The 57,671-nt window shown below is 70.4% G+C and carries 47 protein-coding genes and 2 CRISPR repeat arrays (1 of these 49 cut by a window edge); of the genes, 37 read left to right on the forward strand and 10 right to left on the reverse strand.

Going from position 1 to position 57,671, the window contains the following annotated elements; all coding sequences use genetic code 11:
- Positions 1–436 precede the first annotated feature (436 nt).
- Positions 437–1,234 (reverse strand): ABC transporter permease, encoded by a 798-nt coding sequence (locus F8S09_RS07405; RefSeq protein WP_322618625.1) that lies wholly within the window; start codon positions 1,232–1,234, stop codon positions 437–439.
- On the reverse strand, positions 1,231–2,019 hold the full coding sequence (gene modA, locus F8S09_RS07410) for a molybdate ABC transporter substrate-binding protein (RefSeq protein ID WP_152870670.1): 789 nt from the start codon (positions 2,017–2,019) through the stop codon (positions 1,231–1,233). Before modA ends, F8S09_RS07405 begins: the two co-directional genes overlap by 4 nt.
- Positions 2,020–2,565: 546 nt before the next feature.
- On the opposite strand from modA, the gene F8S09_RS07415 reads away from it, so the two are divergent.
- The 4 genes from F8S09_RS07415 (at position 2,566) to F8S09_RS07430 (ending at position 5,689) form a co-directional block, all read left to right on the forward strand.
- Positions 2,566–2,838, forward strand: coding sequence for a metal-sensitive transcriptional regulator (locus F8S09_RS07415; protein ID WP_152870672.1), 273 nt, complete (start codon positions 2,566–2,568; stop codon positions 2,836–2,838).
- Between the two features lie 76 nt (positions 2,839–2,914).
- A complete protein-coding gene (locus tag F8S09_RS07420; protein ID WP_152870674.1) occupies positions 2,915–4,342 on the forward strand; it encodes an aldehyde dehydrogenase family protein in 1,428 nt (475 codons plus the stop codon).
- A 182-nt stretch (positions 4,343–4,524) separates the two neighbouring features.
- A complete protein-coding gene (locus F8S09_RS07425) occupies positions 4,525–4,941 on the forward strand; it encodes an HU family DNA-binding protein (protein ID WP_407643655.1) in 417 nt (138 codons plus the stop codon).
- A gap of 103 nt (positions 4,942–5,044) precedes the next feature.
- Positions 5,045–5,689 carry a cyclodeaminase/cyclohydrolase family protein gene (locus tag F8S09_RS07430; RefSeq protein WP_152870679.1) on the forward strand — a complete coding sequence of 215 codons (645 nt, stop codon included), beginning with the start codon at positions 5,045–5,047 and terminating at the stop codon, positions 5,687–5,689.
- Here the strand turns inward: F8S09_RS07430 and F8S09_RS07435 are convergent.
- Genes F8S09_RS07435 through F8S09_RS07450 form a run of 3 tightly spaced genes read right to left on the reverse strand, consistent with a single transcriptional unit; the run spans position 5,686 to position 11,811 of the window.
- Positions 5,686–6,255: a hypothetical protein gene (locus F8S09_RS07435; RefSeq protein ID WP_152870681.1), complete on the reverse strand. Its 570-nt coding sequence runs from the start codon at positions 6,253–6,255 to the stop codon at positions 5,686–5,688. The genes F8S09_RS07430 and F8S09_RS07435 overlap by 4 nt on opposite strands.
- Before the next feature lie 43 nt (positions 6,256–6,298).
- Positions 6,299–10,891, reverse strand: a complete 4,593-nt coding sequence (locus F8S09_RS17625; protein WP_194165262.1) for an alpha-2-macroglobulin family protein — start codon at positions 10,889–10,891, stop codon at positions 6,299–6,301.
- 38 nt (positions 10,892–10,929) lie between these two features.
- A complete protein-coding gene (locus F8S09_RS07450) occupies positions 10,930–11,811 on the reverse strand; it encodes a C39 family peptidase (protein WP_152870684.1) in 882 nt (293 codons plus the stop codon).
- 187 nt (positions 11,812–11,998) lie between these two features.
- On the opposite strand from F8S09_RS07450, the gene F8S09_RS07455 reads away from it, so the two are divergent.
- From F8S09_RS07455 to F8S09_RS07520, 14 genes are all read left to right on the forward strand, one after another.
- Positions 11,999–12,775 (forward strand): SDR family oxidoreductase, encoded by a 777-nt coding sequence (locus F8S09_RS07455; RefSeq protein WP_152870686.1) that lies wholly within the window; start codon positions 11,999–12,001, stop codon positions 12,773–12,775.
- Positions 12,776–12,856: 81 nt separating this feature from the next.
- Positions 12,857–13,306 (forward strand): MaoC family dehydratase, encoded by a 450-nt coding sequence (locus F8S09_RS07460; protein ID WP_152870689.1) that lies wholly within the window; start codon positions 12,857–12,859, stop codon positions 13,304–13,306.
- Positions 13,303–13,749, forward strand: a complete 447-nt coding sequence (locus F8S09_RS07465; protein WP_322618626.1) for a PaaI family thioesterase — start codon at positions 13,303–13,305, stop codon at positions 13,747–13,749. The genes F8S09_RS07460 and F8S09_RS07465 overlap by 4 nt, the downstream gene beginning before the upstream one ends.
- 10 nt (positions 13,750–13,759) lie before the next feature.
- Positions 13,760–14,266, forward strand: a complete 507-nt coding sequence (locus F8S09_RS07470; RefSeq protein ID WP_152870691.1) for a macro domain-containing protein — start codon at positions 13,760–13,762, stop codon at positions 14,264–14,266.
- Positions 14,263–15,351: an SMP-30/gluconolactonase/LRE family protein gene (locus tag F8S09_RS07475; protein ID WP_152870693.1), complete on the forward strand. Its 1,089-nt coding sequence runs from the start codon at positions 14,263–14,265 to the stop codon at positions 15,349–15,351. Before F8S09_RS07470 ends, F8S09_RS07475 begins: the two co-directional genes overlap by 4 nt.
- Positions 15,348–15,683 carry a hypothetical protein gene (locus F8S09_RS07480; RefSeq protein WP_322618627.1) on the forward strand — a complete coding sequence of 112 codons (336 nt, stop codon included), beginning with the start codon at positions 15,348–15,350 and terminating at the stop codon, positions 15,681–15,683. Before F8S09_RS07475 ends, F8S09_RS07480 begins: the two co-directional genes overlap by 4 nt.
- Before the next feature lie 5 nt (positions 15,684–15,688).
- Complete coding sequence (locus F8S09_RS07485) at positions 15,689–16,921, forward strand: acyl-CoA dehydrogenase family protein (RefSeq protein ID WP_194165274.1); 1,233 nt, start codon at positions 15,689–15,691, stop codon at positions 16,919–16,921.
- Positions 16,922–16,946: 25 nt separating this feature from the next.
- On the forward strand, positions 16,947–17,162 hold the full coding sequence (locus tag F8S09_RS07490) for an AbrB/MazE/SpoVT family DNA-binding domain-containing protein (protein ID WP_152870697.1): 216 nt from the start codon (positions 16,947–16,949) through the stop codon (positions 17,160–17,162).
- On the forward strand, positions 17,159–17,548 hold the full coding sequence (locus F8S09_RS07495; RefSeq protein ID WP_152870699.1) for a type II toxin-antitoxin system death-on-curing family toxin: 390 nt from the start codon (positions 17,159–17,161) through the stop codon (positions 17,546–17,548). The genes F8S09_RS07490 and F8S09_RS07495 overlap by 4 nt, the downstream gene beginning before the upstream one ends.
- Before the next feature lie 19 nt (positions 17,549–17,567).
- On the forward strand, positions 17,568–18,377 hold the full coding sequence (locus F8S09_RS07500) for an SDR family NAD(P)-dependent oxidoreductase (RefSeq protein ID WP_152870701.1): 810 nt from the start codon (positions 17,568–17,570) through the stop codon (positions 18,375–18,377).
- Positions 18,374–19,468, forward strand: a complete 1,095-nt coding sequence (locus tag F8S09_RS07505; RefSeq protein ID WP_322618628.1) for a phosphotransferase family protein — start codon at positions 18,374–18,376, stop codon at positions 19,466–19,468. The genes F8S09_RS07500 and F8S09_RS07505 overlap by 4 nt, the downstream gene beginning before the upstream one ends.
- Positions 19,469–19,534: 66 nt before the next feature.
- Positions 19,535–20,035 (forward strand): DUF421 domain-containing protein, encoded by a 501-nt coding sequence (locus tag F8S09_RS07510; protein WP_152870704.1) that lies wholly within the window; start codon positions 19,535–19,537, stop codon positions 20,033–20,035.
- Positions 20,036–20,047: 12 nt separating this feature from the next.
- Positions 20,048–20,752: a histidine phosphatase family protein gene (locus F8S09_RS07515; RefSeq protein ID WP_152870706.1), complete on the forward strand. Its 705-nt coding sequence runs from the start codon at positions 20,048–20,050 to the stop codon at positions 20,750–20,752.
- 9 nt (positions 20,753–20,761) lie between these two features.
- Positions 20,762–21,688, forward strand: a complete 927-nt coding sequence (locus F8S09_RS07520) for an alpha/beta hydrolase (RefSeq protein ID WP_152870708.1) — start codon at positions 20,762–20,764, stop codon at positions 21,686–21,688.
- A 322-nt stretch (positions 21,689–22,010) separates the two neighbouring features.
- Here the strand turns inward: F8S09_RS07520 and F8S09_RS07525 are convergent, their stop codons facing one another.
- Positions 22,011–23,135: a GGDEF domain-containing protein gene (locus F8S09_RS07525; protein WP_194165263.1), complete on the reverse strand. Its 1,125-nt coding sequence runs from the start codon at positions 23,133–23,135 to the stop codon at positions 22,011–22,013.
- A gap of 366 nt (positions 23,136–23,501) precedes the next feature.
- On the opposite strand from F8S09_RS07525, the gene F8S09_RS07530 reads away from it, so the two are divergent.
- Together F8S09_RS07530 and glf are read left to right on the forward strand one after the other, a co-directional pair.
- The gene (locus F8S09_RS07530) at positions 23,502–24,674 is read left to right on the forward strand and encodes a glycosyltransferase family 1 protein (RefSeq protein WP_194165264.1); all 1,173 of its coding nucleotides are present in this window, start codon (positions 23,502–23,504) and stop codon (positions 24,672–24,674) included.
- Between the two features lie 22 nt (positions 24,675–24,696).
- Positions 24,697–25,836 carry a UDP-galactopyranose mutase gene (glf, locus tag F8S09_RS07535; RefSeq protein ID WP_152870715.1) on the forward strand — a complete coding sequence of 380 codons (1,140 nt, stop codon included), beginning with the start codon at positions 24,697–24,699 and terminating at the stop codon, positions 25,834–25,836.
- Positions 25,837–25,911: 75 nt separating this feature from the next.
- Here the strand turns inward: glf and kynA are convergent, their stop codons facing one another.
- Together kynA and F8S09_RS07545 are read right to left on the reverse strand one after the other, a co-directional pair.
- Entirely contained in the window at positions 25,912–26,772 is an 861-nt protein-coding gene (kynA, locus tag F8S09_RS07540; RefSeq protein WP_152870717.1) for a tryptophan 2,3-dioxygenase, read from the reverse strand.
- Between the two features lie 52 nt (positions 26,773–26,824).
- On the reverse strand, positions 26,825–28,822 hold the full coding sequence (locus tag F8S09_RS07545) for a GMC family oxidoreductase (protein ID WP_152870719.1): 1,998 nt from the start codon (positions 28,820–28,822) through the stop codon (positions 26,825–26,827).
- 126 nt (positions 28,823–28,948) lie between these two features.
- Between F8S09_RS07545 and F8S09_RS07550 the strand changes: the two genes are divergently transcribed.
- The 5 genes from F8S09_RS07550 to F8S09_RS07565 all read left to right on the forward strand — a co-directional run bounded on the left by F8S09_RS07550 (position 28,949) and on the right by F8S09_RS07565 (position 37,673).
- Positions 28,949–29,794 (forward strand): VOC family protein, encoded by an 846-nt coding sequence (locus F8S09_RS07550; protein WP_152870721.1) that lies wholly within the window; start codon positions 28,949–28,951, stop codon positions 29,792–29,794.
- 78 nt (positions 29,795–29,872) lie between these two features.
- Positions 29,873–32,944: a GAF domain-containing protein gene (locus F8S09_RS07555; RefSeq protein ID WP_322618629.1), complete on the forward strand. Its 3,072-nt coding sequence runs from the start codon at positions 29,873–29,875 to the stop codon at positions 32,942–32,944.
- Between the two features lie 78 nt (positions 32,945–33,022).
- Positions 33,023–34,150: a CRISPR direct-repeat array (repeat unit 29 nt; unit sequence CGGACCATCCCCACACCCGTGGGGAATTC).
- A gap of 409 nt (positions 34,151–34,559) precedes the next feature.
- Positions 34,560–34,724 carry a hypothetical protein gene (locus tag F8S09_RS17630; RefSeq protein ID WP_194165265.1) on the forward strand — a complete coding sequence of 55 codons (165 nt, stop codon included), beginning with the start codon at positions 34,560–34,562 and terminating at the stop codon, positions 34,722–34,724.
- Between the two features lie 89 nt (positions 34,725–34,813).
- On the forward strand, positions 34,814–36,535 hold the full coding sequence (locus tag F8S09_RS07560) for a tetratricopeptide repeat protein (RefSeq protein WP_227978553.1): 1,722 nt from the start codon (positions 34,814–34,816) through the stop codon (positions 36,533–36,535).
- Positions 36,536–36,593: 58 nt separating this feature from the next.
- Entirely contained in the window at positions 36,594–37,673 is a 1,080-nt protein-coding gene (locus tag F8S09_RS07565; protein WP_322618630.1) for a helix-turn-helix transcriptional regulator, read from the forward strand.
- Between the two features lie 8 nt (positions 37,674–37,681).
- On the opposite strand, the gene cas3 is transcribed toward F8S09_RS07565, so the two are convergent.
- The gene (gene cas3, locus F8S09_RS07570) at positions 37,682–40,567 is read right to left on the reverse strand and encodes a CRISPR-associated helicase Cas3' (RefSeq protein WP_152870723.1); all 2,886 of its coding nucleotides are present in this window, start codon (positions 40,565–40,567) and stop codon (positions 37,682–37,684) included.
- Positions 40,568–41,185: 618 nt separating this feature from the next.
- On the opposite strand from cas3, the gene casA reads away from it, so the two are divergent.
- The 8 genes from casA to cas2e are packed head-to-tail and all read left to right on the forward strand — an operon-like array spanning position 41,186 to position 47,320.
- A complete protein-coding gene (casA, locus tag F8S09_RS07575; RefSeq protein WP_152870725.1) occupies positions 41,186–42,892 on the forward strand; it encodes a type I-E CRISPR-associated protein Cse1/CasA in 1,707 nt (568 codons plus the stop codon).
- Positions 42,889–43,542, forward strand: a complete 654-nt coding sequence (gene casB, locus F8S09_RS07580) for a type I-E CRISPR-associated protein Cse2/CasB (protein WP_152870727.1) — start codon at positions 42,889–42,891, stop codon at positions 43,540–43,542. The genes casA and casB overlap by 4 nt, the downstream gene beginning before the upstream one ends.
- A complete protein-coding gene (gene cas7e, locus F8S09_RS07585; RefSeq protein ID WP_152870729.1) occupies positions 43,539–44,690 on the forward strand; it encodes a type I-E CRISPR-associated protein Cas7/Cse4/CasC in 1,152 nt (383 codons plus the stop codon). Before casB ends, cas7e begins: the two co-directional genes overlap by 4 nt.
- Positions 44,691–44,692: 2 nt before the next feature.
- Positions 44,693–45,391 carry a type I-E CRISPR-associated protein Cas5/CasD gene (cas5e, locus tag F8S09_RS07590; RefSeq protein WP_322618631.1) on the forward strand — a complete coding sequence of 233 codons (699 nt, stop codon included), beginning with the start codon at positions 44,693–44,695 and terminating at the stop codon, positions 45,389–45,391.
- On the forward strand, positions 45,388–46,023 hold the full coding sequence (cas6e, locus tag F8S09_RS07595; RefSeq protein WP_152870731.1) for a type I-E CRISPR-associated protein Cas6/Cse3/CasE: 636 nt from the start codon (positions 45,388–45,390) through the stop codon (positions 46,021–46,023). Before cas5e ends, cas6e begins: the two co-directional genes overlap by 4 nt.
- Positions 46,024–46,045: 22 nt before the next feature.
- Positions 46,046–46,618, forward strand: a complete 573-nt coding sequence (locus tag F8S09_RS17920) for a CRISPR-associated endonuclease Cas1 (protein WP_227978554.1) — start codon at positions 46,046–46,048, stop codon at positions 46,616–46,618.
- Positions 46,615–47,007 carry a CRISPR-associated endonuclease Cas1 gene (locus F8S09_RS17925; protein ID WP_227978555.1) on the forward strand — a complete coding sequence of 131 codons (393 nt, stop codon included), beginning with the start codon at positions 46,615–46,617 and terminating at the stop codon, positions 47,005–47,007. Before F8S09_RS17920 ends, F8S09_RS17925 begins: the two co-directional genes overlap by 4 nt.
- Positions 46,997–47,320 carry a type I-E CRISPR-associated endoribonuclease Cas2e gene (gene cas2e / locus F8S09_RS07605; RefSeq protein WP_152870733.1) on the forward strand — a complete coding sequence of 108 codons (324 nt, stop codon included), beginning with the start codon at positions 46,997–46,999 and terminating at the stop codon, positions 47,318–47,320. The genes F8S09_RS17925 and cas2e overlap by 11 nt, the downstream gene beginning before the upstream one ends.
- 68 nt (positions 47,321–47,388) lie before the next feature.
- Positions 47,389–51,259: a CRISPR direct-repeat array (repeat unit 29 nt; unit sequence GTTTTCCCCACGGGTGTGGGGATGGTCCG).
- A gap of 130 nt (positions 51,260–51,389) precedes the next feature.
- Here the strand turns inward: cas2e and F8S09_RS07610 are convergent.
- Entirely contained in the window at positions 51,390–52,337 is a 948-nt protein-coding gene (locus F8S09_RS07610; RefSeq protein WP_322618632.1) for a DUF808 domain-containing protein, read from the reverse strand.
- Positions 52,338–52,482: 145 nt separating this feature from the next.
- Here F8S09_RS07610 and F8S09_RS07615 point away from each other — a divergent pair, with 145 nt between their 5' ends.
- The 4 genes in view from F8S09_RS07615 to F8S09_RS07630 are tightly spaced (at most 51 nt apart) and all read left to right on the forward strand, a layout consistent with a single transcriptional unit that may run on beyond the window.
- A complete protein-coding gene (locus tag F8S09_RS07615) occupies positions 52,483–55,317 on the forward strand; it encodes a GAF domain-containing sensor histidine kinase (RefSeq protein WP_152870737.1) in 2,835 nt (944 codons plus the stop codon).
- A 30-nt stretch (positions 55,318–55,347) separates the two neighbouring features.
- Complete coding sequence (locus F8S09_RS07620; RefSeq protein ID WP_152870739.1) at positions 55,348–56,238, forward strand: hypothetical protein; 891 nt, start codon at positions 55,348–55,350, stop codon at positions 56,236–56,238.
- Positions 56,239–56,289: 51 nt separating this feature from the next.
- Positions 56,290–57,165 carry an alpha/beta fold hydrolase gene (locus F8S09_RS07625; RefSeq protein WP_322618633.1) on the forward strand — a complete coding sequence of 292 codons (876 nt, stop codon included), beginning with the start codon at positions 56,290–56,292 and terminating at the stop codon, positions 57,163–57,165.
- Positions 57,162–57,671, forward strand: partial view of a flavin-containing monooxygenase gene (locus F8S09_RS07630; RefSeq protein ID WP_152870741.1) — the 5' end (the start) only. The gene runs 999 nt beyond the window's last position; only the first 510 of its 1,509 coding nucleotides appear in the window; the start codon lies at positions 57,162–57,164; its stop codon lies off the right edge, out of view. Before F8S09_RS07625 ends, F8S09_RS07630 begins: the two co-directional genes overlap by 4 nt.

The raw sequence follows: 57,671 nt of genomic DNA on the forward strand, positions 1-57,671 counted from the left end.
ACGGATTTAAGGCTGTTTCGATCTCATTTTCGTGGAAATGCCCACGCAGACGGCAAAAACGGACCAAACGGACCAAAGGTATCGCTAGTTCTCCAAAATCAAACGGACCAAAGGTATCGCTAGTTTTTTGCCAAACGGACCAAAGGTATCGCTAGTTGGAAAATGCGTCCCACACAGAGAAAACCTAATGCACTCTCCCAAACGGACCAAAGGTATCGCTAGTTGGACTCGGGTACAAAACATTCGCTTTGTAACCTGTATCACCCGATTTTAAGGCTCAAACGGACCAAAGGTATCGCTAGTTTCGACCCCAAAAAAGGGTCGGAATTTCTCGCCTTTGGCCCCCGTTTTGGGGTGGCTGGCGGGGGCGCTTGATCGTCCTCGCATTGGGTTCAAAAACGGGCGTATGGCGTCGCCGTTCCCTCTTCATTCACCGTCACTGCGGCGAGGTGAGCCGCCGCCCCGCGATCAGCCGCAGCGTGAACAGGACCCCGAACGCTAGGACGACCATCAGGCCACTCAGAGCCAGTGCCGGGGCGAGATCGCTCTCGGCGGCGCTGTAGATCGCCAGGGGAACGGTGCGCGTCTCGCCCTGAAGGCTGCCCGCGAACAGCAGGGTGGCCCCGAATTCGCCCAGTGAGCGTGCCCAGGCCAGGACCGCGCCCTCCAGCAGAAAGGGAAGGGCGAGGGGGAGGGTCACCCGGTGGAACAGTGCCCAGCGCCCCGCCCCATCCACCCGCGCGGCTCCCTCCACATCGGGGTCGAAGGCCAGAAAGCCCGCGCGGGCCGCCCGGACATAGAAGGGCGCACTCGTGAAGACCTGCGCCAGCACCACCGCCCCCGGCGTGAAGGCGAGGTCGATGCCCGCCACCTCCAGCGGCCGCCCCAGCAGCCCGTCTCGCCCGAAGGCCAGCAGCAGTGCCACGCCCGCCACAACTGGGGGCAGCACCATCGGCAGGTCGAGCAGGGCGTCGAGCAGCCCCCGGCCCGGAAAGCGCCGCCGGGCCAGTAGGTAGGCGACCGGGGTGCCCAGGGTCAGCGTGACCAGCAGGGCCGCCCCAGTCGTGACCGCGCTCACCCGCAGGGCGTCCCGCACTGCTGCCGAGTCCAGCGTGTCCCATACTGCCGGGGTCAGGGCGTCCAACAGCAGGGCGAGGATGGGAAGCAGCAGCAGCCCCGCCATCAGGGCACTGAGTAGCGCGGGGACCGGGTGGGGCGCCGGGTTGCTTCTCACGGGGCGGGCAAAAAGCCCCAACGCATCAGGATGCGCTGACCCTCCGGCGAGCGCACGAAGCGGACAAAGGCTTGGGCGGCCTCCACCTCCTGACTCCCCTTGAGCACTCCGATGGGGTAGGCGAGGGGCGGGTTCAGGGCGTCTGGCAGGGGGTAGGTCCGCACCTTGCCGCGCAGACCCGGCGTTACGTCCGAGCGGTAGACGAAGGCAGCGTCAGCCTGACCCAGGCTCACCTTGAGGGCCACCTGCCGCACGTTGGGCTCCTCGCTGACCACGTTCGCCCGCACCCGTCGGGCGAAGTCCGGGCCGTAGCGCCCCGAGGCCGTCATCAGTTCCAGCGTCCGGGCGGTGGCCTCCCCAGCGGGCACTTCCGGCCCAGCCACCACCAGCCGCAGCCCCGGCCGCGCCAGCCCCGCCAGTCCCCCGGCGAGGGGCCGCGCCGCCGGGGTGATCACGGTGAGGCGGTTGCGGGCAAAGAGGGTTTCCGGCCCGGCCAGGCCCTGCGAGCGCAGCGGCGCGTACTGGCTCAGGCTGGCGCTGGCGAACACGTCGGACCGGGCTCCGCGCTCAAGCTGGGTCCGCAGATTGGACGACCCCGCGAAGCTGAAGCGGGTCTGGTGCCCGGTCCGCGCGTCGAAGACCCGGCCAATCTCGGTCAAGGCGTCTGTCAGGCTGCTCGCCGCGAAGACCGTGAGCCGGGCGGCCCCGGCCTCTCCCACGACAATGAGCGAGAGGGCGGCAAGGGTCCGCCGCAACAGGGACGCCAGGTGGGGAGAACGCCGCATGGGGCGACCCTATCCTGCCCATTCGGGAGCGTCAATTGGACGCCGCCCGACACGGTGGAACCGCACTGCTCGTCACGTGACGAGCGACGTGGAGGCACCTGCCACCCTTGCGTGGCGAGGTTCGGGAGCAAGCAGCTTCAGTTGGATGGGAGGACAGTGACAGCCGCCTTGGCCCGCCTCCCTTCCGCTCCGCGACTTTTGGGCTTCGTCCAGACCCTGACTGTGACGAGGCGTGGACGGCGTCGGCAGTTCAGGGTGACAGCGTATACCCCTTGGAGATACGTGACTGAGTACCACTTTGGGGTATGCCGAAGGGGATGTTCAGCGTGGGCCGTCTGCGCCGGGCTTGCGCCAATGAATCCGGCGTGCTTGACCCCCGGTGTCCAGAGGCCCTGGGACACTCAGGGCTGACCAGGGCTTGCGTGAACCCACGATTCTGTACATAGAGATGGCTCGTGGATTGGCCCCTGCTACCCTGGGGGGGTATATTGGACTTCAGATGTCGGCCCTGGTCCTCTCCCTTCCTCTCCTCCGCCAAGGAGTTTCATGACCCCCACCCCGGCTCCCCTGAGCGCCACCGACGAGAAGGTTCTGAACCGCCTGCGCCGCATCGAGGGTCAGGTGCGTGGTCTTCAGCGCATGATCGAGGAGGGCCGCGACTGCCATGAGGTCCTGACGCTGCTGTCGGGCATCCGCAGCGCCCTCGACGCCACGGGTGACACCATCCTGGAGCAGTATGCTTCGGGTGGCCGCGCCCACGGGGGCGAGCCCATCACCCCGCAGGACGTGGTGCGGGCGGTCAAGCTGCTGCGAGGGTAGGGGAGTTTTCAGCGGTCAGCCCTCAGCCCGGAGCGGTGTGGTGGAGGCTGGCCGCCCCCCGCCGTACAGTGACCCCATGACCACCACCCTGACCCGCGTGCCCCTCCTGATCGGGGGCGAGGCCGTGATGACCGCGCAGACCGACCGCGTGACGCAGCCCTACACCGGGGAGGCCCTATACGACGTGGCCCGTGCCGGGGAGACGGAGCTGCGCCGGGCGCTGGACGTGGCGAGCGAGGCGTTCGACGAGGTCCGCCGCTGGCCCGCGCACCGCCGCGCCGACAGTCTGCGCCGAGCTTCTGCGCTGCTCTCGGAGCGGGCCGACCTCTTCGCCCGGACCATCGCCACCGAAGCAGGCAAGCCGCTCAAGGCTTCGCGGGTGGAGGTCGCCCGCAGCGTGGAGAACCTGTCGTTCGCCGCCGACGAGGCGCTGCGGCTGTCGGGCGAGGGGATTCCGCTGGACGCCAGCCGCTTCGGCGAGGGCCGGGTGGGCTTTACCCGCCGCGAGCCGCGCGGGATCATCGCGGCGATCAGCCCCTTCAACTTTCCGCTGAACCTCGCGCTGCACAAGGTCGGCCCGGCGCTCGCGGGCGGCAACGTGGTGATTCTCAAGCCCGCGCCCCAGACGCCCCTCACCGCCAATCTTCTGGCCGAGCTGCTGCGGGACGCCGGATTCCCGCCCGGCGCGATTAGCGTGCTGCACGGCGGCGCGGAACTGGGCGCGGCACTGACCTCGGCGCCGGAGGTCGCGCTGGTGACCTTTACCGGCAGTCCCGGCGTGGGCGAGAGCATCAAGCGCGGCAGCGGCCTCAAGCCCGTCGTGCTGGAACTCGGCAACAACAGCGCCAACCTCGTGGACGCCGAGAGCGACGTGGAGGGCGCGGCGCGGGCACTCGCCGCCGTCTCCTTCGCCTACCAGGGGCAGGTGTGCATCCACCCCCAGCGCCTGATCATCCACGAGGCCGCCTACGACCGCTTCCGGGAGGTCTTTTTGGAGGCCAGCCGCGCCCTCGTGTGCGGCGACCCCCTCGACGAGGCCACCGACGTGGGGCCGATGATCGGTGCGGCGGCGCTGGAGCGGTTGGGAGGCTGGATCGGGGAGGCGCAGGCCCTGGGCGGTCGCCTGCTGCTGGGCGGCATCCCCCAGGGCAACATCCTGCCCCCCACCGTGCTGGAGGACGTGCCTGAGCACGCGCACCTCGTCGCGGAGGAGGCTTTCGGCCCGGTGGTCGTCCTCTCCCGCGCCGCGAACTGGTCAGCGGCGATCGCCGCCGCCAACCGCAGCCGCTACGGCCTCCAGACCGGAGTGTTTACCACCAATCTTCAGCATGCGCTGGAAGCCGCCCGCGACATCGAGGCGGGCGGGGTGATCGTGAATGACCCCAGCACCTTCCGGGTGGACCAGATGCCTTACGGGGGCATCAAGGACAGCGGCTTCGGCCGTGAGGGTGCCCGAGCCTCGGCCGAGGAACTCACCTACGTCAAGACCGTCGTGCTGCGCTAAGAGCCGCGCCAGGCGGGGGTTGATGGGGGTGATTCGTCTTAAACGTGACTTAATGAACTTTCCGAAAATGTCGTCTGGGACTGCATTTTTTGGCGGGCTTCTCCGCCGAATGCGTGCTGGAGGGGTTGTTTGACGAATACCCCCCCTTTCCGCCGTCCAGCACATATGTCATGCTGCACGCCATGACGAAGAAAACGACGAAGGCAGCGGCCAGCAAGAAATCCGAAGGCACCACCAGCCGTGGTGGCAACGGCGGCGCGACCCGTGGCCGTGGCGCGGGCACGAGCGCGGGCGGCAACGCCGAGAGCGGCAGCGAGCGCACTGGCAAGGTCGCCAAGACCCAGCTCGTGGAGCAGGTCGCCGAGAAGACCGGCCTGACCAAGAAGCAGAGCGAGGAAGCCGTGAGCGCCATGCTCGACGTGGTCGTGGACGCCATCCGCAGCGGCCAGAGCGTGGGTCTGCCCGGCCTGGGCACCCTGAGCGTCAAGGCCACCGCCGCCCGCACCGGTGTGCGCCCCGGCACCTCCGAGAAGATCCAGATCCCCGCGGGCAAGAAGGTGGCCTTCAAGGTCGCCAGCACTCTCAAGGGCAACCTGTAAGCTTCCGCCTCTGACCAAGCCGTCTCCCACGCGGGGGCGGCTTTTTTTGGCTGCCAGTTGCCAGCGGCCAGCAGGGGCGCCGCTTTGGCGTAGAGTTCCGTGCATGGCGCAGTTCTGGGACGAGACGGCCCGTGCCCTCTTGGCGCGAACAGCGAGTGGTGACCCCACGCCGGGGGGCGGGGCGGCGGGGGCAGTGGCGGCGGCCTTCGGGGTCGCGCTGATAGAGATGGCGCTCAACATCGCGCTGGAGCGGTCGTGGCGGGAGGAGGCCCACCCGGAGCGCCGCGCCCTGCTGCCGTGGCTGGCCGGGCAGCGCGAGCACCTTCAGACGCTGGGGCAGGCCGACGCGCGGGCTTTCGGGCGCTTCGTGGAGGCCGCCCGCCAGCCCGGCGAGACGCCGGAGCAGGCCGCCGAGCGGGAAGCCGCGCTGGAAGACGCCGCCCGCCGCGCCGCCGGGGTGCCCCTTGACCTCGCGCAGACCGGGGTGCGGGTGCTGGAACGGGCCGCCGAGGCGCTCTCGCTCTCGCCCACGCTGGTCGTCAGCGACGTGGGCGCGGGAGCGGGCCTGCTCGCCGGAGCGGTGGACGCCGCCCGCGTGACCGTGGAGGCCAACCTCTCCCGCCTGCCGGTCGCCGAGGCCCAGGGCCTGCGCGACGAGAGCGCTGCCCTGGCCCGCCGCGCCCGCGAACTGGCGGACGGGGTGCTGGGGGGGGCGCTGGAGCGGATGGAGGAGCGGGCGGGAAGTTAGTCCCGGACCTCCACCTCAATCGGCAACTCGCACGCCGTCACCTCCCCATGCGGTGAGACGGCCAGCACGCGGCGCTCGGCCAGGGTCCACAGCGCCCGGTGAATCGCCATCTCGGCGGCGGGGTCGCCCGAGGGCGCGAGGCGGTCGAGCAGCCCGGTGTAGCGTAGCCCCTCACCCTGACCGCCTGCCCATCCGGTCGAATCGGCCAGCAGCGTGAGCACCCGCCGCTGCTCGGGCGTCTCGCCCTGCGCGATCAGGGCGGCCCTGGCCCGCGCAGCAGCCACCCGCGCCTCCCGCTCGCGGCGGCGGGCGGCCAGCGCGGCGGCCACGTCGTCGGGCAAAGGCGCACCGGGGCGGGCGTGACGGCGCTCGATCAGGCGTTCGAGATGTTCGTCGGCGCGGGCGCGGGCGCTGCCACCGAGGTCTTGGGCACGGCCCTTCAGGCGGCTGGCGGTGTCCTGCACGCGCGAGTCATGGCGCAGGGAATCGGCGGCGCGGCGGGCAGCCTGGCCCACGCTGGCCGCCTCCTGCCGGGCCACGTTGCGGAGGATGGAGCGCAGTTTCATGGAGTCAGGTACGGGGGTGGGGGAGCGGGGGTTCCGGGCACGTTCACGGCCCCTCGATCACCTCCACCCGCTGCGCCTGCCCCTGCGCGGGCGGCAGTCCCGTTGCCGACTCCACGCGGGGGGCGGGGGCCGTGTAGGTGCCGGGGGCCAGCGCCCGCAGGCGGTAGCGCACGGTGGTCACACCCGCCGGGAGGCGTTCGAGGTAGAAGACGGCCCGGTCGTCGTATAGCGAGCGGTCGGCCCACGCCGCAGTCGTCTGCCCCGCGCTCGCCACCGCGCCGGGAAAGGCGAAGGGGCGGTCGTCCACCGCTTCCAGTCCGCCGGGAAGGGGGTCGGTAAGGCGCAGGTGCCGCAGGGCGACCGGGGTCCGCAGGGTGAGGGTCACCGTGACCAGCCCGTCGCGCTCGACCCGCGAGCGGTCGTAACGCCGCTCCACGACGATGGGGGAGAGGGCCGCCGGTTTGCTCCCCGCTGTCCGCGCGTCGAGTTCGGCCCGGTAGGCGAGAGGACCACTGGCGGTGAGCCGCAGGGGCGAGGCTGCCCCGCTGGAGGGCAGAGACAGTCGCACGGGCGGGCCGAGGGTCAGCTCGCGCGAGAAGCTCCCTTGTATGACGGTCACGCGAGTCTGGGGGCGGCGCGTCTCGCTTGTCACGGCGCCCCGCAGCGCCCCCAGCGCGGCGGCGGTGGCGAGCGGTCCTTCCCACGCGCCTCCCGTGCGGCGGTCCAGCAGAGTCTGGAGGAGCAGGGGAGCGTCGGTCTTCTGCCCCATCGCCTGCGCGGCGTCCAGCAGGTACGCGGTGGCCGTCACGTCGTCCGCGAGGAGGAGGCCGCCGTCGGGGGTGCGCTCGGCCTGTGCCCGCGCCGCCCGGTAGAGGGTGAGCGCCGCTGCCCGCGCCCCTGCCGCCGGGGAGGAGGCGAGCGCGGCGGCGAGACGGGCCTGTGAGTACGCGTCCCGGACGGTACCCGCGCGGGCCAGGTTCAGCGCCGGAGCTGCGTCCCCCGCGAGGGCAAGCGCGGCGGCGAGGTAGGCGCGGTCCCCGGCGCTCGCCTTTCCGAGCAGGCCCCGCGCCGCGTCTGCTGCCCCGCGCAGGGTGGCCGCGTCGGTCAGGCCCGCACCCTTGGCCCCCACCAGCGCGGCAAGCGCGTGGGCGGTCTGTTCGGCGGTCACCGGACCTTGCGCGGTCCAGGCCCAGCCCGCGCCGTTCTCGCTGCCAAACGGCCGCAGCGCCAGCAGCGTGGCGAGGTCGCGCCGCGCCTGCAAGAGCGCCCGCCCCCGCACGTCCGGCCACCCCAGCGGCCCCGCCAGCCCCACGAGGTCGAGGTTGGCCCTCAGCCGCGCCGCCACCGCGTCGGTGGTGGTCCAGCGCTGGGCCGGGTCCGCAAGGTACGCGTCCAGATCGGCCAGCGCCGCTTGCAGGGGCGTGGCGGCCAGGGTGAGGGTCAGGGCCTCCGCCTGCGCCCCGGACGGAACCCCGAAGTCCACCGTCCGCGTGCCCGCCGCCGCCAGCGTCCCCTCGCGGGTGAGGCGGGTGCGCGGCCCGGCGGGGCGCAGCGGGAGGGTCTGGCGCACGGCGTCGGCCTGGCCCCCTGGCGCCGTCGCCCGTGCCTCCAGCGTGAGCTTCTGGCCCGTCACCGGGGCCTTCAGCGGAAAGCGGGCCAGCGCGTCCCCGCCGTTCAGGGTGAGCGTCCGGGTGATGACATCGGCGCCCACGCTCAGCGCGACCTGGGCGGTCTTCGCCCCGCTGCGGGCCTGTACGCCCAGGTACGCGCTCCCCACGTCCCCCTGCGTCAGCACGCGCGGCCCAGTCAGGCGCACGGCGAAGGGGAGGGCCGCCGTGATTCCAGCTCGGGTGTCCCCCGCTCCACCCGACGGGGTAAAGGCGCGGGCGGTGATCCGGTAGCGGCCCAGCGCTTCCGGCAACTTCACCTTGACCTGGGCGCGGCCATCCGCCCCGGTCTGCACGGCCCCGAAATAGGCGACCTCGCGCAGGTCCTGCCGCAGCGGGGCGCCACCCTGGTCGGCCCCGCCGCCCCCGCCCCCGTCGGCGGGCGCCCCGGCGCTGGAACGCACCTCCAGCCGGGGATAGGTGGCCCCCCACAGGAAACGCCACGGGTCGGGGCTGGGGTCGGGGGCCACGTCATAGACGGCCTCGTTGACCACAGCCAGCGTGACGAGGGCCGCCGCTCCCTTGCCCCCGGCGCGGGTGTCCACGCTCAGGGTGACCTCCTCGCCGGGGCGGGCCTGATCGCGGGCGGGCTTCACCGTCACCGCGAGCTGGCGGTCGGAACGCGGCACGTACAGCAGCTCCGTCCCGGCCCGGACGCTCTCGGCCCCGGCCACCGCCGTCGCCTGCACGGTGAAGCCCGGCGAGAGGTCGGGGGTCACCTTCCAGGTCAAGGTCTGGGTGCCGCCCGTCACCTTCACCGTGCGGGTGGTCAGGCGGCCCTCGGCGGCGGCGGTCAGGCGCACCAGGGTGCCGGGCGGAAGGTTGGTCCGCAGGGTCAGGCGGGCCGTGTCGCCCAACCCGTAGGTGTCACGGTCGGGGTCCAGCGCCAGCGTATAGCGCACGCCGGGCGCCTGCGAGGACGGCTCGGGCACCCAGCCCAGGCTCACGGAGGAGCGGGTGACTCGTCCCGCCGCGTCCTTCGCTTCCAGCCGCAGGGTGTAACTCCCAAACCCGGTCGCGGGCGCCGTGACTGTCAGCGTGCCGCCCGCCCCGCTGCGGAGGGTCTGCGTCTGCACGGTGGCCTGCCGTTCGCGGTACTCGATGCGCCCGCCCTGCGCGACCCGCTCCTGCCAGTTCCGAACCACGGTGGCGGTCACCGCGCGGCCGGGGAGGGGGGTGCCCGGTCCCACCGCCCGCACCCGCAGGGCCGCGCTCGCCTGGCCCCCCGTCAGGGTCGGCCAGCGCACGAGGTCCAGCCGCACCCCCGCCGGATGCACTGTGACGGGCACGCTCGCCAGCACGTCGCGCCCGTACTCGTCGCGGGCGCGGGCGTAGACGGTGTAGTCGCGGGGCCGGGCGTTCGGCGCGGTGGGGCGCAGGGCGGCCGTCCCTGCCCCATTTCGCGTCTGGGTGCGGGCGGCAGGGGCGCGGTTCGTGGGCACGGTCAGGTAGGCCGAGCTACGCCACGTGTCCGGCGAAATCCATTCGAAGTCGGGCCGTCCGCTGATCTCTGGCACAGCCCCCGGCCACAGCTCCGACTGGTCCGAGCCGCCCAGCAGCGTGAACTCGACGGGCACGTTCGCCCCGCCCCCCTCGTACCGCTCGGCGCGGGCGGTGACGGGCACACTGGCCCCGGTGACAACCTCACGCGGCGCCGTCACGTCCAGCGTGAACTGCGGCTTGACGAAAGCCTGCACCCGCACGGGAACCGAACTCACGTCGGGGAGGGGCTCCGGGTTGGCCGGGCTGGGGGCGGCGGGCAGCTCGGCCTCGATCCGGTACTCGCCCGTGCGGACGGCCTCCGGCAGCGGGAAGGAGAAGCGGGCGAGCCCGGAAGCATTCGCGGTCACGCGGGCCTGCGCGAGCACGTCGCTCTGACCCGACACCAGCCGCACCGTCAGCGCCCCGCGCCAGGGCGTGCGGGTGCCCGCCCCCAGCGAGCGCACCACCGCCAGCCCCTGCAACGTCTCGCCGGGGCGGTAGACCGGCTTGTCGGTCTGAAGGTAGGCCCGCGCCCGCTCCGGCTCCCCTCCCCCCAGGCCGTAGTCGTCCACGCCGAGCACGGCCCGGTGAACCGTCCCCCCCAGCGGGACCTGCCCCCGCAGCCATAGCCGCTCGCCGTCGCGCAGCGCGAGGCGGGCGAACCCCCGCGCGTCGGTCGTGACTGGGGCCAGCACCCGCGCCGGGCGGTAGCGCCACGCCCCCTCCGCCCGCTGCTCCTCCTCGTTGGGTGGGCGCAGGGCCACCGCACTGAGGCGCACGCCGGACAGGGGAGCGCCCGTGTCCAGCCGGGTGGCCCAGACTTCCACCCCGCCCGGCGTGGCGAGGGTGGTCAGCGCGAGATCGGTGACCTGCAACACGGCCGTCGCCAGCGGCTTGAAGGGCGCGTCCGCCCGCGCCGCCGCCACGAGGTACAGGCCCGGCGCGAGCTGGCCCACCTCCAGCTCGGTGCGCTCGCCCCTGGCCGTCACCTTCAGCGTCCGCACCGCCAGACCCGTCACCCGCAGGGGAGGTGCTTCTTGCAGCCCTGCCCCGTCCAGCCGCACGGCGTCCAGCGGCAGCACGCGCACCTGCCAGTCGGTCGCCCGGCCCTCCGCCTTTTCCGGATTGCGCGTCAGGAACAGCGTGGCGGCCTGTCCGCTCGGCTGCGGGGCCACGAATCCGAACGTCTGCTCGCGTCCGCTCAGGTTCACGCCCGTGTCCGTATAGGCCACCGTCCCCGCGCGGGCGTACAGGATCCGGTCGCCCGCCAGCACCGCCAGCACGGGTTTCTCGCCGGGGCGTCCCTCCCGCCGCTCAATGGGCGCGAGCGGCGTGCCGGAGGGGAGGGTCTGTACGGGCGTGCCCCGCAGGTCCGGGCTGGCGTAGAGGGGCGTCGGCGCGACTGTGCGCTCGGCCCCCGCTCCCCCCAGCAGCAGCGCGAGGGTCAGCAGGCCAGAACGCAACCGGGGGAAGGCGCGGGGAGACATGGCTCAGCGTACCGCCGGGCCGTGAGGTATGCGCCTGCCTAGCCGCCCAGCGCCGCCCGCGCCTGGTTACGGAAGCGCAGGAGCTCCTTGCTCTGCGGGTCGATCTTCAGCGCCTGCACGGTGTACTTCAGCGTCTTGTCGTGGTCGCCCGACTGGCTCCAGGCCTCGAACGCCTCCTGGCGGTAGAGGTAGTAGAGGGTGGGCACGCCCAGATTCGCCGCCCGCGCGAAGTTGTCGGCGGCGGCCTTCACATTCCCCAGCCGTAGGTTCGCCTTGCCCAGCCCCCACCAGTTGTAGGGGTCGTTCGGGCGGGCCTTGACGTTGCTCTCGCCGATGCGGCGCAGCAGTTGCCAGTTCCCGGCGGCGCTGAAGCTCTCGCCCAGGGCAGCTCGGACCTCGCCCTCCTTCGCGGGCGGGTAGGTCACCATGTATTCCCCGTTGTAGTAGTGCCACAGGTCCATCAGCTCGGCCTGGGTCAGCCACAGCCGGGCGCCGCGCAGAGGATCGGAGGTCAGGAACCGTCCGCCCTCGTACCCGTACACGGTGCGGAAGTGCGCCACGTTGCTGCCGGGCCTCAGCCGCTGCTGCACCACGACCGGGAAGCCCCGGTCCAGCAGGTCGCGCAGCAACTCCGGCGTACCCGCGTACCGGATCACGCTCCGCAACCCGAAGCGCCCCAGGTAGTTCGCCAGCTCCACGCTGGTGACCTGCGGGTCGCTCGCCGAGTCCTTGAGCGCGTTTGCGGCCTGCGCCTGCGTAATTCGCGTCCCGTAATACCCCGCGACCGTCATCGCCGTGACCGGGCCGCAGTTGTCCCGGCCCTGCGGTTCGTGAAGGATGTTCTTCAGCGTGACCTGGGCGGAGGCTGCGCCTCCCAGGGTCAGGGCAGTCAGGATGGAAAGGAGAAGTCGCCTTGACATGACCCAGTGTGCCGTTTCCGCACCCGATACCTTTCCATGTTGAATAAATGCGGCTTGCCCCTTGACCCCTTGCAAGGCGGCGGGGACCTCTCTATATCCCCCAGGGAATGTCCCCTCGCGTTCAAAATTGACGCGCACGTACACTTTGCCTATCGTGGGGGTAACGTCACAACTGGAGGCTCTCCCGATGGCACTCAAAGACCTGTTCGACCTCACCGGCAAAGTCGCCCTCATCACCGGGGGCTCGCGCGGCCTCGGCCTGCAAATCGCCGAGGCGCTGGGCGAGTACGGCGCGACCGTCGTCCTGACCGCCCGCAAGCAGAACGAGCTGGACGAGGCGAAAGCCCACCTGGAAGGGCTGGGCATCACCGCGCACGTCTACGCGCACGACCTCTCGCAGTTCGACACCATCGAGCCGCTCGTCGAGCGTGTCCACGGCGAGGTCGGTCCCATCCACATCCTCGTGAACAACGCGGGGGCCACCTGGGGCGCTCCCGCCGAGGAGCATCCTTTCGAGGCGTGGCAGAAGGTGATGAACCTCAACGTAAACGGCCTTTTCCTGCTCACGCAGGCGGTCGGAAAGCGCTGCATGATTCCGGCGAAGGCAGGCCGGATCATCAACGTCGCCTCGGTTGCCGGGCTGCGCGGCAACAGCCCCCGCATGGCTGGAACGCTCGCCTACAACACGTCCAAGGGGGCCGTCGTCAACCTGACCCGTGCCCTCGCCGCCGAGTGGGCGCGGTACGGCATCACCGTCAACTCGATCTGCCCCGGCTACTTCCCCACCAAGATGACGAAGGGCACCCTGGCTTACGGCGAGGAAACCATCCTGGGCTACACGCCCCTGGGCCGTCTGGGCGGCGACGAGGACCTCAAGGGCCTCTCGCTGCTGCTCGCTTCGGACGCCTCGGCATACATGACCGGGCAGAACATCGCGGTGGACGGCGGGATCACGGCGATTTGAAGTCGCCAGCTTCCAGTCGCCAGTCACCAGCAAAAAAGGTTGTTCTGGCGACTGCGCACTGGCGACCATAAAGGAGGACCCATGCACCTTAACGACCTCCGCGCCCGCCTCGGCGGGGAACTCGCCCTCTCGGAATGGATCACCGTCTCGCAGGAGATGGTGGATCAGTTCGCTGACGCGACGGGCGACCATCAGTTCATCCATGTGGACCCCGTGCGGGCCGCGCAGACGCCCTTCGGCGGCCCGGTCGCGCATGGCTTCCTGACGCTCTCGCTGCTGGCCGGGCACTTCATGACCGGGGGCGGCTTCCCGCCACTGGACGGGGTGCGGATGGTCGTGAACTACGGCCTCAACCGCGTCCGTTTCATCGCCCCCGTACCCGTCGGCAGCCGCCTGCGAAACCGCGCCGTCCTGCTGAACGTCGAGGACGGCGCCGGATTCGCCCAACTCACCGTCGCCAACACCATCGAGATCGAGGGCAGTGAAAAACCCGCCGCGACCGCCGAAACCGTGATGCGGGTGTACCTGTGACCGCGTTGGAGGGACCGCAGGCGGTCGCCTTCGCCCAGGGCGTGCTGGATTCACAGCCGTTCAGCGTGCTCGTCGGGGCGCGGGTGGAGCACATGGCTCCCGACGGGGTGGTCGTGCGGGTGCCCTTCCGCACCGACCTGACCCAGCACCACGGCTTCGCGCACGGGGGCGTGCAGGCGGCGCTGGCCGACATCGCCCTTACCTTCATGGGAGCGGCGGCGCTCGGCCCCAGCGTGTTGACCTCCGAGTTCAAGATCAACTTCCTGCGCCCCGGCGTGGGTGAGGCCCTCGTCGCGCGGGGCAGCGTGGTGAGCGCGACCCGGCGGCAGGCGGTGACCCGCTGCGACATTTTCGCCGTACAGGGCGGCAAGGAAAAGCTCGTCGCCACCGCGCTGGGCACCATCGTCGTGGCAGATGTGGCCCCGGCGGGGGGTGGGACGTGAGGGCACAGGCATGACATTGACCTACGTCACAGGGGACGCGACCGAGCCGGGGGGTACAGGCCCGCGCCTGCTGGTTCACGTCTGCAACGACATCGGGGCCTGGGGCCGAGGCTTCGTACTGGCCTTGTCGAAACGTTTCCCCGAACCTGAAAAGGCCTACAAGGATTGGGCGGCTAGGAAGACAGGTCACCCCTTTGAGCTGGGAGAAGTTCAGTTCGTGGAGGTCGAGCCTGACTTGACGGTGGCGAACCTGATCGGTCAACACGACATCGCCCGGAAAAATCGACTCACAGAGCGGCCCCCGGTGCGCTACGAAGCCATCCGCACAGGACTGAAACGGGTCCGTGAGGAGGCTGAACGGACTGGGGCAACCGTTCACATGCCGCGCATCGGTGCAGGTGTGGCGGGTGGTGACTGGGCCGTGATCGCCCCCATCATTGAGGAGGAATTGGCCGCCCACGGCATAGCGGTGACGGTTTACGACCTCCCCACCGTCACGACGGGAGTGGAATCATGAGATTCCGCACCGTCCTCGGCCTGGCCCTCGGCGCGGGTCTGGGTTGGCTGCTGCTCGCGCCCACGCGGGTACGCCCGGTGGCGTGGGAGGGACCGGGCCTGACCCCCTCGCGCACGGGCGGGCCGTATGCGGACAATGGGCGGCTGAACACCGCTGAGTTGTTTGCCCCGGTTCCCGGTCACACCTCGCCCGAGTCGGTGGCGGTGGACGCCCAGGGCCGCCTCTACAGCGGCTTCGGCGGCGGAGCCATCGTCCGTTTCCAGCCGGACGGCACCCGGCCCGAGGTCGTGGCGAACACGGGCGGGCGGCCCCTCGGCCTGCGCTTTCACCCGGACGGCTCGCTCCTCGTCGCGGACGCGCTGCGCGGGTTACTGCGGGTGCGGCTGGATGGGGGAGAGGTAGACGTGCTCGCCACCGAAGCGGAGGGCGTCCCCTTCCGCTTTACTGACGATCTCGACGTGGACCGGGCCGGGCGTTTCGTCTACTTCACCGACGCGTCGAGCAAGTACGGGTGGCCGCACGAACTCCTCGACCTGCTGGAGCACGGCGGGCACGGGCGGGTGCTGCGGCATGACCTGGAGATGGGCGAGACGGTCGTGCTGGCGCGGGGGCTGAATTTCCCCAACGGGGTCACGCTGGGGCCGGACGAGGCGTATCTACTCGTCACCGAGACGGGCGGCCCAAAGGTTCACCGCCTGTGGCTGGTGGGCGAGAAGGCCGGGACGCTGGAAGTCTTCGCTGACTACCTCCCCGGCTATCCCGACAACGTGCGCTTCGACGGAGTGGGGACCTTCTGGGTCGCCCTGCCCAGCCGCCGCTCGCCGCTGCTGGACGCCACCGCGCGTCAGCCCTGGCTGCGGCGGGTCGCCGCCCGGATTGCCGAACGCGCCAAGCTCCCTCTTCCTGAGGAGTCCATGCTCGTCGCCTTGAACTTGGAAGGCCGCCCGGTCGCCTTCGCGCAGGGGAGCGGGCCGCAGAGTTACGGGTACATCACCCAGGTCCTGCCCCACGGCGACCACCTCATCCTGAGTTCGCTGCACGGCGAGACGCTGGCCCGCGTGCCGCTCTCGCGGGTGCGCCCGTGACCACCTACCTGCTGGAGCGAGACGGCGTGCTCCTCGCGCGGCTGCCGCTGCGCCACGCCGACGCCTTCGCCGTCCACTGCGACTTCCAGCCCACCGAAGCCTTCGCCCCCTACCGCGTCCTGTTCGACGAGGAAGCCCGCCTCACCGACGACCTGGCCCACGACGCCGACCCCGCCCTGATGACCCGCGCCGAGGCGCTGCTCGACGAGATTCTCGCCCTGGGGCTGACCGTCCGGCGGGAAGGCGGCGGCCCCGCCCGCGAGGTGCTGCTGGGCATTGAGGGCAACAGCGCCACCTTTCGCCCCCTGAACCCCGAGGAGGACCCCCTATGACCACGATGTTCGACACGTCCCCCCGCACCGCCGACCTCCACGCCCGCCTGACCGCCTTCATGGACGAGCACATCTACCCCAACGAGGCCGAGTTCCACCGCCAGGTGAACGAGGGCAACCGCTGGGAGCATGTCCAACTCATCGAGGACCTCAAGCCGAGGGCGCGGGCGCAGGGCCTCTGGAACCTCTTCCTGCCGCCCGCCAGCGACCCGGACGGCAAGTTCGGCCCCGGCCTGACCAACCTCGACTACGCCCCCCTGTGCGAGGTGATGGGCCGGGTGTGGTGGGCGCCCGAGGTCTTCAACTGCAACGCGCCCGACACCGGCAACATGGAGGTTCTGGCCCGCTACGGCACCCCCGAGCAGCAGGAGCAGTGGCTCGTGCCCCTCCTGAACGGCGAGATTCGCTCCGCCTTCTCCATGACCGAGCCGGAGGTGGCGTCGAGCGACGCGACGAACATCCAGGCCAGCATCACCCGCGACGGCGACGAGTACGTCATCAACGCCCGCAAGTGGTGGACGAGCGGGGCGGGCGACCCCCGCTGCGCCGTCAGCATCTTTATGGGCAAGACGGACCCGAATGCCGAGCGCCACCTCCAGCAGTCCATGATCCTGATCCCGATGGACGCGCCGGGCGTGACCACCGAGCGGATGCTGACCGTCTTCGGCTACGACGACGCGCCACACGGCCACGCCGAGATGACCTTCGAGGACGTGCGGGTGCCTGCCTCCTCCATCCTGCTGGGTGAGGGCCGGGGCTTCGAGATCGCGCAGGGGCGGCTGGGGCCGGGCCGCATCCACCACTGCATGAGGCTGATCGGGCAGGCCGAGCGGGCGCTGGAACTGATGGTGGAACGGGCGGGGCAGCGGGTCGCGTTCGGCAAGCCGCTTGCCGCGCATCAGCACGTGCGGGAGGCCATCGCGCACAGCCGCATGGAGATCGACCAGGCCCGGCTGCTGACCCTGCAAGCCGCGCACATGATGGACACCATGGGCAACAAGGCCGCGCGGGGCCAGATCGCCGCGATCAAGGTGGTCGCGCCCAACGTCGCCCTGCGCGTCATCGACCGCGCCATTCAGGTGTTCGGTGGCGCGGGCGTCAGCCAGGACACGCCCCTCGCCATGATGTACGCCCAGGCCCGCACCCTGCGCCTCGCGGACGGCCCCGACATCGTGCATACCGAGACGGTGGCGAAGGAGGAGTTGCGGCGGCAGGGCGTGGACCTGCGGCGGCGCTAGAGCTTTAATCGGATTAGAATTGACCATGCGAAAGCGTCTCACCACCGTCGGAAAATCGCGGGCGGTCATCCTTCCCAAGGAACTCCTGGAGCTGTACGGCTTCAGCGAAGAAGTGGAAATAGAGCCGGTTGAGGGGGGATTGATTCTTCGCCCGGCCAGACGGGGGATGAGCTTTGAGGAAGCCGCCGACAAGCTGTTTGCGGAAAAGGATGACCTGCTGGAGCGCCTAAGCAAGGCATGACGGTCTACCTCACGCCCGAGCAGGTGACCGCGCTGCATGACCGGGCGCTGGCCCGTCACGGAGGCCCGTCCGGAATCCGCGACCCTGGAACGCTCGCTTCGGCGCTCGCGCAACCCGCAATGGAGGCGTTTGGGATGCAGCTCTACCCTTCGCTCCTGGAGAAGGCTGCGGCCTATCTCTTCTTCCTGGCCCGAAACCATGCCTTCGTCGACGGCAATAAGCGCACCGCCTACGCGGCGACGGCCGTCTTTCTGTCCATCAACGGCGCCGAACTGGACGGGCCTGACGACGCCGTATTCGCGCTGGTACTGGACACCGCTCAGGGAAAGCATCCTGACCCCAGAGCCGTCGCCGACGCTCTTCGGCCTCTCGTGGCCCTTCCGTAGTGCTGCACAAGGAGACCCTATGGACTTCCAGAACAAGATCATCGTCGTCACCGGCGCCGCCTCTGGCATCGGCCTCGCGCTCGCCACGCGCTTCAGGCAGGAGGGCGCGACCGTCATCGCCTCTGACCTCAACGCGGAAACGGGCGCCCAGAAAGCCGCCGAGATCGGCGCCCGCTTCGTCCCCGCGAACGTGGCGAGGGAAGAGGACATCCAGGCCCTGATCGCGGACGTGCTGGGGCAGGAAGGCCGCATCGACCTGTTCTGCTCGAACGCCGGAATCGCCATCGGCGAGGGGCCGGAGACGCCCGACAAGCAGTGGGACCTGATTCACCGGGTCAACGTGATGAGCCACGTCTGGGCCGCCCGACACCTGCTGCCGTACTACCTGGAGCGCGGCGAGGGCTACTTCCTGAACACGGCGTCGGCGGCGGGATTGCTCACCGAACTGCACTCGGCCCCCTACGCGGTGACCAAGCACGCGGCGCTGGCGTTTGCCGAGTGGCTGGCGATCACCTACGGGGACCGGGGGGTCAAGGTGTCGGCCCTCTGCCCGGAGGGGGTCTGGACGCCGATGATCCAGAACGCGCCTATCCTCCAGCAGACGGCGATCACGACGGACGAACTCGTCGAGAAGGCGCTGGAGGTGCTGCGGCGGGACGGCTTCCTGATCACCACGCACCCGACCACCCTCCAGTCCTTCCAGAAGAAGGCCGCCGACTACGACGGCTGGATCGGCGGAATGCGGAGGTTGCGCGAGAAGGCGATGGCATTGCTGGCCGGGAAGCACGCCTTCGACGGCGATACGCCCCGGACCGAGGGCCATCCGTGACCCGTCCCGACACCGCCCCGGTCCGTCCCGGCGAGGAATTGCCGTTGGACGCTCTGAAGGAGGCGCTGCGAGGGAAGGTAGGGGGCGACGTGGACGCGCTGGATGTCGAACAGTTCCCCGGCGGGTTTTCCAACCTCACGTATCTCCTGCGGCTGGGCCAACCGTCGGAGGGCGGGCAGGAGTACGTGCTGCGCCGTGCCCCCCTCGGCCCGGTGGCGGCGAAGGCGCACGACATGCCGCGCGAGTACCGCTTGCTGGAGCGGGTGCATCCGGTCTTGCCCGTCGCGCCCGAACCCGTGCTGCTGGTCGAGGACGCCGCCGTGATCGGGGCGCCCTTCTACCTGATGGAGCGGCGGCGCGGGGTGGTCGTGCGGACGAAGTTGCCGTCCGAGTACGCCGCCCTTCCCGACGCGCCCCGGCAGCTCTCGGAGGCGCTGGTGGACACCCTGGTCGACCTGCACGCGGTGGACATCGGCGCAGCGGGCCTGCGCGACCTGGGCAAGCCGGAGGGCTTCAACGCCCGGCAGGTCGAGGGCTGGGCCGGACGCTGGCGCCGCGCCCGCACCGACGACCTGCCCCCGGTAGAGGAACTGCACGACGAGGACGTGATCGCCTGGCTGACCGCGAACACGCCCGCCGAATCCGCCCACACCCTCGTCCACAACGACTTCAAGCTCGACAACCTGATGCTCGACCCCGCCGACCCCTCACGGGTGGTCGCGCTGCTGGACTGGGAGATGACCACCGTGGGCGACCCCCTCGCCGACCTGGGCCTGACCCTGACCTACTGGACGATGCCCCAGCAGCCCGGTGGGGCCGAGAACCGCATCGGGGCGAATGCGCCTGGCTTCCTGAGCCGCGAGGAATTTCTGGAACGCTACGCCGCACGCAGCGGGCGCGACGTGGCGAATATCGCGTGGTACGAGGTCCTGGGCCACTTCAAGCTGGCAGTGATCGTGCAGCAGATTTATGCTCGCTACCGTGCCGGGCAGACGAAAGACCCCCGCTTCGCGCCGCTGGGCCAGCAGGCCGCGTGGCTGATCGGGGAGGCGTGGCAGCAGATTCGGGAGGTCGGCGGTGGGAGGGTGTGAGCGGGGCGCGAGGGCATGATCCTTCCCTGAACACGACTTTCAGCGCGGGAAGCCTACGCTGCCCGCATGGAACTGTTCTGGTCGGTCCTGACGGACATCCTGACGCCGCAGGGAGGCTGGTCGCTGCGGCTGATTCTGCGGATCGTCCTGAGTTCGCTGCTGCTGCTGGGCTACGTGATTGTCCTCGCCCGGATCTTCGGCTCGCGCACTTTCGCGTCCTTTACCTCCTTCGACTTTCTGGTCAACGTCGCGGCGGGGTCGCTGGTCGCCAGCGCCATCCTGGGCAACTCCATTGTCGAGTCGGCGCTGAGCCTGCTCGTGCTGGTGCTCGCGCAGTGGGGTATCTCGGCGTGGGGGGCGCGGTCGGAAGCGGTGCAGGACACCTTCGACAATTCCCCAGTCGTACTGGTCGAAAATGGGCAGGTGCGGGAAGGCGCGATGCGCCGCTCGCGGGTGGCCCGCGCCACCCTGGAAGGCAAGATGCGCGAGGCGGGCGTGACCGAATTGTCGGACGTAAAGTTCGCCGTGCTGGAATCGGGGGGGACCATCAGCGTCGTGAAGGCGTGAGAGGCGGGCCGCATGAGTGAACTTATCCTCGTGCGGCACGGGCAGGCCACCCCCTTCGAGGCCGACACCGACCGCCTTTCCCCGCTGGGCGAGGCGCAGGCCCGCGCCGTGGGCGAGTGGCTGGTCGAGTCTGGCCTGGAGCCCACCGACGTGATCTCCGGCTCCTTGATTCGCCAGCGAGAGAGCGCCCGCCTCGCCTCGGAAGCGGCGGGAGGGAGCTGGCCCGACCCTGTGACCGACCCCCGGCTGGCCGAGTACGACGGCGACGGCCTGATCCGCACCCTCGCACCCCTGCTGGCAGCCCGTGACCCCGGCTTCGACGCCCTGCTGCGGGCCTCTGAGGCTTCGCGGGAGGGGCTAGACCGCAACCGCCACCTTCAGCGGATGCTCGAACCCCTGGCGGCCGCTTACCTGCGCGGCGAGGTCGCGCACGCGGACGTGGAGCCGTGGGCGGAGTTCCGCGCCCGCGTCCACGCCTTCCTGCGCGAGTTGCTGGCGGGGCCGTCGGGCCGCACCGTGCTCGCCTTCACCTCGGGCGGCGTAATTGGCGTGACGGTGGCGGCGGTGCTCCGCGCCCCCGACGAGTCCGCCCTCACGCTGAACTGGCGCGTCCGCAACGGCAGCCTCACCCGCCTGACCTACGGCGGGGGCCGCGCCAGCCTCGATTCCTTCAATGAAACGGCCCACCTGAACGAAGCCCTCTCGTCCTGGCGCTAAAGGAGTCCCATGTCCCTCGACCCCCACCTCAAGGAAATCCTGCTGATGATGGCCGCCGCCCCCCAGCCCACCGGCCTGGAGGAGATGCGGGCTGCCGTGGTCGCCAACGCCGCCCGGATGCCGAAGCGCCCGGTCCAGATTGCTGGAACACGCGACATGACAGTTCCCGGCCCCGCCTCCGACCTCCCCGCCCGGCTGTACACCCCGGAGGGCGAGGGGCCGCACCCGCTCACGGTCTACTTCCACGGCGGCGGGTTTGTCGCCTACTCCATCGAGACGCATGACAGCGTGTGCCGGGAACTCTGCGCCGTGGCGAACACGGCCGTCCTGAGTGTCGAGTACCGCCTCGCGCCCGAGCACCGCTTTCCCGCCGGGGTGGAGGATGCCTACGCCGCGCTGACCTGGGCTGCCGCGCACGGGGAGGAGCTGGGGGCGGACACCTCGCGCCTCGCCCTGGCCGGGGACAGCGCGGGCGCGAGCCTGTGTATCGCCTGCACCCTGCTGGCGAGGGACAACGGTGGTCCCGCGATCCGTGCCCAACTGCTGATCTATCCGGCGGCCGACTTCGTGAACACGGACCGTTACCCCAGCCGCCGGGAGAATGCGGAGGGCTACTTCCTGACCGAAGAGCGGATGCGCTTTTTCGGGCAGATGTACCTCCAGGACGCCGCCCACGGTGCCCACCCCCATGTCTCGCCCCTCCATGCCGCCGAGTTGCATGACCTCCCACCCGCCCTGGTAATGACCGCCGAGTTCGACCCCCTGCGCGACGAGGGCGCAGCCTACGCGCAGGCTCTTCAGGCGGCGGGTGTCCGCGCCGAGCACCTTCCCGGCCCCGGCATGATCCACGGCTTTGCCAACATGACGGCCCTCTCGCCCGCTGCCGCCGGGCTGCTCGACCAGGCGGCGGCGTGGTTGGGGCGCGAACTCTCCTGACACGGCCCGGACGAGTGCAGGGGCCTCCTCCCTATCCCGAGCGGGGGTAAGTGCCCACAAGACAGCCGTGGACTCTGGAGCCCAGGGAGGCAGGCAACGGGAGGAGTCACGGCCCTCAGAGCCTGTTTTAAAAGTGGAACGGCGCTTTTCATCGGCGCGGTAAACAGGGGGTTTTGCCCCTCCCCCCTTGCGGGGGACTGGGACAACTCGCACCGCGAGAGGCTGGGACTCGTAGAGCTGCCCCGCAGAGGGGGGAACGCACACGACTTCCCAGCGCACGCCACGGACGATGAGTACCCTTCTGAAACAGGCCCTCGGGGGCTTACCCCCTCGCCCGCTCGGGGGGGGGTGGGCCACCCACACAGACGCGGTCGCGCCCGGCGGCCTTGGCGCGGTACAGGGCCACGTCGGCGCGGGCCACCCAGCGGTCGAGGTCGTCGCCGGGCCGGGCCTCGGCCACTCCCAGGCTGGCGGTCACGGGGCCAGCCTCCGCAAAGGGGGAGGCGCCGATCTCCCGGCGCAGCCGCTCGGCGACCTGACTCGCTCCCGGCGCGTCGGCGCCCGGCAGCACGATCAGAAATTCCTCGCCGCCCCAGCGCCCCACGGTGTCGGTCCCGCGCAGGGCGCCGCGCAGCCGGGCCGCCGCCTGGGCCAGCACCGCGTCCCCGACGTTGTGGCCGTGGCGGTCGTTGATGCCCTTGAAGTGGTCGAGGTCGAGCAGAATCAGGCAGGCGGGCTGGCCTGGGGCCTCCAGCAGCCGCTCGACGGCCGCGTAAAGGGCGCGGCGGTTGGGGAGCCCGGTCAGGGCGTCGGTGTTCGCCAGCGCCTCCAGGGTCAGGCGCTCCCCACGCTCCAGCAGGAAATGCTGGCGGTACCACGCCAGCCCGTAGAGCAGCACCAGGATGGCCCCGCAGGTGAGTTGCACCCGCACGAGCTCGGGCAGGTCGCCGGGACCGCGCCCGCGCAGGACCAGACCCGTCCAGGGCAGCGCCACACACAGGGCATACAGCCCGGCCGACACCAGCAGCGCACCCCGCGCACTCAGCAGCAGGTAGCTCAGGATGGACAGCGCCACCAGCATCCAGTAGGCCGAACTCGCCAGGCCCAGCGCCGCTTGCTCTGGGGCGATCAGGGCCAGGGCCATCTGCGCGGCGATCGCCAGCACGTTGCTGACAAACACCACCCGTTCGGCCACCACCAGCGGTCGCCCCCGCAGCAGCCACGCAGCCGTCCACAGGCACATGAGTAGCAGCAGGGGGTGGACGTACAGCACATAGGGGTCATAAGGTCCGCGCCCCCAGGTCAGCAGCCACACCAGCGCGAGCACGGCGGCCCCCACTCCCAGCGCGGCGAGGTACAGTCGGCGCCGGAGCCCCTCGGCCACATTCCCCCCCGCTCCTCCGGGAAGGGTCGGCGGCGTGAAGCGGCGGCGGTCCGGCACGGGCATGTTCCCCGAGAGTACAACCGCGCCTCCCTTTTCCCGCCGGGGGGCCTCCTGATGATGAGGGCCACCCCAAGCCTTCTTGAGTCTTCTTACATTGCAGGATGAAGTTTTTCTCCAGGCTTGGTCTGTCCGCTTCGCCCGGAAGCGTTCTAAAATGTGCCGTCCCCACACGTGCGAGGTGTCTCGGCGTGCTGGCGAATGGCGGAGACCAGAGCGACCAGCATCCACGGGACCGCTTCCCGCCAACATACGCAGGCAGAGGTGGCCCAGGCTGCCGGGGTTCCTGCGGGCTGTGCCGGGCTTTCCAGCGCACAGCCGCCTTCTTCTCTGATGTTCACCCTGCGGAGGGCTCCTACGATGAATCTGTCCATGACCTCACTGCCCACCCGTACTGCCGCGCCCGCCCTGCTGGTGGTGGCCCACCTGCGCTGGGACTTCGTGTTTCAGCGGCCCCAGCACCTGATGACGCGGGCGGCCCGCTCCCGGCGGGTGTACTACATCGAGGAGCCCGTGTTCGGCGCCCACGCGGACCACCTCGTCTCGCGTGAGGAGGCGTGCGGCGTGACGGTGGTCCAGCCCCACGTCGAAGCGGGACACAGCCCGGCCGAGTCGCAGGCGCGGACCGCCCGGCTGCTGTGCGGGCTGGTGCAGGAGCAGGAGCTGGCCGAGTACGACCTGTGGGTCTACACGCCCTACGAGTTGCCCATCACGGCCGGACTCACCCCACGCGTGACCGTCTACGACTGCATGGACGAACTCGCCCAGTTCAAGGGCGCCCCCCCCGAGCTGCGCGAGCGCGAGGACCAGCTGTTCGAGCAGGCCGACCTCGTCTTCACGGGCGGTCACCGCCTGTACGAGGCCAAGCGTGAGCGGCACGCGGGGGCCCACCCCTTTCCCTCCAGCGTGGAGGTCGAGCACTTCGCCCGTGCGCGCCAGAACCCGGAGGACGCCCCGGACCAGCGGAACCTGCCCCGGCCCCGGCTGGGCTTTTACGGCGTGATCGACGAGCGCTTCGACATCGAGCTGATCGGTGAACTCGCCCGCCGTCGCCCGGAGTGGCAGTTCGTGCTGCTGGGGCCGGTCGTGAAGATTGACCCCGCCGACCTACCGCGCGGTGAGAACCTGCACTACCTGGGCATGAAGAGCTACAGCGAACTCCCCACCTACCTCGCGTACTGGGACGTGGCGCTGCTGCCCTTCGCGCTGAACGAGGCCACCGAGTTCATCAGCCCCACCAAGACGCCCGAGTACCTTGCGGCGGGGGTGCCGGTCGTGTCCACCCCCATCCGCGACGTGGTGCGGCCCTATGGCGAGAAAGACCTCGTGCGGATCGCCCAGGGTGTGGACGACTTCGAGGCCGCCTGTGCCGAGGCCCTCGCAGAGCGTCCTACCTCCGCCGGGGAGGAGCGCCGTGCCCGTGCCGACGTGCACCTCTCGACCCTCTCCTGGGACCGCACCTGGCGGGACATGAGCGCCCTCATCGAACGGGCAGCGGCCGAGAAGCAGGCTGAGAGCGCCCTGGCCGGTGTCGCCGATGATTGAAGCTACGCCCGGCGGCGCTAGGATGGCCTCTGTGACTTCTACCGGTTTTGATTACCTGATCGTGGGGGCAGGCTTCGCGGGCAGCGTGCTCGCCGAGCGCCTTGCCAATGACGGCAAGCGTATCCTGATCGTGGACCGCCGCCCACACATCGGCGGCAACGCTTACGACTGCTACGACGACGCGGGCATTCTGATTCACCCCTACGGCCCGCATATCTTCCACACCAACTCGAAAGAAGTTTTCGACTACCTCTCGCGCTTCACCGCGTGGCGGCCCTACGAGCACCGGGTCCTCGCGAGCGTGGACGGGCAACTGCTGCCCATTCCGATCAACCTCGACACCGTGAACCGGCTGTACGGGCTGAACCTGACCTCCTTTCAGGTCGAGGAGTTCTTCGCCTCAGTCGCGGAGAAGGTCGATCAGGTCCGCACCTCGGAGGACGTGGTCGTAGGCAAGGTCGGGCGCGACCTCTACAACAAGTTCTTCCGGGGCTATACGCGCAAGCAGTGGGGCCTGGACCCCAGCGAACTCGACGCGTCCGTCACGGCCCGCGTGCCCACCCGCACCAACCGCGACGACCGCTATTTCGCGGACACCTACCAGGCGATGCCGCTGCACGGCTACACCCGGATGTTCGAGAGCATGCTCGCGCACCCCAACATTAAGGTGATGCTGAACACCGACTACCGGGAGATTCAGGAGTTCATCCCCTTCGGGCACATGATCTACACCGGACCGGTGGACGCCTTCTTCGACCACTGCTACGGCAAGTTGCCCTACCGCAGCCTGGAATTCGTCCACGAGACGCACGCCCGTGAGTGGTTCCAGCCCACCGGCACGGTGAACTACCCCAACGACTACGGGTACACCCGCATCAGCGAGTTCAAGTACATCACTGGGCAGGAGCACAAGCACACGTCGGTGGTGTACGAATACCCCCGCGCCGAGGGCGACCCCTACTATCCGGTGCCGCGCCCTGAGAACCAGGAGCTGTACAGGAAGTACGCGGCCCTGGCCGACGCCCGCACCGACGTGACCTTCGTGGGGCGCCTCGCCACCTACCGCTACTACAACATGGACCAGGTGGTCGCTCAGGCGCTCGCCACCCACCGCAAGCTGACCGGGCAGAAGACCGCCCCCGAGCCTGCGACGGTCGGCTGAGTCCCACTTTCACCCTTCCGCCCCAGCTCCCCGGCTGGGGTTTTTTGCTGGCCGCTGGCGACTGGAAGCTGGCGACTACAAGTGCGTCCGCACCTCCCACAGCTCCGGGAACAGCACGACATCCAGCGCCCGGCGCAGATACCCCGCCCCGCTGGTGCCCCCACTGCCCCGCTTGAAGCCGATGGTACGCTCGACCGTCGTGAGGTGGTTGAAGCGCCAGGCCCGGAAGTTGTCCTCCACGTCGAGCAGTTTCTCGGCCAGCTCGTACAGGTCCCAGTACCGCTCGGGGTCGCGGTAGACGGTCAGCCACGCGTCCAGCACAGCGGGGTGGGCCTCGTGCGGGCGGGTGAGGTCGCGCTCCAGCACCTCGGCGGGGAGGGGAAGGCCACGGGCGGCCAACAGACGCAGGGTCAGGTCGTACACGCTGGGGGCGTGCAGCGCTGCCTCCAGCGGGCCGTGCAGGTCGGGGCGGTGGGCATGGGGCTTGAGCAGCGTGGGGTTGCGGTTGCCCAGCAGCACCTCCACCATCCGGTAGCCCGCTGACTGAAAGCCCGACGCCTCCCCGAAGGCCCCGCGAAACTGAAGGTAGTCCGCTGGGGTCATCGTCTTGAGCACCTCCCACGCCGCCGTGAGTTGTTCCTGCGCCCGCACCACCCGCGTGAGGCCCTTGAGGGGCGCGTCGGTGATCCCCGCCGCGAGCTGGTCCATCGCCGCCCGCAATTCACGCACCACCAGAGAGAGCCACAGCTCCGAGACGTGATGCACGGTAATGAACAGGTGCTCGTCGTGCGCCCCCGTGACCGGCTGGTGCGCCGACAGCAGCGTGTCGAGGTGCAGGTAGTCGCCGTAGCTCAGGCGGCGGGTGAAGTCCAGCCGGGCCTGCTCGGGCGCGTCCCGGTCCGGGGTGGGCCGGTCAGGGGTAGGGGAGGAGGTCATGGCCGCAGCTTAAGGCAAGTTGTCTAGAGAATAGGGGCGTTGGGCCTCCGCTCTAGCCTGCCGTCACTGCCTCTGGCTTCCGCCCCGCCGCCACTGCCGCCTCCTGCGCGATAAAGCGGGCCGTGCGCCGGGCCAGCGCCATCACGCTGACCATCGGGTTGGCGCCCGAGGAGGTCGGAAAGGCGCTGGTGTCCCCGATCCACACGCCGGGGGTGCCGTGCAGCTCGCCGCGTGGGTCGGCCACGCTGGTCTGCGGGTCCTGACCCATCCGGGCGCTGCCCATCTGGTGGGCACTGAAGACCGCGTGCCCGCCGCGCCCGATGGGAAGTCGGCGCAGCCCGGCGATCCAGGCTTCGAGGTCCTGCCCACGTGTCCAGGGCCGCACCCCGTCGGCCAGCGCGAAGATCTGCTCAGCCCCGGCTGCCGCCAGAATCCGGGCGACCGTGCCCTGGCCGTGCCAGTAGTTCTCCACGTCGAGGGGATCGGTCACCGCGTAGGTCACGCGGGGCTGGCCGCGTTCGTCCAGGGTGACCTCGCCGCTGCCCCGGTCGCGGGTGAGGTGAATCAGGGTCACGCTGCGGGCGTGGTCGGCCATCAGGGTCTTGTGGGCCGTCCCGCCCTGCCACACCGCCGCCGACGCGAACAGGCCGGTGGTGTACTGGCTGGTCTCGATCAGGTAGCCGAAGCCCCCGCTGCGACCCGCGAACTCGTCCACGATGGCGGCCTGGGTCGCGCCCCACCAGGTGTCCTGCTCGCCCGCAAAGGTGCCCGTCAGTGCTCCGCAGGGGTGGAGGTGCAGGTGCTTCCCGGCCGCTGGTCCACCTAACCCCGAGCGCAGCAGCAAGGCAGGCGTTTCCAGCGAGCCTCCCGCCACGACGACCTGCGGCGCCCGCACGGTGACCTGCCGGGGGCCACTTGCGGTCTGGACGGTCACTGCAACCCCGCACGCCCGCCCCCCCTCGGTCAGGATGCGGTCGGCGGTCGCGCCCTCCACGAGGCGGGCACCCCGCGCCGCCGCGTCCTTGAGGTAGGTCTTGAGGGTGCTCTGCTTGGCGCCCGTCGCGTCCCCGAAGCCGATGTGCCCGGCGTGCTGGGGATCGTGCCGGGCGAGGTCCACGTTGCGGTACGCCCGGCGGTAGCGGTAGCCCAGCCGCAGCGCTCCCTCCAGCATTCGTTGGTGGGTGCCGTTGTACTCGCTGGCCTGATCGGTCGCGCCGATACGCTCCATCACCGCGTTGGTATCGGCGTCGAACTCGGGGCCGTCCACCCCTTCCAGCCCGGCGAGCGCCCACTCGCGCCGGACCTCGGGCGGGGTGCGGACGCAGTTCATCCAGTTGACGGTCGTGCCGCCGCCCAGGGTGCGCCCCGCGATCAGCGAGACGTTGCCGTCGGCAGTCGGCGTGAAACCTCCGCGCCAGTAGAGGTTCTGGTAGGCCCACAGCTCCGAGCGGCCCAGTTCGGCGTCGGCGTGCTGCCGCCCCGCCTCCAGCACCAGAACCCGCAGGCCCGCCGCCGACAGTTCACCCGCGATCACCCCGCCGCCCGCCCCGGAGCCGACGACCACCACGTCGGCCTCCAGCGTCTCGCCGTCCTGCGGGGTCAGGGTGGGCAAGTCGCGCTCGGTGGCCGCCCCCGTGAAGGTCGGCCCCGCGTAGCCGAACTGCCGCCAGAAGGGATTGGGACGACCCTCCTCGCCGGGGTGCGCGTAGGTCAGCATCAGCAGCAGGCGGCGCAGTCCGGCGAGGCCTTGCGCCGCCTGCGGGCTGAGGCGGGTCAGGCCCCGTAGCAGGCCCTCGCGCAGCGCGAGCGGCGTCTCCGGGCGCAGCCCCGCGCGGGCCAGCACGTCCAGCAGGCGTTCAGCGTCCCGGCGCTCGGCGTCCGGCAATCCGGCGAGCACCTCGGCGGCGACCTGATCGGCTCCGGTCGCGCTGCCGGGGGTGGAGTAAAACCCATGTGGGTCGGGAGAGCGCCGCAGCGCGGGCACGAAGGTATCGGTCAGCGCCCGCAGGGTCCGGCGCTGGGAAGGGGTCAGGGGGGCAGGCTGGGACATGGCAGGCACTCCGGGAGAGCAGGGGAGAGGCCGGGGCCGGTCACTCCGGCGCGGCGGTCAACACTTCAGGATTTCGGTAGACCCAGTCTAGCAAAGCCTCGCCCGCCGCCGGAGTACGCTGCCCGCATGTCCTCGCCCATCCTCGACCTCGCGGGCGTGACGCTGGAGGTCAATCACCTGCCGCGCGGGGTGCGCTTCTATACCCAGGTGCTCGGCCTGCCCCTGCTGGAGCATGACGAGGACCGGGGCGTGGCCCACTTCCGGGTGAACGACGCGCAAACCCTGACCCTCTGGAAACCGGTCACCCGGCAGCCGAATGACCCCCGGCTCGCGCCCCTGCACGCGCGGGGGGCCTCGCATCTGCACTACGCCTGGCAGATTCAGCCGCACGAGCTGGACCGCTGCAAGGCCCTCCTGGACGAGCACGGCCTGCCCTGGCAGGAGATCGACCTGGGCACCCCGGAGCGGCCCGACCCCACCGTGTACTTCTTCGATCCCTTCGGGCACGGGCTGGAGCTGCGCGGAGTGGACCTCGCCGACGAGCGGCAACCGGTCTACCCCCCCACGCCGGAGGACGGCGAACGCGGCCCCCACGCCCTGCCCGTCCTGGGCCTGCGCGAGGTGGCGCTCGCCTTCGGGGACTACCCGGCGATGAAGGAGCGGCTGCCCCGCGCCTACGGCTTCGCCCTCGCCAAGGAGCAACCGGACCGCGACTTCGCGCAGTTCACCCTGGGGCCGGAGCCTGAGCCCGACGGGAACGGCACTCCGCGCCGCTGGCTGTACGCCTGGGACCCGCAGGTGGGGCTGGCGGACATGTTCGGCGGCGACCACGTGTATGCCCAGTTCTACGCGCGGGTGGAGGAGGTCCGAGGCCGGGTGCGGGCCGCCGGGCTGCCCCATGTGGAGGAGAGCGGCGTCCTCGCTGTGCGTGACCCGGAAGGCCACGTGTTCGAGTTCCGGCCGCCGCGCTGAAGGGGGGCGCCTCCTCCGCTACAATCCACACCCGATGCCCCGCCGCTCTGGCCCTCCCGCGCCCCAGATCGCCCGCCCGTGACCCCCGTCTCGGACGCCCTGCCCGCTGTCCTCGCCCGCTGGCTGGAGCTCGCGGACGACGCTCTGTTCGTCGTGGACGGCTCGGGCCGCATCGTGTACGCCAATGCCCTCACCGGGCGGCTGGCTGGGCAGGCCCCCGCCGCGCTGGTGGGCCAGGTGCTGGAGCGCGATTTCGCGGGGCACTTCAGCTCGCGCTGGGCCGAGTTCCGGGACCGCGCCCGGCAAACGGGTGAGCCCACCGAGTACGAAGCCCCCAGTCCGCTGCTGGGCGGCTGGGTGCGGGTGCGGGTGGTGCCGGACGGGGACACGCTGGCCGTGCAACTGCGCGACGTGACCGCCCTGCACCGCGCCGAGGCCCTGCAAGACCTCAGCGCGGCCCTGGCCGGGGCGCACACGCCCGCCGACGTGCTGGGGGCGCTGCTGCGGGAGGTCGTGGCGGCGGCTGGGGCCGCGGGGGGGCAGATCGTGGACGGGGAGGGCGGCCTGCCCCAGGCCACAACCGGCGACCCGGTGCCCGAGTCCGATCTCCCCACCGAGGCCCGGCGGACGCGGCACCCCGTCTTCCGTTCCGCAGGCCCCGTCCCCCTTGCCGCCCTGCCCCTGTGCGTGGACGGGGAGGTCCTGGGGGTGCTGACCCTGGCCTTCGGGGCGGGCGAGCAGCGCGGCTTCGCCCCGCCCGAGCGGGCCTTCCTGGAGGTGCTGGTGCAGCAGGGCGCCCAGGCGCTGGGCCGCGTGCGGGCGCAGGAGCGGCTGGCCTGGCAGGCGGACGTGCTGGACACCCTGGGCCGGGTGGGGCCGTCCATCGCCGCCGAACTCGACCTCGGGCGGCTGATGCAGGCGGTGACCGACGCGGGGGTGGCCCTCAGCGGGGCCGAGCACGGGGCGCTGTTCTACCGCCCGCCCGGCAGCGAGGCCTATCCCCTCTACAGCCTGTCGGGCGCCACCCGTGAAAGCTTTGCCGCCTTTCCCCCGCCGCGCCTGACAGCCCTGCTTGGGCCGACCCTGGGCGGGCAGGCGGTGGTGCGCTCGGACGACATCACCCTCGACCCCCGCTTCGGGCAGAATGCCCCGCACCGGGGCCTGCCGCCGGGGCACCTGCCCGTGCGCAGTTACCTCGCCGTGCCGGTGGTGTCGCGCTCGGGAGCGGTGCTGGGAGGGCTGCTCTTCGGGCACGCGGAGCCGGGGCGCTTTGACGAGCGGGCCGAGCAGCTTGTGGTGGGGCTGGCGGCGCAGGCGGCCGTGGCGCTCGACAACGCGCAGCTCTATCAGGAGGTGCAGGAGGAACGCGCCCGGTTGGAGGGCCGTGTGGCGGAGCGCACCCGCGAACTCGCCGAGCAGGCCACGGCCCTGGGGGCCTTCGTGCGCTTCACGGAGGCGGTGGGCACCCGCACCGACGTCTCCAGCCTCGCGCGGGAGGCGCTGGGGGTCTTCCGCTCCTTTTTCGCCGAATGCAGCGCGGCCTACTACGAGCGCGAGGACGAGCTGTGGCGTGCCCGCGTCTGGACCGACGACATCGCCCCGGAGGTGGTGGCCTCCATCACGGGGGGCATTCCGCTGGAGGCCCCCGCCTTCGCCGAGGCCGAGCGCACCCGCGAGCCCGTCTTCGTGGACGGCTGGAACGCGGGCGAGCAGCAGGTCGCCGAAACCGAGGAATACGGCACGGTCGCCCTCTACCCGCTGACGGTGGGCACCGAGGTGCCGGGCATGCTTGCCGTGGGCCTCAAGACCGAGGGCCAGTGGTCCGAGCGCGGGCGGGCCATCGTGAGTTCGGCCGGACGCAGCCTCGCCCTGTCGCTCGAACGGGCCGACAGCGCCCGGCAACTCGCCGCGCAGCGCGACGCCCTCGAAGCCCGCACCCGCGCCCTGGAAGCCTTCGCCGACCTCTCCCGCGACCTCACCCTGGAGGCCGACGCGGGGCTGCTGATTCGCCGGGCGCAGGAGATCATGCTCTCGCTGCTGCCGGACGGCTACTCGGTGTACTGGGAGCCGGAGGAGGAGTCGTGGGTCAAGCGCTCGCAGGTGGGCGACCTGCGCAGCGAGGCCCTGCAACGCGAGCTTGACGCCGGGCTGCCGCTGCGGGAGACGCCCACCATGTGGGTGCCCTACCAGACGGGCGAACCGCTCTATCAGGACACCTACGACGGCGACCGCGACGGGCTGGGCGAGCAGGTGGAGCACATCGCGGCGGTGGCCTCGCTGCCCGTGCGGGTGGGGGGCGTGGTGCAGGGAGTGATCGTGGTGGGCCTCTTCGGGGATCGGCGCTGGACCGGGACCGACCGGGCGCTGCTCGACACCGTGGCCCGCAGCCTCAGTCTGACCCTGGAAGGGGCCGACAAGGCCCGTGCCCTCCAGCGGCGCACCGCCGACCTGGAGCGCAGCAACGCCGAACTCGAACGCTTCGCCTACGTCGCCTCGCACGACCTGCAAGAGCCGCTGCGGACCATCGCCAGCTTCACCGAGCTGATCGTCAAGCGGCACGCCGAGAGCCTCGGCCCCCAGGGTCGCCGGTACCTCGATTTCGTGGTCAAGGGGGCCGAACGCATGAAGGCCCTGATCGACGACCTCCTCGTCTTCTCGCGCCTGAACGCGGTGCAAGAACCCCTGGTGCCGGTGCCCAGCGCCGAGCCGCTGGCCGAGGCCCTGGAACGGCTCCACGGGACGATGGAGGCGAGCGGGGCGCGGGTCGTGACCGGCGAGCTGCCCACCGTGCTGGGGGCCAGCAGCGAACTGGCGCAACTGTTCCAGAACCTGATCGGCAACGCGGTCAAGTTCCGCCGCGAGGGGGCCGCGCCCGTCGTGGAGATCGGGGCCGTCCCCGAGGGCGGGTTCTGGCACTTTACCGTGCGCGACAACGGCATCGGCTTCGAGCCCGAGTACGCCGAGCGCGTCTTTCAGATGTTCCAGCGTCTCCACCTGCGCGAGCGTTACGAGGGCACCGGCATGGGCCTCGCCATCGTCCGCAAGATCGTGGAGCGCTGCGGGGGCCGCGTCTGGGCCGAGGGACAGCCCGGCGTGGGCAGCACCTTCCACTTCACCCTGCAGGGGGTGGAGGCTGGAGAGCAGGGCTAGGCGCGGGCGTAGGGCGTACAGCGCGGCCATGATGGGCTGTCTCCACGGGCGTGAGGAGTAGCAGCAGATCCGTTGGGCCGGACCATCCCCACACCCGTGGGGAATTCGGCCCCGCCAGGGACGCGGGCGTGGAGAGCCTCGGACCATCCCCACACCCGTGGGGAATTCCAGGTGAGGGGATGAGCAGGCCCCCGGCGTCGCGGACCATCCCCACACCCGTGGGGAATTCGTCTTCAGGGTCATCTTTGTCTGACCCTGCCTCGGACCATCCCCACACCCGTGGGGAATTCCATTCCAGGGCAATCACTACCGCCCCATAACTCGGACCATCCCCACACCCGTGGGGAATTCGACGTGGCCGCGCTCCACGACCTGACGCGCCGCGGACCATCCCCACACCCGTGGGGAATTCCTCACCTATTACGACGTGCCGGACCCCATGAACGGACCATCCCCACACCCGTGGGGAATTCGGGCGGTGAGGACGGTCAGGGAGTCCCCCCAGCGGACCATCCCCACACCCGTGGGGAATTCCCGATGGGAGCGAGGCTGGGCAGGCTCTCGCGCGGATCATCCCCACACCCGTGGGGAATTCCCCCGCGCGGCGCACCAGGCGCGCTGATACCCCGGACCATCCCCACACCCGTGGGGAATTCCACCAGCGCGTCGGTCAGGCCACGCCCGTCCAGCGGACCATCCCCACACCCGTGGGGAATTCATCAGGCCCCAGCCCTGCTCGCCGACGGCGGGCGGACCATCCCCACACCCGTGGGGAATTCAGGTTCTCGTCGAGCCGGGCGGGGTCGGACCACGGACCATCCCCACACCCGTGGGGAATTCCTCGCCGAACCGCACGCCGCGCCCGCGAATCACGGACCATCCCCACACCCGTGGGGAATTCCCTCTACGCCGGGGACAACCCGACTCCGGCCAAGGACCATCCCCACACCCGTGGGGAATTCGAAGCAAAAAGACTGCCCCCGTTGGGGGCGTCCGGACCATCCCCACACCCGTGGGGAATTCCTCCTCGTCCTCTTCAGGAGCGCACGCACCATCGGACCATCCCCACACCCGTGGGGAATTCTTCGGGGGCACCGCGCTGGAGACCGAGCGCAACGGACCATCCCCACACCCGTGGGGAATTCCCGGTCCTCCCGAATCCCCGCCTTCCTGAGTTCGGACCATCCCCACACCCGTGGGGAATTCACTGCACCCACCCGGCCTCCAGTCCAGTGCCCTGCTCCTGACCCCCACGCCGGAGGTCAGGTCTGGCACACATTGTCATGCGACTCGGGAAAACCCGCTCCCAGTGTAGGGCGCGTGCACTCGGCACAAGCATGGGCGTGAGCGGCCGGGAGCAGCAGCAGGCAAGAGGCGACACCAAGCAAATTCTCTGCCAGACCACAGACAGCACGGCGCAACGTGACGACCGGTTTCGTCGCGGGGCTGGACCACAGTGCGCGGCGTCACCGCCAGAAGCGTCCCGGAGCGCGGCCAGAGGCGGCGACCCGCCCGGCACGCCTGGCCGCGTGCCCTAGCCCCGCCTCTGCCCACCACAGTCAGGACCCCCAGCGGGTGCCTGAGGGGGAGGCCTGTTGTCCCAGGAGGCCCGCCCATGCGTGTCCTGTGCTCTGTCCTCACCGCGCTGCTCGCCCTCGCTCCGCTCTCCGCGCCCGCCCGCGCCGAGGCCGCCCCGCCTCTGGCCGCCACCGGCCCGACCGACCCACCTCCCACGCTCCCACAGGGGGACGACCCCAAGGGGGGCGGCGGCTTGGGCTGAACCCGGCTCCCTGACAAGGCCCCGCTCCTGCGGCCAGTGGGGGCGGCCCTCTCTTTCAGGGCGGGGCGGACCGTCCTAGACTCGCGGGGATGTCGCCCGCCGACCGCCGCCCCGGTTCCCCCATCCCCGTCAGCCCCGCCGAGTGGGACGCTTCCGTTCAGGCTCTGCTGACGGTGGGGCGAGCGGAGGACGCCCTCCAGACCCTCGCGCGGGCGGCGGAGGCGGCCACGCAGCCTGCCCGCTTCGGGGAACTGCTGGAGTTGTTCCTGACGCTGCCCCCAGAAGCGCGGGAGAGTCGGGAGGGGGTGCGGCTGCATCTGCGGCTGCTGGGCAACGTGCGCCCGGCAGGCGAGGTGCGGCAGTTGGTCGAGTGGGCGCTGGGGCAGGGGCTGGAGGCCCCCTTCATCCACGCCATTCATGCCTGGGCACTGGCCCAGGAGGGCGAGTATGCCGGGGCACTCGCGGTCGCCGACCGTGCCCTCGCCGGGGAGGCGCAACTGGCTCCCCACGAGGCGGGGGCGGCGTGGCGGGTGCGGGGCCGCTCGCTGGCGCATCTGGGGCGGGAAGGGTGGCAAGCGGCGTTCACGCGGGCGGCGACCTTTGCCCAGGGCCGGGCGCTGGGCATCCTGCGGATGGAGGAAGGGGCGCTGTTGGGCCGCTCGGGGGACCAGACGGGGGCGCTGCGGGCCTACGCCGAGGCGCTGACCCTTTTCCGGCACGACGGGCGACACCGGGCCTGGACCCTACACAACATGGGGCTGGCCTGCCTGGTGTCGGGGCGCTTCGGGGAGGCCGAGGGCTATTTCGCACGGGTTGCGGCGATTCGCCGGGGCGCCGAGGGTGCCCGCGCCCGCGCGTGGTGTGGGCAGGCGGCGGCGCGGCGGGCGCTGGGCGAGTGGGCACGGGCGGCGGCCCTCTACCGTCAGGCGGCGGCCGAGGCCGAGCGGCAGGGCGACCCCGACGACGTGCGGCAGGCCCTGCGCGGGCTGGGGCACACCCTGCGCCTGTCCGGGCAGACCTTCGCGGCCCTCGAACCGTTGACCCAGGCGACCCGCGCCACGCCCGGCGACCGCGCCTCGGGAACCTCCTGGGTCCAGGTGGACCTCGCCGCCGCCTACGCCGCGCTGGGGCAAGCCGAGCGGGCCGAGGCCGCGCTCGCCCTCACCGGGCCGCTGGAGGGTGAGGACGCCGACCGCGCCCGCATTGTGCGGGCCGAACTCGCCCGGCAGCGGGGAGACCAGGAAAAGGCGCTGCAATTGCTGCGGCCCCTGGACCCCGGCACCCTCTGGGCGAGAGAGGAGGCGCACGCCTTTCCGGAGCTGTTCGCGCTGCTCTCGGTGGCGGGTCTGCCCACCCCGGCCCCCCTTCCCCGCCCGGCCCGCACGGTGGTCCGGGTGCGGGCGATGGGCACCCCGCGCGTGGAGGTCGGCGGGCGCCCGGTGCCCCTGGGCGGCCCCGGCCTCGCGGTGCTGTGTGCGCTGCTGGATGGGGGCGGCGAGGGCCTGACCGACCTGCTCGCGGAGGTCGTGGACGACGGCACTCCCCGTCTGCCCCGGCTTCAGCGCCAGCGCGTTTCGGCCGCGGTGCGGGCGGTGCGGGACGCCCTCGGGTGGCCGGAGAGCATTGGGAGCGTGCCCGGTGGCTACCGCCTAGACCCCGCCGCTGAATGGCACTACGACGTGGCGGAAGCACTGCGGCGGGGCGACCCAGTCGAAACCTTCCTGCCGGGGGTTGCACTTCCCTGGGTACTCGCCCGCGAACAGGAGCTGAGGCAGGCGGACGCAAATTGTCTGAGTGTCCAGACCGAATAGTCCTGGGAGCGACACTCACGCGACAGCCTCCCGGCATCCTCCGCGTTGGAGGATCACCGTGGGCGAGCCCCAGCAGACACATCCCGACACCGACCTTCCGACCCCTACGGCACCCCGACCCCTGCCCCGGCAGCCCCTGGTGTGGAACCGCGCCAAACGCCTCGCCGCGCTGGCTGACAAGCTGAGGCAGGCGCCGCGCACGACCGAACAACTCGCCGCTCACTTCGGCGTGACCCGGCGCAGCATCCAGCGGGACCTGCTGGCGCTTTCCCAGATGGAGCACCGGGTGACCCGCGACCACCGGGGGGCCTATCACATCCCGCAGGGGGGCCGGGCGCTTGGCCCCGCCGAGGCGCTGGCCGTGTATACCGCCGTGCGGCTGCTGCACCACCACGCGCCCGTGACGAGCGGGCACTACCTCAGCGCCCTGGAAACCATTGCGGGCAACCTGCCGCAGCACCTGCGTCATCTGCTGCACCGCTCGCTGCTGGACACCGGAGCCACCCACGCGACCGACCGCGCCCTCGATTTTGTGGCCGCCGCGTGGACGAACCGGGAAGTTCTGCGCTTCGACTACCGCAAGCCCGGCGGCGAAGTCGAGCGCGGCAATGAGCTGGAGGTCTACTTCGTGGAGATCAGCCGCGACAACCTCGCGCCCTATGTGATCGGGCAGGAGACCCGGCACCGGCAGGCCATCCGCACCTTCAAGGTGAGCCGGATGGAGAATTTTGCCCGGCTGGAGCGGACCTACGACATCCCCGAGGACTTTGACCCCCGTGACTACCTGTCGGACGCCTGGGGCGTGATCGGCGGCAAGAACCCCGTCACGGTGCGGGTGCGCTTCGCCCCGGAAGCGGCCTACCGCGTGCTGGAGGGCGGCTACCCCAACGCCACGCGGGTGGACACCACCCTGATCCACCGTGACGGCAGCGTCGAACTCGACATTCGTGCCGGGGCCGACGCCAGCGGCCTGCCGCGCGAGCTGATTCCATTTCTGCTGGGCTGGGGACCGAGGGTCGAGGTCCTTTCGCCGCCCCACGTCCGCGAACACTGGCTGAATGAGCTGCGGGCTGCCCTGGCCCGGCACGACCCGACCTATCCGGGAGCGCTGCTGGATGCGATGGAGGGGAGGCGGTAGGAGGAGCCTCACCCCCTCACGTACACCAGCCCCTGCTCCGGGTCCAGCCGCACCTGAAGGCCCTGCACCTCGGCCACTCCGCCCGTGAAGACCAGCGGCACGGCGTCGCGTAGCAGCGGGTGCGCCCGCCACCCTCGGTGCTCGCCTCCCAGCGACTGACCCTGCTCGTCCCATTTCGTTAGGCCGAAGCGCACGAGTTCCCAGCGCGAGACGCTTAGGGAACGGCGGTAAATCTGGATGGCTTGGGCGGTGTCGGTCTTGCCCAGGCGGTCAAAGAGGGGAGCGATGTCCGCCTGGGCCCGGTTCCAGAAGGGCGAGCGGCACACCCGCCAGGCGCCGTTGTCGGCCCGCTCCACGGGCACGATCCGCACCCCTTCCTCGCCCAGGCGGGTGCGGGGGCGCTCCGGCTCCTCCCCGGCTGCCAGGGCGGCGGGGTCGTCGTTGAGGCTCTCGCTGTCGGCATCGGGGCGGCGGTGCAGGGGCGTCTGCCAGAAGTCGGCGGGGCGGCCGATGTGGGCGAATAGGCCGGTCGTGGCCTCGTTGCCGCGCCTGGTCTCCAGGTCCGCTTCTGCCGCCGCGAGTTGCCCACCCTGCTCCGGGGTCAGCTCTGGCGCGGCGAAGTCGGGGGCATAGACCTCCTGCACCAGCGCGTCCAGATCGTCGGGGAGGGTCAGCCCGGCGTCCAGGCGCCGCCGCAGCGACAGCCACGAGCGGTAGAGCAGGGCGGGGGCGTAGACGCGGCTCCAGAACTCGCGCTCCATGCTCGCGTCGGGCCACCCGTCCAACCCGGAGACGTACAGCACGGCGTCGTCGTGGCCGTGCCGTTTACCTTCATTGGCCGCGTGGCGGTGCAGCCGCCCGGCCCGTTGCAGCACGAGGTCGGCGGGGGCGAGGTCGGTCAGCATCACGTCCGCGTCGAAGTCGAGGCTCTGCTCGGCCACCTGGGTGGCGATCAGGATGAACCGCTCCGGGCGCTTGCCGCCTTTGCCCAGATAGCGCAGCACCCGCTCCTCGCGTTCCAGCCGCTCGTCCGCCGGGTAGCGGGCGTGGTAGAGCAGCACGCTGACGGCCCGTGGGTCCTTGCCGCCGCCCCTGGTGCAGGTCCGGGCAGTCACGCCCCGCGCCCCCAGCTCGGCCAGCACCCGCGCCTGCACCGCCTGCGCCCGCGCTACCGTGTTCACGATCACCGCCACGCACCCGCCGCCTACCGCGAGGTCCACCGCTTGCCGGGCCACCTCCTCCGCCGCGCTGCCCAGAGGCTGCAGGGTGACGTGCTGGCGCGGACGGCTGGCGTGGCCGTCCTCGTCGTGGTCGGGGATGGTCAGGGTGCGGACCTCCCCCTGCGCCGGGGCGACGGTCAGGCGAGGGTAGGCCACCGTGGGCGCGTCCTCCACGCCCCAGGCCCGCAGCAGGGCGCGGCGGCCCGACTCGGGGAGGGTGGCGCTCATGATGACCACGCTGGACCCCAGCGCCCGCAGCCACGCGACGAGGGCGGCGATCAGCTCGGAGGTGTAGGTGTCGTAGGCGTGGACCTCGTCTAGCACGACGACCCGGTTGCCCAGGCCCCACAGCCGCACGAACTGGTGCGAGACGCCCAGCACCCCCAGCAGCGCCTGATCCACCGTGCCCACCCCGTACTCGGAGAGCAGCGCCCGCTTGCGGTTCGTGAACCATTCCTCGGCGCGGACGCCGTAGCCGCCCGCCTCGGCGGGGTCGCGCTCGGCGTTGCGGGTGCGCTGGACGGTCGCCTGGAAGTTCTCGTTCAGCAGCGTGCCACCATGCGTGAGTTGCAGGTCGGGCGGCGTCTCGCGGCCCTGTGCGGCCAGGAACTCCGCGAAGCGCTCATACATCGCGTTCCCGGTCGCCTGGGTCGGCAGCGCCACGTACATGCCCCGGTGCCCCGCCGCCCGCTGAAGCTGGAGGTGCGCGTAAAAGGCCGCCTCCGTCTTGCCCTCGCCCATCGGGGCCTCCACCAGCACGAGGGCCGGGCCACTCACCGCTTCCAGGGCCTGCGCCAGCGCCGTCTGGAGGGGACGGGGCTGGAAAACCTTGTCCTTCACCACGTAACGGAAGACTTTCGGGATGGGAGGCAACTCCTCCCGCAGCGGGGCGAACACGGGCCAGCGAATCTCCGAGAGTGTTCGCCGTGCCCGTTCCCGCGCCCGCGCGAAGTAGGCCGCCGGGTCGTCATAGGCCGAGAAGTCTGTGACCGTCGGCAGCGGAAAGGAACTGCCCAGCCAGTCCGCGAAACTGGTCAGCCCGGCGAGGCGCATGAAGGCGGCGGGGGTGAGGGTGGGGGCAATGGGCACGGCGTCGTAGCGGGCTCCGGTACCCAGGGTGACGAGGCGCATCAGTTCCCGGCGGACTTTGTGCCACATGGGTTCTTCGCCTGCTTGATCCGCGGACGGGTTGAGTTCATTGGACTCAATACGAAAACCGTGATGGCAAGCAACAGCATCGGCAACTTGCTTTCGGAGCGTCTTGGGCCAGTTCAGCCGTTCAAGACAGAGTGGCAGCCAGACCTGCGTCATAACACCGTGAGGCACAGCTTTGCTTCTGTCCAGATACGGTGAAATGGGGAGCGTTGAGTCCACGTTGCTCTGACCCTCCGGCCACAGCACCTGAAACGCCGGACTCGCCTTTCCCAGATCGTGCAGCGCCACCAGCGCCAGCGTCCAGGCCAGCGCCTGCTCGCCCTCCAGCCCCAGGTCGCCCTCGAACAGCGCCCGCGTTTGCGGTGGCTCCAGGCGCAGAATCTCCGCCGCGCACGCCGCCACGTCCAGCAGGTGGTTGAGGACGGGCAGGCACGCCCCCTGTGAACCGTCCGCGTTCTTCTTCGCGCTCTTGGCCCACAGGGTCCGCGCCGCCGCCGTAATGGGGTGAAGTTGGCTCATGCGCGGAGGGTACATGGGAGGGGCGACGAAATCGGTCGCAAATCCAGTATCCAGGCGGCTGCTAAAATCTTCTGGTTCCTCAAAACTTGGGGATGGCCCGAGAGGGCTAAGAGCTTGTAGGTTCCCCTCTTCCGAGGGGATGCGCCCGCTCACCTCGTAGAAGAGAGGTCTAAGGGCTTGACAAGCACCTGAAGACCGAGTAATTTTACAACAGCAAAGAGGATCGGGGGGCGTAAATGCCTCAGATTGCCGTCTGAAGCGCCCCCCGACCCCTTTGCAGCGGTCCTATTTCTGCCCTCTAACAATAGCGCACCCGAGGGCATGCATTCCATGCGCCGGAGGAATATATGTTCACTGAGGAAGAGATTTTTGAGATGCTCCTAGCTGCGATACGCCGGGCACACTTACGGCATCCTCGCAACGCTACCGACTTCAGTAAGTACCTTCAGGCGGAAATGAGCTTGGAGCTTGCTGAGGCTTGGGGCCGCGCCAGGGGCTACTGCTAGGTTTTAGATTTACATGGATGTACTCAAGTTATCTGCCGGTTGTCTCCTCGCTACGGTGTGTGCGACATCCGGCAGACAGCTACACATGAGGATGGTCCCTCGGAGGTAGACCTTGGATACTTACCCATTACTGGATAGAAAATGGGTTCCAGTCGTCACATTGACCAACAATCACGAACTTGTCTCTCTCTGTGAGTCTCTTTTGAACGCCGCTAGCTACCGCCGGATAGACGCGGGGCATCCCCTGAAAACGTCTGCGCTGTATCGCCTGCATCTGGCGTTGCTGCATCGGGCGCTGGTAGGTCCTATGGACGCTGACCAGGGCGCCGAGTGGTATCTGGCCGGGCGCTTTCCGGACGGGGTGGCGCAGTATCTGGACCGCTACGCCGACCGCTTCCACCTCTTCGGGACGCAGCCCTTCATGCAAGTCGCGGGGCTGGACCCGGCGGCTGTGGGCGAGAACTTCCGCAGCCACTGGACCCGCCTGAGCACCGAGGAGGGCAGCCCGAACACGACCGCCCTTTTCAACGTGGAGGCCCGGCCCGGCGGTAACCGCAGCGACGCGCTCACGCCCGCGCAGGCCGCCCTGCACCTGCTGACCCACCAGACCTTCGCGCTGGGGGGCCTGATCAAACGCTTCACCACATCGGCGCGGGCGGCTCCGGTGGCGACGGCCGGCCTCTTTCTGGCAGAGGGGGCGAATCTGCACCAGACCCTCTGCCTGAACCTCGTGCCGTACCTGGCGGCCATGCAGGAGCAGGACCTTCCCCCCTGGGAGGACGAGCCGCTGACTGTGGAGCATATTCGCGCCCGGTACGACCCCGAACGGCCCCGCGTGGCCGCTGGATACGCCAGCCGCTATGCCTGGCCGAGCCGCAGCGTCCTGCTGCTGCCCGAGGAGACGCCGCAGGGCGTGGTCGTGCGGTCTATCGGCTTCGGCGCGGGGATTCCGCTGGAGGGTGCGGGCGAGGGCAGCGGCACGGGCACCGACCCGATGGTCAGCCTGCGCCCCAGCCGCGACCCCAAGAACGACCAACCCTTTCCCTACAAACTGCGGCGCGAGCGGCTGCTGTGGCGCGACATGAATGCCCTGCTCCCCGACCCCGCCGCCCAGGTGTCCGAGTACCGCAAGGGTGGGGTCAAGGTGAAGGCAGGAACGCCGCCCAAGACCGTCTCGCACGCCCGCGACGTGATGCGGGCCGCCGCCGAGCGGCTAGGGCGGACGGGAGAGCCAAAGCCCGCCCCCTCCCAGAACGCGCCCAACGACGGCTGGGAAGAGGAAGGCACCCCCGACGCCCGTGCCCCGCACCCGGTCATTCCCGTCGTCGTGTTCGGCCAACTGACCGACCAGGGCAAGGCGTTCGCCATGCGTCAGGAGACGTACACGCTGCCGGAAGCCTTCATCCAGAATCCGGAGACGTTCCGCGACCACGTGCAAGCGGCCCTGACCGACGCGGGCACCGTGGGCGAGGGCCTGCGCCGCTCGGTCCACCTTCTCGCCCACGGGCTGCTGAAAAAGGACGGCGACCGCGACCCCCACAAGGACGACGTGGGCAAGCTGGCCGCTCAGATTCCCGCCGAGCCGACCTACTGGGCCGGGCTGGACACCCCCTTCCGTACCTATCTGCTGGCGCTGGATGTGGACACGAAAGCTGCCCTGACCGAGTGGCATACCGCCCTGCGCCGAGCGGCCCTAAAAGGCTGGCGCACCGCCGAGCAAGCTGCCGGGATGAACGCGGTGGGCCTGCGGGCCGTGCAGGTCGCGCAGGGGCCGCTGCTCAAAGCCCTGGGCACCCTCAAGAACGGAGACACCCCATGACCAAGCAAGTGGCGGATGACCGCCCCGCCCGCTTTGTGGCCGAGCTTTCCCGGCTGGAACGCGGCCCCCTCGCACAGCTTCGGCGGGGGCTGGGCGGCGACGAGCGCGGCGTGTATTGGCTGGAGGGGCTGTATACCCGCACCGGCTACGGCACGGCGGAATCCTATCAGAAAGAGGCTCTGCAACTCGTCGCGGGCCTGTACGCCCTCAAACCTCAGGCCCGGCAGGATGAGGGCGACGCGGCGGAGATAGAAACGGCGCCCGCCGGGAACGCCGACGCGGAGAAAGGCCCCTCCATCGGCCTGCTGATGGGCAGGCTCTACCTCGCCCAAGGCAGCCGCCCCAGCACCGAGAAACGTTTCCTGGCACTGCTGGACGCCGACCGCGACGGCCTGAACTACCAGATGCGGCAGGCGGTGACCCTGCTCGCCACCGAGGACCTCACGCCCGACTGGGTGCGCCTGACCAGGAACCTCCTGTACTGGGGCGACCGCGTGCGCCGCGAGTGGGCGCAGGACTTCTACCGCGAGATCAGTCGGGAGGCCAAGGCGCAGACCGAGGCGTCTTCCACAGCCCCCTCGGATGAGGCGCTGCCCGCCCCCACCCCCTCTTCCCAATCCGGCGACGACGCCGACGGAGACAGGTTATGAAAGCCCTGCTAGAGCTGCACTACCTCCAGAACTTCGCCCCCAGCAACCTCAACCGCGACGATACCGGCAGCCCCAAGGACGCCTTTTTCGGCGGCACCCGGCGGCTGCGGATTTCCTCGCAGTCGTTCAAGCGGGCGATGCGGCAGGACTTCGGGGGGCGGCAGCTTCTGCGGCCCGACGAGATCGGCGTGCGGACCAAGCGGGCGCACGAGGCGATTGCCGAATTGCTCGCGGGCGAGGGCCGCACAGAGGAGCAGCGCCGCGCCGCCGCTGAACTCGCGCTGGGCGGGCTGGGATTGCCTGTGAAGGACGGCAAGAACCAGTACCTCCTCTTCCTGGGCCGCGACGAGTTGCAGCGGGTGGCCGACATCATCAACTCCAACTGGGCCGAGTTCCAGGCGGCGGCCCCCACCCCGGAGGAAGGCGGCAAGAAAAAGGCGAGCAAGAAAGCAGCCCTAAGCGGCGATCTCGGCAAGCAACTCGCGGGGGCGCTCAACGGCAGCAAGGCCGTGGATGTGGCCCTGTTCGGGCGGATGCTCGCCGACCTCCCCGATAAGAACGCGGACGCGGCGGCGCAGGTGGCGCACGCCATCAGCACCCACGCCCTGCGCGAGCGGCAGTACGACTTTTACACGGCGGTGGACGACCTCAAGCCCGAGGACAACGCCGGGGCCGACATGCTGGGCACGGTGGAGTTCGCCAGCGCAACCGTCTACCGCTACGCCTGCATCGACCTGGGCAAGTTGCTGGAAAACCTGCAAGGCGACCGCGAACTGCTGAAGCGGGGGCTGCGGGCCTTTCTGTACGCCTCCGTGTTCGCCGCGCCGACGGGCAAGCAGAACACCTTCGCCGCGCACAACCTGCCGGGGCTGATGGTGCAGGTCGTGCGCCGGAACACCTCGCCGCGCAACCTCGCCAACGCGTTTGAAAAGGGCGTGCGGGCCGAGGGCGGGGGCGGCTACCTGGCGCCCAGCGTCGCGGCGCTGGCCGGGGAAATGGACTGGCAGAACGGCGTCTTCGGGGATGCCGGAGCCGCCCGCTTCGTGGCGCGGGAGGGCGGGCACGCGGTCTTCGGGGAGGCGATGCCCGACGTGGCAGCGTTGATTGACGCGACGGTCGCGGACGCCCTGAATGCACTGGAGGCCTGACGGTGGCGACCCTGCTGCTGCGGCTGGTCGCCCCCATGCAGGCCTGGGGCACGCGCAGCCGCTTCGACGACCGCGACACCGAGGCCGAGCCGAGCCGTTCGGGGGTGCTGGGCCTGTGTGCGGCGGCGCTGGGCATCGACCGCGCCGAGCCGATGGAGCACCTGACCCGCCTGCGCTTCGGCGTGCGGGTGGACCGCGAGGGAGTGGTGGGCACCGACTACCACACCGCTCAACTGCGCCCCGGCGACCCGAAGACGAGGACGGATGTGACCCGCCGCGCCTACCTCGCCGACGCCGCGTTCTGGGCCGGGCTGGAGGGGAACCGGGGGGTGCTAGCCGAGTTGCACGCCGCCTTGAAAAACCCGCACTGGCCGCTGTCGCTGGGACGGAGGGCCTTTCAACCCAGCCTGCCCATCTTCGCTGAGCCTCCGCTGGACCTGCCGCTGTGGGAGGCGCTGCTGACCGCCCCCAGCCTGCGCCGCGAGGATGACGCCGAGCCTTACCGCCTGGTACTGGACCGGGAGGCGGTGCCGGAGGGTGAGCGGGGCCGCGCTTCCCCCTCCCGGCGCCAGGACGTGCCCGACGGTCCCTTCGTCCGGCGGCGTTATGTGTCGCGCGACGTGCTGACGGTGACGGTGCCCCTGACCCCGGACCCCGACCCCTGGCTGCGGCTGTCTCCCTCCGAGGAGGTGGGCGCTTGACTCCGCTCCACCTCTCCCGCCTGATCTTCGACGACCGCGACCCCCGCACGGCCCGCGACCTCGCCAGTCCCTACGCGCTGCACCAGACCCTGCGCTGGGCCTTTCCGGGGGCGGGGGTAGAGGGGGCGCCCCTGCCGGACGGCGAGCGGCTGCTATGGCGGCAGGAGGACCGGACCACCCTCCTCGTCCAGAGCCTGACCCCGCCCGACTGGGAGGCGCTGAACGCCCGGCATCCCGGCTCGCTGCGGGGCTGGGAGGTCAAGGCGGTGGACCTGACCCGAGCGCTGACCCCCGGTCGTGCTCTGCGCTTCCGCCTGCGGGCGAACGTGACCGTGCGGAAGCTGGACGAGCGGGGCCGCAGCCGCCGTCACGCCCTGCGCGGCTCGCGTGAGCAGCTTGAATGGCTGGAACGGCAGGGCGAACAGCACGGCTTTGACCTCCTCGCCGCCGACATCGCCCACAGCGGCACCGTCCGCACCCGCAAGGGCACCCAGACGCTGACCCTCCACACCGTCACCTTCGAGGGTCGGCTGGGCGTGACCGACCCGGCGTCGCTGCTGGACGCGGTGCGCGGGGGCCTCGGCCACGCCAAGGCGCTGGGTTGCGGCCTATTGAGCCTGGGGCCGGGCTGAGCCTTTTTTCAGGAGGTACTTCATGACCGACCCGGCCTCCATCCCACCGACCTCCAACGCCATCGTCTGGCAGCGGCAGAACCTGCGCGAGCTGCCCAAGTTCCGCGACGGCACGACCTACCTCTACCTCGACCACACCCGACTGGAGCAGGACGGCCGGGGCGTGCGGGCCTACCACCCGGAGGGCATGGTGACCATCCCGGCGGCCAGCCTCAGCGTGCTGCTGCTGGGGCCGGGCTGCTCGGTGAGTCACGAGGCGGTCAAGGCCCTCTCCGACACGGGCTGCTCGCTGCTGTGGGTGGGTGAGGAAGGCGTGCGCCTCTACGCCAGCGGCCTGGGCGAGACTCGCAGTGCGGCCCGGCTTCACCGGCAGGCGCTGCTGTGGGCTAACCCCCAGAGCCGCCTGCGCGTGGTGCGCCAGATGTACGCGATGCGCTTTCCGGAGGGGCTGCCCCCGGACCTCACCCTCCAGCAGATTCGTGGGCGCGAGGGGCACGGGTGCGCGACGCCTATGCCCGCTACAGCCGGGCGCACGGGGTCAAGTGGGACACGCGTCAGTACAAGCAGCAGGACTGGAACCGCGCCACACCCGTGAACAAGGCGGTGAGCGCCGGGAACGCCTGTCTGTACGGCCTCGCGCACGCCGCGATCCTGAGCATGGGCTATAGCCCCGCGCTGGGCTTCGTGCACACCGGCAAGATGCTCAGCTTCGTCTACGACGTGGCCGACCTCTACAAGCTGGAGGTGGTGCTGCCCGTCGCCTTCCGCGAGGCGGCCACCCCCGGCGACGATTTGGAACGGCGCGTCCGCACCGGCCTGCGCGACCACATGACCAAACTGCGGTTGCTGGAGCGCATGGCCGCCGATCTCCTGCATCTGCTGGGCGGCGACGATGCCAACCCCGAGCCGACCGCCCCCGGCGACCTGTGGGACCCGGAGGGCAACGCGGCGGGAGGGGTGAACCATGCTGGTCATGACTCTTGAGGCCGTGCCCGAGAGCCTGCGCGGTGAGCTGTCACGCTGGTTGATCGAGGTGCAGCCGGGCGTGTATGTCGGCAACGCCTCGGCCCTCGTGCGCGACCTGCTGTGGGACAAGGCCGTGGGGCATACCCGCCGGGGCCGCTGCACCCAGGTCTACCGGGCCAACAACGAGCAGGGCTTTGTGATCCGCACCCACGGAGACGCGACCCGGCGGGTGGTCAATCTGGACGGCTACCAGCTTGTTGCTGTCCGCAACGCCCGGCATGCACAATTGGCCCGGGAGTACGACCCTCCCGAGGACGATGACAGATTGTGATTTGAATCGAGGGCAGGGAGCTGGCCTTCTCCGCAGGTGACGTGCAGGAAGGACCGCGTTTCTGAAGTGTTTTCCCCACGGGTGTGGGGATGGTCCGGGGGTGGATTCATGGCAAGAGGAAATGTTGCGTTTTCCCCACGGGTGTGGGGATGGTCCGTTTTTTGCCAGCCGACGCGGAGCCGCCCAGGAGTTTTCCCCACGGGTGTGGGGATGGTCCGCAGCTCCTCCATCTGCTCGGGGGTGGTGCTGCGTTTTCCCCACGGGTGTGGGGATGGTCCGTTCCCTGTGGGGCGTGGATATGCAGCACGGCCGTTTTCCCCACGGGTGTGGGGATGGTCCGGAAAGCCCGATCATGGCCGCCGAGTACCTGATGTTTTCCCCACGGGTGTGGGGATGGTCCGACGCGGCCGACGAATACCACAGTGTCCGGGGCGTTTTCCCCACGGGTGTGGGGATGGTCCATCCCCGCGACCGCACAAACGTTTTGGAGTAGTGTTTTCCCCACGGGTGTGGGGATGGTCCGCGGGGCCGAACTTCATCAGGGATTCCCAGGCGTTTTCCCCACGGGTGTGGGGATGGTCCGGCATCGGGACTCTCCCGCACGACGGCCTATGCGTTTTCCCCACGGGTGTGGGGATGGTCCGCGGGCATCAGCGGCACCATCTACGCGCCCGACGTTTTCCCCACGGGTGTGGGGATGGTCCGCGGCAGCGGGTGTCGTCGCTCCAAGTGGCGGTGTTTTCCCCACGGGTGTGGGGATGGTCCGTCGAGTACACCACCATCCGCAAAACGGGCAGCGTTTTCCCCACGGGTGTGGGGATGGTCCGCGGGAGGGCTGGAGCCTCGCGGACGTGCTCACGTTTTCCCCACGGGTGTGGGGATGGTCCGCCCAGGGTCCGCGCCTGCTCCGCGTCCTCGGTGTTTTCCCCACGGGTGTGGGGATGGTCCGCCGACCAGCAGGACTCCCCCCTGGCCCTGACCGTTTTCCCCACGGGTGTGGGGATGGTCCGTCCGCATGACCGCCCCCACCCTCACGCCCGACGTTTTCCCCACGGGTGTGGGGATGGTCCGGCCAGCGCCTGCTCCTCGTTGTTGAGGCGCAGGTTTTCCCCACGGGTGTGGGGATGGTCCGGGTCATGCGCTCACCGCCTGGGGCAGGGCCGGGTTTTCCCCACGGGTGTGGGGATGGTCCGCTGCGCGAGACCCGCGTGGCGGCGGTCGCGGCGTTTTCCCCACGGGTGTGGGGATGGTCCGCTGACCCCCGCGCAGACCGTGCAGGCCCTGGCGTTTTCCCCACGGGTGTGGGGATGGTCCGCCGCGACCGGCACGAACAGCCCGCCAATCAGGGTTTTCCCCACGGGTGTGGGGATGGTCCCCGCCAGCTCGCGGATCACGGTCTCCATGCCCTGTTTTCCCCACGGGTGTGGGGATGGTCCGCCAACCTCACCACGCTCGACGACCTCAACGGCGTTTTCCCCACGGGTGTGGGGATGGTCCGCGGTCAGGCACCACAGCATTGCTGCGGCCAGCGTTTTCCCCACGGGTGTGGGGATGGTCCGCCTCGCCACGGCGCTGCACGATCAGCAGTGGAGTTTTCCCCACGGGTGTGGGGATGGTCCGAACCGGCCCCAGCGCCGGTCCCCGTGACGCCCGTTTTCCCCACGGGTGTGGGGATGGTCCGAGGGCGGCGACAAGGACGACAGACCCGTGGGTGTTTTCCCCACGGGTGTGGGGATGGTCCGCGCTACACCGACGATGTTTTTAATAATCGCCCGTTTTCCCCACGGGTGTGGGGATGGTCCGGGGTCACCCTCTTGGACGGCGCTCAGCGCGGCGTTTTCCCCACGGGTGTGGGGATGGTCCGCGTTCCTCCTGCGCGTCTCCAGCTCGCCGCCTGTTTTCCCCACGGGTGTGGGGATGGTCCAGCCCGCCAATAATCATATATGCGCCCTCGGTGTGTTTTCCCCACGGGTGTGGGGATGGTCCGCTGTCGCGACTCCGATTTTTGCTGTCCTTGTGGTTTTCCCCACGGGTGTGGGGATGGTCCGATGCAACCCGCATCGGGGCAGACCGTCTCAACGTTTTCCCCACGGGTGTGGGGATGGTCCGGCCCACGCCGAGGCCAGGCGGCTCCAGGACGAGTTTTCCCCACGGGTGTGGGGATGGTCCGTCACCCACGGCGGGAACGGTTGGCATCCCCATGTTTTCCCCACGGGTGTGGGGATGGTCCGCGCGGGGACAACGACTAACACGGGTATTCCGGGTTTTCCCCACGGGTGTGGGGATGGTCCGCGCGGGGGGGGCTGGTACGAGTTCCCGGCGGCGTTTTCCCCACGGGTGTGGGGATGGTCCGACTTCTTCGACCCTTTGCTACAGGCTGCCTCCGTTTTCCCCACGGGTGTGGGGATGGTCCGAGCTTGGCCTGGGCTTCGAGCCGCTGCTCGACGTTTTCCCCACGGGTGTGGGGATGGTCCGACCAGCCCACGGCGCCTGCCCTGCGGGTGCTGGTTTTCCCCACGGGTGTGGGGATGGTCCGGGGGCCAGGGCGGAGGCGGCCTGCTCCTCCGGGTTTTCCCCACGGGTGTGGGGATGGTCCGGTTCGCCTTTTCTGTCTCCCCGACCTTGCCCCGTTTTCCCCACGGGTGTGGGGATGGTCCGCCCTGGAGGAGGCGTGATCCCCTCCCCCCTGGGTTTTCCCCACGGGTGTGGGGATGGTCCGGCCCCCCAGTCCCCCCCGCCTCCTCTGCCCCAGTTTTCCCCACGGGTGTGGGGATGGTCCGGCCCGTTGGGAGGCGGCGGCGGTCGCCGGGGGGTTTTCCCCACGGGTGTGGGGATGGTCCGCACCCCAGGACACCATGACCCCCACACCTCGGTTTTCCCCACGGGTGTGGGGATGGTCCGACACCCCAGATGTCTATATGCGCTTCATCTATGTTTTCCCCACGGGTGTGGGGATGGTCCGATCGTCTACGACCCCGCCCGGCACGATGACGGGTTTTCCCCACGGGTGTGGGGATGGTCCGTAGTCGCTGATTGTGCCGGGTGCGACCAGCTCGTTTTCCCCACGGGTGTGGGGATGGTCCGCAGGCCGGTCGACTGCGCTTCTTCATCCCCGGCGTTTTCCCCACGGGTGTGGGGATGGTCCGCTGCGGGTTGGCCTTCAGCCCCGCTTGACCGGGTTTTCCCCACGGGTGTGGGGATGGTCCGGACGCAACGGGCTGGACCCGTTTGACGAGCACGTTTTCCCCACGGGTGTGGGGATGGTCCCAGAGGGCAGAAGAGGCTACCGCCCGCTCTCGCGTTTTCCCCACGGGTGTGGGGATGGTCCGGACGGCAAGCCCGTCATGCACGAGTGGAACGCGTTTTCCCCACGGGTGTGGGGATGGTCCGTCCAGGTGCGCGGCGTGCGGCCGGTGGGCGACGTTTTCCCCACGGGTGTGGGGATGGTCCGCGCGTGCCCGTCGCCACGTCCTCCTCCGTCTCGTTTTCCCCACGGGTGTGGGGATGGTCCGTTGGTAATGCTCCCCCACGCGCTGAGCAGCCCGTTTTCCCCACGGGTGTGGGGATGGTCCGCCCTCGTCAAGGCGGACAGGCGGTTCAAGCAGGTTTTCCCCACGGGTGTGGGGATGGTCCGGAGACACCATGGCAACCAAGATCGGAACCGAGGTTTTCCCCACGGGTGTGGGGATGGTCCGTCCAGCCGCAGAACGCCGGGGACGGCGCTGGGGTTTTCCCCACGGGTGTGGGGATGGTCCGCCGATCTGCACCACCCCGACCTTTCCCGCCGTGTTTTCCCCACGGGTGTGGGGATGGTCCGTGGACGTGCTCACTCTGGGCGAACATCATCAGGTTTTTCCCACGGGTGTGGGGATGGTCCGACCGCGCTCGGCCCCAAGTTCACCTTTCAGAAGTTTTCCCCACGGGTGTGGGGATGGTCCGGTCCCGTACTGCACCAGCAGGCCGACGCTGTTGTTTACTCCAGGGCTGTGGGGATGGTTCAACCTTGGTCGCGCCGCTCACCCTGCGGCATTCGCCCCCAAATCCCTATTTCACTCCACGCCTCCCGGACTCAGTGCGCGGGTGCCCGGCGCCCCGGCAGCAGGTGCAGCACGGCCACGATCAGGCCGCCGAGGAGGAGTCCGAAGAGGCCAGAGCCCACCGTTTCGACCAGCCATTCGACGAAACCTTCTGCGAAGGGGACGGCGTGTCCCGCCGACACGGCGAGGTCATGGACGGCATGGAGCGGGCCGCCCAGGCCGAATTCCTCCAGCCCCGCGAGGATGATGTGTCCGCCGACCCACAGCATGGCGGCGGTCCCGATCACCGAGAGGGCCGCCAGGACCTTGGGCATTCCGCGCACCAGTCCGCGTCCCACCGAGCGGCTGGCCCCCGACGCGCTGTTGGCCAGCCGCAGGCCGAAGTCGTCCATCTTCACGATCAGGCCCACGACCCCGTACACCAGCGCGGTGATCAGCAGCGCCACAACCATCAGGGTCACCGCCCGCAGCCAGAAGGTCTGGTCGGCCACCTCCGCGAGCGAGATCGCCATGATCTCGGCCGAGAGGATGAAGTCGGTGCGGATCGCCCCCGCGACCATCTGCTCCTCATGGGCCTGCCCGGTCAGGGCGGCAGGCTCCTCGCCGTGGTGGCCCTTCTTGTGGCCGCTGACGGCCTCGTAGACCTTTTCTGCGCCCTCGAAGCAGAGGTAGGCCCCGCCCAGCATCAGGATCGGGGTGATGGCGCCGGGCAGAAACTGGCTGAGCAGCAGCGCGGCAGGCAGGATAAAGACGACCTTGTTGCGCAGTGATCCCCGCGCGATGCGCCAGATGATGGGCAGTTCGCGGTCGGGGGTAAAGCCCGTCACGTAGCGGGGCGTGACCGCCGTGTCGTCCACGACCACGCCGATGGCCTTGGACCCGGCCTTGGCCGCCGCCGCCCCGATGTCGTCGATCGAGGCCGCCGCCAGCCGGGCGATGGCCGCCACGTCGTCGAGCAGGGCGACCAGACCGCCGCTCACAGCCGGGCCTCCGGGCAGGGGTGGTGAAAGGCGGGCGGGGCGGGGCGGGCGAGCCTGAAAACCATCAGGCCCACAGCCTAGTGCATTGGCTCCCGCTGCACTCGCCCTACCTGCCCTGGGGGTGGCGGCACCGTATCCTGCCCGCATGGTCCGCCCGCCCGCCCCCATCCGGAGTGACGCCTTTTCCGCCGCCGCCGAGGCCCTGGCCGCCGCCCGGCAACCGGGGGACGTGATCGCCACCCTGCTCGCGCACGCCCACGCGGCCTTCCAGGTCGCCGCTGCCGCGTGGCTCGCGCCGGGGGCGGGACAAGAGGGAGGCGTCCCCCCGGAGCCTGCCGCCCAGGTGGGGGCCTGGGCGGCCCTGCCGGATGCCGCGACCCTGCGGGGGGCATGGGGGCGGCACGGGCCGGTCTTGCCGGAGGGCGGGGGCGTCGCCCTCTTTCCCCTCCAGACGGGCGAGGCGGCCCCGCTGGGCCTGCTGGGGCTGGCGTGGCCGCAGGCACCTGACGAGGCCGAGGCGCGGTTCGCGCGGCTGCTGGCGGGGCAGGCGGCGCTGCACCTCGGGCGGCTGGCGTGGGAGGGCAGCCCGGACCTGGCCGGGGCACTGGACCCTCTCGGGGGGCTGGCGCGGGCGGCCCTGCGGATCGCGCGGGCGCCGGGGCTTCAGGCGGCGCTGGAGGTCATCACCGAGGAGGCCCGCACGCTGGTGGGGGCGCACCAGTCGGTCGTGAGTCTCACCGTGAGCGAGGACTGGGCGCAGGCGATCACGGCCGTGTCCCTCAGCGACAAGTACGCGGCGTGGCGCGAGTACGCCGTGCCTCCCAGCGGCAGCGGCATCTACGCGCTGGTGTGCCGCATGAACGAGCCCCTGCGGCTGACCCAGGCCGAGCTGGAGGCGCACCCGGCCTGGCGCGGGTTCGGGGCGCACGCCGCCGAGCACCCCCCCATGCGCGGCTGGCTGGCGGTGCCGCTGGTGGGGCGGGGCGGGCGCAACATCGGCCTGATTCAGCTGAGCGACCGCGTGGAGGGCGACTTCACCGCGCGGGACGAGCACATCCTGGTGCAACTCGCGCAGTTCGCCGCCGTGACGGTCGAGCATGCCCGATCGATCGAACTCGCCCAGGCCGAGCTGGAACGGCGCCAGCAGGCCGAGGCCCGGCTGCGCGTCCTCAACATGGAACTCGAGGGCCGGATCGGGGCCGCCACCCACGAACTGGAAACCCGCGCGGCGGCGCTCGACGCCTTCGTGGCCTTTAGCGAGGCGGTGGGCACCCAGACGGACGTGGCGGCGCTGGCGGGGCAGGCCATCCGGGTCATGCGGACCACGCTGGGGCACGTCAGCGTGGGGTACTACGAGCCGGAAGGCGGGCTGTGGCGGGCGCGGGTGTGGTCGGACGACATGACCCCCGAGATCGTCGCGCAGATCCGGGCGGGCATCCCGGCAGACGCGCCTGACCTGGCCCGCGCGGTAGCCTCCAGCGAGCCGGTCTTCGTGGATGGCTGGGACGCCGAGGCGAACGCGCTCTCGACCACCACGAGCTACGGGGCGGGGGCCTTCGTGCCTGTCGTGATCGGGGGCGAGGTCTGCTCGCTGCTCGCGGTGGGTACCCGCGCCGCGCGGCGCTGGACCGAGCACGAGCGCACCGTGATGCGGGCGGTGGGCCGCAGCTTTCAGCTCGCGCTGGAACGGTCCGAGGCCACCGCGCTGCTGGAGCGCCAGAACGGTGAACTCGCGGCCCGGACCCGCGCCCTGGAGGGCTTCGCGCACCTCACGGGCGACCTCGCCGCGCAGGGCGATCCCCGCGTCTTCGTGCGGCGGGCGCAAGAGGTGATCCTCTCGCTGCTGCCGCCCGGCTACGCCCTGTACTACGAGCGCGAGGAGGGGCGCTGGCGCAACCGGGTGCAGGTCGGGGACGTGGGCAATGCCGACCTCCAAGCCTTTATCGACGCCGGGCCCCAGGTGGGCGTCACTCCCAGCGTGGACGTGCCCTGGGAGACCCGGCAGCCCTACTACCAGGACGCCTACGCGCGGGGCAGCGACACCCCCGAGGACATGGTGCAGCACGTGAGTACCGTCGCCTCGCTGCCCGTGCTGCGCCGGGGCGAGGTGGTCGGGGTGCTTATCGCCGTGATCTTCGAGGGCCGGGCCTGGAACGCCACCGACCGCACCGTGCTGGAGACGGTGGTGAGCAGCCTGGGCCTCGCGCTGGAGCGGGCCGAGAGTGTCGCCCTGCTGGCCGAGCGCACCACCGAACTGGAACAGACCAACGCCGAACTTGAGCGCAGCAACGCCGAACTCGAACAGTTCGCCTACGTCGCCTCGCACGACCTGCAAGCGCCCATCCGCGCGATGACCAGCTTTGCTGGGCTGACCCAGCGCCGCTACGGTGACGTACTCGACGACCGGGGCCGGATGTACCTCCAGCAGATCGCGGAAAGCGGCGAGCACATGAAGCGCCTCGTGGATGACCTGCTGACCTTTTCGCGGGTTCACACGGCCCAGCGCGAGCCGGAGGTGGTCGACAGCGGCGCCGTCTTCGACGCGGTGCGCCGCCGCCTGGAGCGGGGAGCCGACCTCGCGGGCGCCCGCCTGACCCGTGGCCCCTTGCCCCTCGTCCTGGCCGACCCGCAGCAGCTCGACCAGCTCCTGCAAAACCTGATCTCCAATGGGCTGAAGTACCGCCGGGAGGGGGTGACGCCGGAAGTCCATGTCTGGGCCGAGCGCGACGGCGAGATGGAGCGCTTCGCGGTGCGCGACAACGGCATCGGGATCGAAGGGCAGTATTTCGGGCGCATCTTCGAGATCTTCCAGCGCCTGCACGGCCGCGAGCAGTACGAGGGGACCGGCATCGGCCTCGCCGTGTGCAAGAAGATCGTCGAGCGCCACGGCGGCCAGATCTGGGTCGAGAGCGAGGTCGGGCAGGGCACCACCTTCTTCTTCACCCTGCCGGACGGGTCGGCTCCACCTTTCGCCGGATGACCCGCCCCGCCCGGCGGCTAGGCTGAGGCCATGCCCAGGCGAATCCTGCCCACGGCCTTCCTCGTGGGGGCCATGTCCCTGTCTCCCGTCCTCGCGCAACCTGCCCCGGCTTCATCCGCCGCCGCCCCGTCCGCCGAGCAGTCGGCACAGCTCGTCGAGCGCTTGCTGCGCAGCATGACCGGACCGAACGGGGACACCCAGGTCACCTACGGGGCGGTGCCCGGCACGTTGCCGCTGCGCCTCGCGCCGCCGCTGGAGGTTCTCGCCAGCGTCCGCACGGGCCAGAGTGGGGGCGGCTACGTCTACTGGCGCATTCTGGCCGGGAGCGCTCTGCCCGCCGAGGAAACCCGCGCAGCCCTGCAAAAGAGCCTGGAGGCGAGCGGCTGGAAGCCCCAGCCCTTCTACGGCCCGCCTATCGGCTTCGCCACCCAGCAGACGGCCCGCAATCAGGGCTTCTACCGCGAGGGGGGCACCAACTTCGTCCTGAATGCCAACCTCGTCGAGCGGGGGGGCCGCACCGAGATCGAACTGGGCGTCAACGTGGTGTCCGCGCAGGCCATCGCCAACCTGAAAAAAGCGCCCACCTACCGCCCGCAGTCCAGCCTGCCGCTGTTGAGGGCGTTTCCCGGCGCCACGGTGAAGGGCGGGTACACGCCCACTTTCCCCAACGGCTCCATCAGCTCGGCCCACGTGCAGACCCCCCGTCCGGCGGGCGAGGTCTTCAACTTTTACTCGGCGCAGCTCAAGGCCGCCGGGTGGAAGGCCCGCACCGACACCACCGACGGCCCCCTGCGGGTGGTGACCTACAGCCTGCGCGACCTCAACGGGCGCGAGGCGCTGGGCACCCTGGGCCTCCGCCCCTGGGAGAAGGAGGGGGGCGGCTACGTGCTGACCGTTAGCGTGCAGGGGTTCAAGCCCTGAGCGGGTGTGGGGGCGGCAGGGCGCCGAGTGCCGCCCTATACTGCCCCCACCGTGCAACCTGCCCCCCCGCTCGCCGGGCCGACCCCGGCCCTGCCCCCGCCCGCCTTTCTGGACGTGTCCGGCGTCCGCACCCGCCACGTTCAGGCCGGCAGCGGCCCGCCGGTCGTCTTGCTGCACGGCATCGGCCGCAGCCTGGAAGACTGGTCGGAGACGGTGGGGCCGCTCGCCGCGCGGCATGCGGTCTACGCCCCCGACCTGATCGGCTTCGGCCTGACCGACAAGCCCGACGTGCCCTACACGCTGGCGGGGCTGGCGCGGTTCGTGCGGCATTACCTGGATGCGGTGGGGGAGACCCGGCCCGTCACGTTGGTCGGCAACTCGCTGGGTGGGGCGGTCGCCGCACAGTTCGCGCTGCTGTTTCCCGAGCGGACGCGGGCGCTGGTCCTCGTGAACAGCGCGGGCTTCGGCCAGAGCGTGACCCTGGCCCTGCGGCTGGCGACCGTGCCCCGGCTGGGCGAGGTGCTGCTGCGGCCTTCGCCGCGTTCGGCGCGGCGCACGGTGGCGAGCTTGTTCCACGACCCCCGGCACGTCACCCCCGAGCGGGTGCGCTGGGCCGAGCACTTGGGGCGGCAACCCGGCGCGGCGCGGGCCTTCCTGCGGGTGGCGCGGCACCTGGGCACGTGGCGGGGCATCCACCCGCAGTGGCGGCGCACCCTGGCCGGGGACCTCGCGGGGCGGAAGCTTCCCACCCTGATCGTGTGGGGCGAGCGCGACCTTATCTTGCCCGCCGCGCATCTGGAGGAGGCCCGGCGCCTGTACCCCCACGCCCGCACCCACCTCTTTCCCGAGACCGGCCATGTCCCGCAGATCGAGCGGGCGGCCGACTTTCACCGCCTCGTGCTGGAGTTTCTGGAGGAACAGGCATGACTCAAGCTGTCACGCACACCCAAATCGCCATCATCGGCACCGGCTTCGCGGGGCTGGGGATGGGCCTCCGGCTCAAGGAACGCGGCGCCCAGGATTTCCTGCTGTTCGAGCGGGCGCAGGAGGTCGGCGGCACCTGGCGCGACAACACCTACCCCGGCTGCGCCTGCGACGTGAAGAGCGACCTCTACTCCTTTTCCTTCGCGCCCAACCCCGACTGGAGCCACCGCTACGCCCGCCAGCCCGAGATTCTGGCCTACCTGCGGCAGACGGCCGACCGCTTCGGCATGCGCCCCCACATCCGCTTCGGGCACGAGGTCGAGCGGGCCGAGTGGGACGACGGGGAAGGGCTGTGGCGCATTCGCACCAGCGGCGGCGAATACACCGCGCGGGTGCTGATCTCCGGGCATGGCCCGCTGATTGACCCCAAATGGCCTGATATCCCCGGCCTGGAGAGCTTCACCGGGCCGCGCTTCCATTCCGCCCGCTGGGACCATTCGGTGGACCTG

The sequence above is a fragment of the Deinococcus terrestris genome (assembly GCF_009377345.1).
Taxonomy (GTDB): Bacteria; Deinococcota; Deinococci; order Deinococcales; family Deinococcaceae; genus Deinococcus; species Deinococcus terrestris.

Coding starts and splice junctions, on each gene's coding strand:
- modA (WP_152870670.1), bottom strand. CDS start 2,019: ATGCGGCGTTCTCCCCACCTGGCGTCCCTGTTGCGGCGGACCCTTGCC.
- F8S09_RS07415 (WP_152870672.1), top strand. CDS start 2,566: ATGACCCCCACCCCGGCTCCCCTGAGCGCCACCGACGAGAAGGTTCTG.
- F8S09_RS07420 (WP_152870674.1), top strand. CDS start 2,915: ATGACCACCACCCTGACCCGCGTGCCCCTCCTGATCGGGGGCGAGGCC.
- F8S09_RS07425 (WP_407643655.1), top strand. CDS start 4,525: ATGACGAAGAAAACGACGAAGGCAGCGGCCAGCAAGAAATCCGAAGGC.
- F8S09_RS07430 (WP_152870679.1), top strand. CDS start 5,045: ATGGCGCAGTTCTGGGACGAGACGGCCCGTGCCCTCTTGGCGCGAACA.
- F8S09_RS07435 (WP_152870681.1), bottom strand. CDS start 6,255: ATGAAACTGCGCTCCATCCTCCGCAACGTGGCCCGGCAGGAGGCGGCC.
- F8S09_RS17625 (WP_194165262.1), bottom strand. CDS start 10,891: ATGTCTCCCCGCGCCTTCCCCCGGTTGCGTTCTGGCCTGCTGACCCTC.
- F8S09_RS07450 (WP_152870684.1), bottom strand. CDS start 11,811: ATGTCAAGGCGACTTCTCCTTTCCATCCTGACTGCCCTGACCCTGGGA.
- F8S09_RS07455 (WP_152870686.1), top strand. CDS start 11,999: ATGGCACTCAAAGACCTGTTCGACCTCACCGGCAAAGTCGCCCTCATC.
- F8S09_RS07460 (WP_152870689.1), top strand. CDS start 12,857: ATGCACCTTAACGACCTCCGCGCCCGCCTCGGCGGGGAACTCGCCCTC.
- F8S09_RS07470 (WP_152870691.1), top strand. CDS start 13,760: ATGACATTGACCTACGTCACAGGGGACGCGACCGAGCCGGGGGGTACA.
- F8S09_RS07475 (WP_152870693.1), top strand. CDS start 14,263: ATGAGATTCCGCACCGTCCTCGGCCTGGCCCTCGGCGCGGGTCTGGGT.
- F8S09_RS07485 (WP_194165274.1), top strand. CDS start 15,689: ATGTTCGACACGTCCCCCCGCACCGCCGACCTCCACGCCCGCCTGACC.
- F8S09_RS07490 (WP_152870697.1), top strand. CDS start 16,947: ATGCGAAAGCGTCTCACCACCGTCGGAAAATCGCGGGCGGTCATCCTT.
- F8S09_RS07495 (WP_152870699.1), top strand. CDS start 17,159: ATGACGGTCTACCTCACGCCCGAGCAGGTGACCGCGCTGCATGACCGG.
- F8S09_RS07500 (WP_152870701.1), top strand. CDS start 17,568: ATGGACTTCCAGAACAAGATCATCGTCGTCACCGGCGCCGCCTCTGGC.
- F8S09_RS07510 (WP_152870704.1), top strand. CDS start 19,535: ATGGAACTGTTCTGGTCGGTCCTGACGGACATCCTGACGCCGCAGGGA.
- F8S09_RS07515 (WP_152870706.1), top strand. CDS start 20,048: ATGAGTGAACTTATCCTCGTGCGGCACGGGCAGGCCACCCCCTTCGAG.
- F8S09_RS07520 (WP_152870708.1), top strand. CDS start 20,762: ATGTCCCTCGACCCCCACCTCAAGGAAATCCTGCTGATGATGGCCGCC.
- F8S09_RS07525 (WP_194165263.1), bottom strand. CDS start 23,135: ATGCCCGTGCCGGACCGCCGCCGCTTCACGCCGCCGACCCTTCCCGGA.
- F8S09_RS07530 (WP_194165264.1), top strand. CDS start 23,502: ATGACCTCACTGCCCACCCGTACTGCCGCGCCCGCCCTGCTGGTGGTG.
- glf (WP_152870715.1), top strand. CDS start 24,697: ATGGCCTCTGTGACTTCTACCGGTTTTGATTACCTGATCGTGGGGGCA.
- kynA (WP_152870717.1), bottom strand. CDS start 26,772: ATGACCTCCTCCCCTACCCCTGACCGGCCCACCCCGGACCGGGACGCG.
- F8S09_RS07545 (WP_152870719.1), bottom strand. CDS start 28,822: ATGTCCCAGCCTGCCCCCCTGACCCCTTCCCAGCGCCGGACCCTGCGG.
- F8S09_RS07550 (WP_152870721.1), top strand. CDS start 28,949: ATGTCCTCGCCCATCCTCGACCTCGCGGGCGTGACGCTGGAGGTCAAT.
- F8S09_RS17630 (WP_194165265.1), top strand. CDS start 34,560: ATGCGTGTCCTGTGCTCTGTCCTCACCGCGCTGCTCGCCCTCGCTCCG.
- F8S09_RS07560 (WP_227978553.1), top strand. CDS start 34,814: ATGTCGCCCGCCGACCGCCGCCCCGGTTCCCCCATCCCCGTCAGCCCC.
- cas3 (WP_152870723.1), bottom strand. CDS start 40,567: ATGAGCCAACTTCACCCCATTACGGCGGCGGCGCGGACCCTGTGGGCC.
- casB (WP_152870727.1), top strand. CDS start 42,889: ATGACCAAGCAAGTGGCGGATGACCGCCCCGCCCGCTTTGTGGCCGAG.
- cas7e (WP_152870729.1), top strand. CDS start 43,539: ATGAAAGCCCTGCTAGAGCTGCACTACCTCCAGAACTTCGCCCCCAGC.
- F8S09_RS17920 (WP_227978554.1), top strand. CDS start 46,046: ATGACCGACCCGGCCTCCATCCCACCGACCTCCAACGCCATCGTCTGG.
- cas2e (WP_152870733.1), top strand. CDS start 46,997: ATGACTCTTGAGGCCGTGCCCGAGAGCCTGCGCGGTGAGCTGTCACGC.
- F8S09_RS07615 (WP_152870737.1), top strand. CDS start 52,483: ATGGTCCGCCCGCCCGCCCCCATCCGGAGTGACGCCTTTTCCGCCGCC.
- F8S09_RS07620 (WP_152870739.1), top strand. CDS start 55,348: ATGCCCAGGCGAATCCTGCCCACGGCCTTCCTCGTGGGGGCCATGTCC.